Source organism: Bradyrhizobium sp. NAS96.2 (assembly GCF_001908235.1).
GTDB lineage: Bacteria > Pseudomonadota > Alphaproteobacteria > Rhizobiales > Xanthobacteraceae > Bradyrhizobium.
In genome coordinates, this window is the sequence record NZ_LGHK01000077.1 from 1 (window position 1) to 54,888 (window position 54,888).

Genomic DNA, 54,888 nt, shown 5'->3' on the forward strand with positions numbered 1-54,888 from the left:
CAGGCCGGCGGGCCCGACGGCGCCAAGGCGGACGCCGCGCTGTCTGCGATCGAGCAAGCGATGGCCGGCGCCTGACGGAGAGGCTGAACGTGGCGACGGCTCCGCTCAAGCCTACGATCAGCGATCCCGGACTGCGCAATCGTCTCTACGAGCTGCTCGAGCGCGATGATCTGCCGCATTCGGGCGGCTCGCGGTTTGCCGGGATCATCGTCGCCATCATCGCCGTCGACGTGCTGGCGGCGATCTTCGCCTCAGTACCCGAGATCGACGCGCAGTTCGGATGGCTGCTGACGGCCGTCGAGATCGCGGCGGTGGCCGCATTCGCGCTGGAATATGCCGCACGGCTCTGGAGTGTGGTCGGCCATTCCCTGCGCGACATGACGCCATTGCGGGCACGGCTCGAATACGCGCTTTCCACCCTCGGTCTCATCGACCTGCTGGCTTTCCTGCCGTCGGCCATCGCGCTCGCGATCGGCGACAAGACCGCGCTGGTGCTGTTCGGCATGCTGCCGTTCCTCAAGCTGGTGCGCTACTCGACCGCGATGCGCTCGCTGCTGGCGGCGCTGCATGCCGAGCGGCGTACGCTGTTCGGCTGCGTCGTGATCCTGACCGGCGCGGTGCTGCTGTTCGCCGCGCTGCTCTATGCCATCGAGCACAAGGTGCAGCCGGACAAGTTCGGCACCATGCCGCAGGCGATGTGGTGGGCAATCGTGACGCTCGGCACCGTCGGTTACGGTGACGTCGTCCCGGTGACGCCGCTCGGCCGCATCGTCACCGTGGTTGCGATCGTGGTCGGGTTTGCGATGATCGCGCTGCCGGTTGCGATCATCTCGACCGCATTCGCCGACGAGGTGCGGCGCCGCGATTTCATCGTGACCTGGGGCATGCTGGCGCGGGTGCCGCTGTTCTCGCACCTCAACGCCGCCGACATCGCCGACATCATGCGCCTGTTGCGGTCGCAGACCATCGAGGCCGGCGAGGTGCTGGTGCGGCGCGGCGATGCGGCGTCGTCGATGTATTTCATCACCGCCGGCGAGGTCGAGATCGACCTGCCGAGCCAGCGCGTGCGGCTTGCCGACGGCACGTTCTTCGGCGAGATCGCGCTGCTCCGGCGGACCAACCGCTCCGGCACGGTGACGGCGATGCGGAAGACCAAGCTGCTGCTGCTCGATGCGCAGGACTTCCATGCCCTGATCGAGCGCATGCCGGCACTCGCTGCCCATGTCCGGGAGACGGCGGAGGCGCGGCTCGCCGATCCGCTCATGGCCGGCGGCGACCTCGCCGCAGCAGAGATCGCCCAGCCGCCCGGCGAGGCCGATGGCGGCATCCGCGATTAGCTTTGACGCGTGTTCTTCACGCGAACAGGTATCCGCTTCGCTCGAAAACGCTTTGAATTAGTCGCGGCGCAGGAACACGTAGTCCGCCGAATACGCCGCGCTCTTCAAGGCGCCGGCCTTGTCGCAGGCGCCGCTGAGCTCGCCGCCCGAGGTGTTGATCCGCTGCACGGTGGCAACGCTCGAGAGCAGGCCATTGCCGCGGTGGGCGATCACCTCGAGCTTCAACCAGGCAATGTCTGCAGGCGTTGCGCCGGGCGCGCTGCCGGCGGTACGGGCGGTCACGGCGCTGCCGTCGACATGCTCCCAGTTCGGACCGGCATAGTGCCGGCCGACGGTGCGGCCATCGGCGATCAGGGTGGCGACCGGTTCGCGGAACGACCAGGCCAGCTTGCCGTCGGTGACCGGCTTGCACTCGTAGACCTGGACGCCCTCGGCATGGACCGACAGCACCGGCGACTCCGCCGGCGCCGCGACAGCGTCGGGCAGGGGATCGGCAGCTGATGCCGCCGACCCGGTTAGCAAAAGTGATGCGAGCACGACGGCTCTGATGAGGGCCATGGTCACGCTCGCACCTGTCTTCCCAAGACGGCAGCCGTTAGGCCGCCATCGCCTTCGCGAGATTGTCGGACACCTTGTCGAGGAATCCGGTGGTCGAGAGCCAGCGCTGGTCGGCGCCGACCAGGAGCGCGAGGTCCTTGGTCATGTAGCCTTCCTCGACGGTCGCGACGCAGACCTTCTCCAGGGTGGTGGCGAACTTCGCCAGCTCCGGATTGTTGTCGAGCTTGGCGCGGTGGGCGAGGCCACGGGTCCAGGCGAAGATCGACGCGATCGAGTTGGTCGAGGTCTCCTTGCCCTTCTGGTGCTCGCGGTAGTGACGGGTCACGGTGCCGTGGGCGGCTTCGGCTTCTACCGTCTTGCCGTCCGGGGTGAGCAGCACCGAGGTCATCAGGCCGAGCGAGCCGTAGCCCTGGGCCACGGTGTCGGACTGCACGTCGCCGTCGTAGTTCTTACAGGCCCAGACATAGCCGCCGGACCATTTCAGCGCCGAGGCCACCATGTCGTCGATCAGACGGTGCTCGTAGGTCAGGCCCTTGGCCTCGAATTCTTTCTTGAACTCGCGGTCGTAGATGTCCTGGAAGATGTCCTTGAAGCGGCCGTCATAGACCTTCAGAATCGTGTTCTTGGTCGAGAGGTAGACCGGGTAGTTGCGCAGCAGGCCGTAATTGAGCGAGGCGCGGGCGAAATCGATGATGGAGTCGTCGAGATTGTACATCTCCATCGCGACGCCGGCGCCGGGCGCCTTGAACACTTCGCGCTCGATCACCGTGCCGTCCTCGCCGACGAACTTCAGCGACAACGTGCCCTTGCCGGGGAACTTGATGTCGGTGGCGCGGTACTGGTCGCCATAGGCGTGGCGGCCGATGATGATCGGCTTGGTCCAGCCGGGAACCAGGCGCGGCACGTTCTTGCAGATGATCGGCTCGCGGAAGATCACGCCGCCGAGGATGTTGCGGATGGTGCCGTTCGGCGACTTCCACATCTGCTTCAGGCCGAACTCCTTCACCCGGGCCTCGTCGGGGGTGATGGTGGCGCATTTGACGCCGACGCCGACCTTCTTGATGGCTTCGGCGGCGTCGATCGTCACCTGGTCGTTGGTCTCATCGCGGTATTCCATGCCCAGATCGAAATAGAGCAGTTCGACATCCAGGAACGGGGTGATCAGCTTGTCCTTGATGTACTGCCAGATGATCCGGGTCATCTCGTCGCCATCGAGCTCGACGACGGGGTTGGATACCTTGATTTTTGCCATGACGGGGAGGCCCTCTTGGGAACGGCGCGCTTTTGACGGCGGGGGTGGAAAATACGCCTGCGCTATAGCACCGCCCGCGGACCGGCGGAAGCGCACCGGTTATGCACTTTCAGCCCATCTTTTCACCGAGAACCGCCATTCTGACGGCGGCTCTCGGATCCTGTCCAGCACCGGTTTTCTTCACCTGACCCCCGCTAGAATGCCACCTGCGTCGCGGTCCCGGCCACGATGTACCAGGTCACGAACATGCCGGCGATCAGGGCGCCCGGCAGGCTCGATCCGGTCCGCCGCCAGGTGAAGGTCGCGATCACGGCCACGATCGCCAGCAGCGGCACGAACTGGATCGCGACAATGGTCGAGAGCGGCACGAACCCGGGGTCCGGCACAGGATTGAACAGCTTACCGGTCAGCCACATCGTGCCGTATTGCAGCACCAGCAACACGATGAAACCCAACGTCAGCGCCAGGATGTTGGTGAGGTACAGCGCCCCTCGTGGCGCATCCATGGTCGAGAAATTCCGGTGCAGCACGTGAAGCGCCACGACGAAAAACGCCGTGAACGGAATCAGATAGATCAGGAAGATGAGGAATTGCTTCGCGCTCATCAATTTCAGCGCGACGATCCAGAATCTGAAGTCGATCTTGAAGGCGAGGTCGGCGAGCCAGAGCGCGGCATAACCCACCGCAACCGAGATCACCGCGATCACGACGGATTGACCGACGAGGCCGGCCCGGCTGGCGCGCTTGGGGGCGAACGGCATCAGGGCCAAAGTGATCAGGCCGTTGATGATGGCCCAGACCAGGATCTGGTTGGTGATGCCCTGCGGCAGGAATGCGCTCGGGGTGACGAAGGTGCCGCCGAGCGCGAAGGCCGGGTAATAGGTTAGCGCCGGGATGAAGGCGGACAGGATGAGCGCCGTGGTCCAGCGCCGGCCGCTCGCAGCCTGATGCGGCGGCATGGTGCCGTCGGCAACCGCCGGCAGCCGCAAGCGCGAGAACATCTGGGCCTCCAGCAGACCATCGAACGTCCCGATCACGAGGGCAATGAAACCGATGAGGGCGATCAGCGTGCCGATCTCCTTGCGGAACCAGATCTGGTCATCGACCGGGCGCGGCGTGCCGCCCTTCAGCGTCTTGGCGAACCAGTCGAGGCTGTAGCCGATCGCCTCATGCGAGATGTGCTCGGCCGGATGGGTCATGGCGGGGGTGTACAGCACCCGCGCGGTGCCATTGGCCGGATCGCCATAGACCTTGCCGGGCTCGACCGCGGCTTGCGTGCCGAACAGGGCCCAGAGTTTCGGGCTCGTGGTGACGTCGCGGGCAAGCTGGACGCCCCACATCAGGTCGGGGAATTCCTCATACTGCGCGAACACCAGCGCGGTGTTGCGCGGCCAGCTGGTGGTGCCCTCGGCGGCGAACGGCTTGCCGGTGGACGAGCCTTCAAGGACCATCGATTTGTAGTCGTTGGGCATCGCAGCGGCGGCCGCCAGCACGGTCCAGCCGCCCATCGAATGGCCCTCGAGCCCGATATTCTCCTTGTCGACGAAGGGCAGGCTGCGGAGATAGGTGAGGCCGTCAGGTCCGCCAAAACCGTTGGCGAAGGAGGGCGGGTCGCTGTAGCCGTGGCCGGTCTGGTCGAGCGCCAGCACGACATAGCCGCGACGGGCGAACTCGATGGCGAAGCCGTCCTGGGTCTCGCGCGAATTGATGTAGCCGTGGACGGCGAGGATGCCGGGCGCCGGGATCTGCGGCGTGGCATTGGCCGGGACGTAGAGCAGGGCGCTCATGGTGTTGCCCTTGGCGCCCTTGAACCTGACATCCTCGATCCGGATGCCATTAGCAGTCTGCGTGAAGTGGGCGAGCACGCCCCCCGCCACGATCAAGATCAGGCCCACAATCGCCAGCGTCCATCTGCCCCGCATCGTCGTCTCCCCCAAAAGTGCTTTGAAACCAAGTGCCTCGCCGTTCAACCGGCGTCTCAAGCGCGCCTTTACAGCTTCGCTTTGGTTGTGGTTGATAGCCTATCCGAAGGCGAAGCGCGCGCAAGCGGCGCCCCTCGCGTTGTGCGATCGGGATTCCAATTGAGGATTCGCAATCGCGGCTAACCCTGTTATCTGCTTGGAGAAATTGGTCCCGCGCAAAACCGGTGCAAAGCTGGTTTTGGGGACCTGTATGAGACTTTGAATCAGCCGCTTCGGAAGCTGATTCAAAATCTTCAGACGTTGAATCAGAAAGTGAAGTGAGATGTCCGGCACCGACAAGACCAAGGCAGGGCACGACCTTGCCGGTCCCGTCGTCATCCTGGTCGAGCCGCAGCTTGGCGAGAACATCGGCATGGCCGCGCGCGCGATGGGCAATTTCGCGCTGAGCCGGATGCGCATCGTCAATCCGCGCGACGGCTGGCCGAACATTGCCGCCCAGCGTGCCGCCGCTGGCGCCGACCACATCATCGGTTCCGTCGAGCTGTTCGACACCGTCGAGCAGGCGATTGCCGATCTCACGCTGGTGTTCGCGACCACCGCCCGCGCCCATGACCAGGCCAAGCCGGTGGTCGGGCCGGAAGGCGCGGCAAGCGAGATCGTCGGCCATGTCGCATCTGGCGGCGGAGCCGGCATTCTGTTCGGGCGGGAGCGTTCCGGCCTGACCAATGAGGAGGTCGCGCTTGCCAACCGCATCATCACCTTCCCGGTCAACCCGGGCTTCGCCTCGCTCAATTTGGCGCAGGCGGTGCTGTTGATGGGCTATGAGTGGTTCAAGCTCTCGACCGCGGGTGCGCTGCCGTTCGCGATGCCCGAACGGTCCGAACCGGCCTCCCAGCACCAGATGCACGCCTTCTTCGACAACCTCGTTGCCGAGCTCGACAAGGTCGAGTTCCTGCGTCCGGCCGAGAAGCGCGACACCATGCTGGTCAACCTGCGCAACATCTTCACCCGGATGGACCCGACCAAGCAGGACATGCACACGCTGCACGGCGTGGTGATGGCAATCGCCGAAGGCCGCAAGGGCCCGGCCAAGGGCGGTGTGCTCGACGGCGCCCAGGCCACGAGGCTGCGCGCGCTGCTCGCCGAGCAGGGGCAGGGCGGTGCGACGGCCGATAGCAGCAGCACGGTTCGTGGCCTCGCCCGGCTGCTCCGCCGCAACCCGACCGACGCCGAGCGGATCCTGTGGCAGGCCCTGACCCGGGATCGCCGCTTCGCCGGCCAGTTCAAGCGCCAGACCCCGGTTGGCCGCCACATCCCCGACTTCGTCTCCTTCGTGCACCGGACCGCGATCGAACTGGTCAATCCGAACGAGAGTGAGGCGATATGTGCCGACCGCGCCAAGCGCCGCGCCTGGCTCGAGGCGAGGGACTATCGGGTGGTCGACATCAAGGTGGATGATGTCGAACGCGACCTCGAAGGTGAGCTGGTGCGGCTGGAGGCGGGGCTTCAGCAAGGGCGGTGAGCGCTCGCTGTCGTTCTGTCCACGTGGCAAGAATGACGTCGAGGCACGACTCTCTCCGCACGTCGTCCTGGCGAAAGCCAGGACCCATAACCACCGCACTTGGTGATGAACGGGACCGCGGCCCCAGCGTCGCGCGAGTATTAAGATTTGGGGTAATGGGTCCTGGCTTTCGCCAGGACGACACCGCGTTTGTTCACGCTTCAATGTCAACAACTCGCAATCACGCATTCTCGCGACATGACTTGTCCGAATCTTGCCCTTCGTTCCGTCCTCTCCGTGAGCAGAGGGCGCACGGAAGGCCGGATGCCGATCGCACACATGGGTCCCGCGCAGTAAAAAACGCGGGAGGTCGCTCCACGCATACGAATCCGCATCACCAGCAATCGCTCTGCAGCGACGACAATCGCTCTGGGGCAACGGCAGGGCTGGTTCGCTAAACGTCTGTCCATTCAGCCGCAACCACGCCTCACCTCGGCGTGGTCGGTCAGCAGGAGACAGACATGAACCTACACAACCCCTCAGACGCCGTCAGATCGAAGCCCGAAGAGCTGGTTCCGTCGCGCTACGCGCTGCGGATCGGCGAGATTGACGTGCTGGTGGTCAGCGATGGCGTGCTGCCGCTCCCAACGAAGATGCTGGCGCACAATGCCGATCCGGCGGTCCGCGCGGCGTGGCTGGACGACATGTTCCTGCCGCCGGACGCATTCGACTGGGCGCTGAACGTGGTGATGGTCCGCAGCGGCGGAAAGACCATCCTGATCGACGCCGGGCTCGGGTCGGATCCTGATTTGCACCTGCCGAGGGCAGGGCAGACGATCAAGCGACTGGAGGCCGCCGGCATCGACCTTGCGTCGGTGACCGATGTGGTGCTGACCCATATGCACATGGACCATGTCGGCGGGCTTCTCGTCGACGGCGTGAAGCAGAAGCTGCGTCCGGACCTGCGGATCCACGTGGCTGCGGCCGAGGTCAAGTTCTGGGAGGCGCCGGATTTCACCCACACCGACATGCCGCAGGGATTCCCGGACGCGCTGCGGGCGACTGCCAAGCGGTTCGCGAACGAGTACCGCGACAATCTGCGGACCTTCGATGAGCAGCACGAAGTGGCGCCGGGCGTGGTTGTCCGTCGCACCGGCGGCCACACCCCGGGGCACAGCGTGGTTCGCATGGCATCCGGCGGCGAGGCGCTCACATTCGCCGGCGACGCGGTGTTCGCGGTCGGGTTCGACCAGCCCGAATGGCATAACGGCTTTGAGCACGACCCCGAGGAGGCGGCGCGCGTTCGAATCCGCCTGTTGCGGGAGCTGGCCGAAAGCGGCGAACTGTTGGTGGCGACGCATATGCCGTTCCCATCGATCGGCCATGTCGCCGTCGCCGGCGAGGCCTTTCGTTGGGTCCCGGCGTTCTGGGACTACTGATCGTATGGCGGGTTAGAGCTGAGCCGGGGCGCGTGCTCATATGTTGACGAGTTCGCGCCCTGGGCGGAGCCGGGCGCTATGCGACGCCAGTGACCACCGCGTGGATGGCCCGGCAGTGCTGCGCCAGCGCGTCGTGAGCGACAACGAACTCCTTCAACGGCGTGTCGATGTCGTAGAAGTAAATGTTGGCCACGAAGCCATAGATGCCGGCGTCGATGGACGTCGGCGTGTTGCCATGCAGATAGCCTTGCCGCGGGATCAGGCTCGCCAGTGCGGCGAGATCGGCGAGCCCGCGGGCCATTGCGGCGTCGGGCTCGAAGCGGCCGATGCCATGGTAATGGTAGCGCTGCGCGTTGAACTCCCTGGCCTTCATCAAGCCGTCGTCGGTGAGGTCGGGATGCTCACGCTTCAGCGCATCGCGGAACTTGGGCCAGTAGCGCTCGTCCTTCCAGCGCGAGTAGGACATCACCCAGTAGAGATCGTCGAGCGTGCGTGTGACGAGGAGATTGGTCGTGCGTTGCACCGGCGTCAGCGCCGCATCCAGCGTCACGCCGTATTTTTCGGTGACATAGCTGAGGATGGTCTCGCTGTCGCCGACGGTGTCATCGCCGTCGACGATATAGGGCAATTGCTGGCGCGGTGCCTTCGATGCATCAAAAATGTGCTCATGCCGGAACGGCACGCCGGCGAGCTTGAGAAAAGCGAATACCTTCAGACCATAGCCATTGTTGTCGGCGACGCCGAACAACGGCGGATAGGAATAGAGCGTGAGCATGGCGGCGGCTCGTCACGTTCAGGATGGACGAAGGTACCTCAAGAACGATCGGATGGAAACGCTAGCCAACCGCGCTGTGCTCGGGCGGATAGCGATTGGTCGGTGCGGCGTTGATCCTGATGTCTCGCGCCCCGAATTTCGGCGGCGTCATGTTGGCTTCTCAAACACGTAAAATCTGCTAGATTTTGTCTGGCCAGCCCTCGGCAGTCACGTGCCGAAAGAAAGGGCGGCGATCGTACCATTGATCCGCGCGCCCCTTTTTCTTGCGCGTCGGCTATCTCGATTTGCGCACGGCCTCGTTGGCACCCGTGCGCGCATTTCGTTGACGAACCTTTTGAAGCCAGAAATCGATCAGAGTTCTATCGGCATATTTAATTGATTGGAGGCGTCGTCATGATCCGTATCGGATCGTTAGCGCTCGTTATCGGCGCGGTATTGACCAGCCCGGCCAGCGCACAATCGGACCTAGTCGAGCGCGGTGATTATCTGGTCAATGGCATCCTGGCCTGCGGCAACTGCCACACGCCGAAGGGGCCATCGGGGGATATCCCGGATAAGGCATTTTCCGGCGGCGCGTCGTGGGATGAGCCACCTTTCAAGGTCACCGCCCCGAACGTGACGCAGGACAAGGAAACCGGCATCGGCAATTACACCGACGCCGAGCTCAAGCAACTGCTGCGGAAGGGCGTCAAGCGCAACGGCGTACGTGTCGCCATGGTCATGCCAAGCGGCTTCTACGAGATCATGACGGACCGGGATATCGATGCGGTGATCGCTTATCTGCGGACGCTCAAGCCGATCAAGAATGCGGTGCCGGAGCCAATCTACAGGATAGCGCAAGGACATCCAGTCCCACCGGGCGGTGAAAGCCCGTACACCGAGGCGATGTTGAGCGACAAGGTGCAGCAAGGCTTCTACCTCGTTACTATCGCGCACTGCATGGCGTGTCATACGCCGATGGGACCGCAAGGGCTGGAATTCGCAACCAAGCTCGGCGCCGGCGGCAGGAATTTTCCGGGAGCATGGGGCTTGTCGGTTTCCAGGAATATCACCTCGAGCAAGACGAAGGGCATCGGCGGCTGGACTGATGACGCGATCAAACGCGCCATCACTCAGGGCGTCAGCAACGATGGCGGCAAGCTCAATCCGCCCATGGGCTTCCATTACTACGCCACTCTGGCAACTGCCGACCTCGACGCCGTCGTCGCCTATTTGCGTACGGTGCCGGCAAAAGAATAGTCTGACAGCCGCTTCTTCCGGGCAATGACGATGGAGAGGCGCAGACCCGGTGAGGGTCCGCGCCTCGCATATCGCCTGCTGCGATCAGGCCTTCGAGATGCCGCCGTCGATCACCGGTCCCATCGGCTCGTAGCGTTCGCCGCTGAAGCGCGTCAGTTGCAGTTGCTCGAGCGGATAGTAGTCGGTCGGCGAGGTGTTGATCTTGATGCCCGGCAGCAACATGTCGGATTCGACGTCCTTCAGGTTTGCCGCCTGCTTGATGATGTTTTCGGACGAGACGTCATCGCCGCACTGCTTGAGCACCTGAACCAGGATCTGGCTGGTGAGATAGCCTGTGACCGCGTAGATGTCGTTCTTGGCGGCCGCCGGATCGTATTTGTCGAGGAAGGCACGCCATTTCCGGATCGCGGGATCGCTGTCCCAGGCCGCGTCGACGGGATCCTTCAGGTAGGCGCTCGAGATGATTCCCTTCGACACGTCGAAGCCCGCGGCCTTCAGCGTCGAGCCCGCGGAGGAGGCGTTGTTGCCGATGTAGTGCACCGGCTGCCAGCCGAGCTCGGCGATCTTCTTGATGCCTTGGGCGGCGAATTTCGGCGTGGTCATGCTCATGAACACATTCGCACCGGCGGATTTGCAGCGCACGACCTGGCTGTCGATCGTTGGGTCCGCGGATTCGTAGGACAGCTCGGCAACGATCGCAGACGTCTTGGTGCCAAGTCCGTCCTTGAAACCCTTCAGCACGTCGCGGCCGAAATCGTCGTTCTGGTAGACAATGCCGATCTTGGCATCCGGTTGTGTCGCGAGAACGTGCTGTGCGAAGGCGCGTCCTTCGATCTGGTAGCAGGGCTGGAAACCCATGGTGTAGGGGAAATTCTTGTAGTCGCCGAACTTGGTCGCGCCCGAGGCGATGAAGAGGTGGGGGACCTTCTTCAGGTTCATGTATTTCATGATCGCCGCATTGGTGGGCGCGCCGAGCGGCGCGAACAGCACGTCGATCTCGTCGCCTTCGACCAGCTTGCGCGCCTGCTCGACGGTCTTGGCCGGGCTGTAGGCGTCGTCATAGGTGATGTACTTGATCATGCGGCCGTTGATGCCGCCTTGCTCGTTGATCATCTTGAAATAGCCGCCGGGTGTGCGGCCGATCGACGAATAGACCGCAGCCGGTCCCGAATAGGCGTCGATGTTGCCGATCACAATCTCGGTCTTGCCCTCCATCTTGCCCTTGGCGATTGCGGGCCTGCCGAGCAGCAGCGCGGCCGACGTGGCGGCAGCGCCCTTGATGAGCTGGCGGCGGGTCGGCTGGATCGAACGGTTCCTTGGCATTGTAGTCCTCCGCTTCTTCTTGTTGGCCGTTTTGGCAGCCTCTGACGGGCATCTCGGCTTTAAGCATTCCACTGTCTCGAGCCGGATCGGACCAGTCTAGGAGAGGAGTGCGTCCGGACTTGTGTGCAGTCGCTATCGTTTGGAATATTGGCGCGGTGTCAGGATCCGGAGCGGCGCGGCGGATCGGATGATCCGAGCCGCGCCGCGGCCGATCAGGCCGGCAGTGCCCGGCCTGCCGCGCGACTCTTCGCCTTGAGCTGAGGTAGCGGGAAGGCGCGGTCGTAGGCGATGTTGAACACGAATGCGTAGACCAGATAGAACGCGACGATCGAGATATCCATCATCAGCGCGGCCCACAGCGAGATGCCGAGATACCAGGCGACGAACGGGATCAGCAGCACAATCAGGCCGGCCTCGAACAGCATCGCGTGCGCAACGCGGATCGGCATCGTCTTGACGACACGGCCGGTGAAGCGGACCAGCGCGTGGTCGAAGCCGAGATTGAACGGCAAGTTCCAGATCGTCGCCACCGTCGCCGAGACGACGCCGATGACGCCCATATGGGCGACCGGCTGATTGAACAGCCAGGCGGATGCCGGCGTGAAGATGGCGATACCGATCAGTTCGAACAGGACTGCGTGTCCATGGACCAGCTCGAATCCTTCGTGGCGGCGGCCGAGCAAGGCTCGTTCTCCGGCGCGGCGCGACTTCTGAAGAAGGCTCAATCAGCGGTCAGCACGCACGTCGCGAATTTGGAAACCGACCTCGGCATTGCGCTGTTCGATCGGACCGGCCGCAACCCGGCGCTGACCGAAGCGGGTGCGCGATTGTTGCCGGAAGCAAAATTGATCCTAGATCGCCGCGAGCACCTGATCGGCGTTGCCAGCAGCTTCGAGGCGCATGTCGAGAAGCGCCTGGTGGTGGCGATCGACGAGCTCTATCCGGAGAGCGCGGTCGGCGAGCTGTTTGCGGAATTCGCCACGCGCTTCCCGCATGTCGAGCTCGAGCTGCTGTTTCCGATCATGGAGGACGTCAGCCGCCTCGTGCTCGACGGCAAGGCCGATGTCGGCGTGATGTGGCGGCAGGAGCAGCTGCCGCCCGAGCTCGGCTTCAAGACCATCGGCTGGGTTCCGCTGCAGCTCGTGTGCGGCAAGAACCATCCACTCGCGCATGGGCGGGTGGACTGGGAGGAATTGAAGCGGCATCGCCAGATCATGGTCACGGTGCGCAACGAGGGAACCGAGCGGCATCGGCTGCGTGTCGCGGCGGAGGTGTGGTGGGTCGAGAGCCATTGGGTGATCCTGCAGATCCTCAAGCACGGTGTCGGCTGGGCGCTGATCCCGGCGCACATCATGGCGAGCTCGCAGGTCGCCGAGGACCTCGCCATTCCCGAGCTGGAATTCGACGAGGGCGCGCATCCCGTCGCGCTCGAAGTGGTCTGGCACAAGCAGCGGCCGGCGGGGCCGGCGGCAAAATGGCTGCGCCGCCGTTTCGCCACGCGGCCGCCGATGCTCCGTCTGTGAGCGCCGGACACGCGCATCGCATGGGAGCTGACATCGCGACCGCGATGTGTTGCCATGCGCGCAGCACTGACCTGACAGGGTGAAGACGATGGTGAAGCAATTGGAAGGCAAGGTCGCGGCGGTGACCGGGGCGGCGTCCGGCATCGGACTTGCGAGCAGCGAGGCGATGCTGGCGGCCGGTGCGCGCGTGGTGATGGTCGACCGCGACGCCGCCGCGCTCGCGGCGCTCGCTGGCACGCATGGCGATGCGGTGATCCCGCTGGTCATCGACCTGCTCGACCCGAAGGCCTGCGCGACGCTGCTGCCGCGCGTGCTGGAGAAAGCCGGCCAGCTCGACATCCTGCATGCCAATGCCGGCATCTATGTCGGCGGCGACCTCGTCGATGCCGACAGCGCCGCCATCGACCGGATGCTGAACCTCAACGTCAACGTCGTGATGAAGAACGTGCACGACGTGCTGCCGCACATGATCGCGCGGGCGACCGGCGACATCATCGTCACGAGCTCGCTGGCCGCGCATTTCCCGACGCCATGGGAGCCGGTCTATGCGTCGTCGAAATGGGCGATCAACTGCTTCGTGCAGACGGTGCGACGCCAGGTGTTCAAGCACGGCATCCGCGTCGGCTCGATTTCGCCCGGGCCGGTCATCACCTCGCTGCTCGCCGACTGGCCGGCCGAGAAGCTCGCGGAGGCCAGGGAATCGGGCAGCCTGCTCGAGCCCAGCGAGGTCGCCGAGGTCGTGATCTTCATGCTGACCCGCCCGCGCGGCATGACCATCCGCGACGTCGTGATGCTGCCGACGAATTTCGATCTTTAGCGCGACGGCCGCTGGACCTCGTCTCAGGCGGCGCCGCGATCGAGCGCCGGCGCGGGGGCCTTCTTCGTCAGCCGGCGCAGCGCCGCGACGTTGGTGGCGACCGAGGCCAGGCGGCATTGGGCCTTGCCGGCGGATTTGGCTTCATAGAGCGCGGCGTCGGCAACCGCCAGCAGCTCTTCGGCCTCGGTGCCGTGCTCGGGCGATACCGCGACACCGACACTGACGCCGACCTTCGCAAAGATGCCGTCGGCGAGCCGGTAGGGCATCGTAACGGCCTGGATGATGCGATGGCCGACGGCGAGCGCCTGCTCGGCGGTGACGCCGTTCGCCAGCACCACGAATTCGTCGCCGCCAAGCCGTGCGATCACGTCGGTCTCCGGCAGCGCGCGCCGCAGCCGCTCGGCGGCCAGCATCAGCACCTGGTCGCCGGCCGCGTGGCCATAGGTGTCGTTGACCGGCTTGAAATTATCGAGGTCGAAGAACAGCAGCGCGAACGGCCTGCCGTGTCCGGCTGAGGTCTCGAGCTTGGCGTTCAGCGCGGCGACGAAACCGGCGCGATTGCGCAGGCCGGTGAGGGTGTCGTGATGGGCGAGGTGGCCGTTCTCGCGCTCGGCGCGCATGGTCGCGATCAGCATCTTGTTGAGGCGGAAGGCTGCGACCGTCATCGCCGTGAGATACAGCGGCACCTGCAGGAAGACGATGAACAGCAGCGGCTCGCCGGCAAGCGCCGCACCCGGCACGATCGGGCCGAGGCTGAGCAGGATCATGGTTCCGGCGAGGCGGGGGGCGCTGAAGTTGCGGAAGCAGATGCCGCCGACCATCGCCGCAGCGGACAGCGAGGCCAGCATCGCGACCACCCAGTCGCCGCTGGCAAGGCTGATCAGGATGCCGAAGCCGACGCTGGCGCTCCAGGCGATCGCAAGCACGAGGTGCAGATCGGTCGGCGTCGGCCGCCGCTCGCGCGCCGCGCGATGCGCAGCCACCAGCACCGCCAGTCGCGACAGGCAGATGACGAGTTCGAGGACGACCCAGGTGATGAACCATGCGGTCGGCTCGCGGATCGCAATCACGGCCGCGACTGCGACCGTGTTGACGGCGCCGGCCGCGAATACCGGCAGCGAGCCGTAGAGATCGCCGATCAGCGCCGCGCGGATGTCGTCAGGCACGCCGGGTCCGGCGTCGGCGAGCCAGCGCGTCACGCCCCAGCGCGGCTGGCCATATCGTCCTTTTTCGGACTGCATTGTTCTTGCCCCGTACTTTCAGCTGGCAAGAAACCCGACCGGCCCTAACAGGTCTCTAAGGCCGTCCCAGATCACGCAACGTGATTGACGAGCCGTAAATCCGCTCCGCGTCGCTGCGTCATCCGGCCGCAGCGATTGCCGCCGCATCAACGTCCGGTCATTCGGCTGTCACCTCGTTCGACTGTGATGGCGGCGCGAAGCCGCAACAGCGAGGCGGGGCATTCATGGCTTATCTTGGGGTCATCGCGACCTGGATCGGGATTGCCGCCTGCATTTTGCAGTCGGCGCTGTTCGCCGGCCTCAATCTCGCGGTGTTCGACCTCAGCCTGCTGCGGCTGCAGATCGAGGCGGACAGCGGCAACCGCGATGCGGTGCGGGTGCTCGAGCTGCGCAAGAGCGCCAACCAGATCCTGGCCACCATCATCTGGGGCAATGTCACCACCAACGTGCTGCTGACGCTGCTGTCGGATTCGGTGCTGGCGGGTGTCGGCGCGTTCGTGTTCTCAGCCTTCGCCATCACGCTGCTCGGCGAGATCTTCCCGCAGGCATATTTCTCGCGCAACGCGCTGGCGATGACCGCGCGGTTTCTGCCGTTCCTGAATTTCTATCGCATCGTGCTGTTCCCGCTGGCGAAGCCGACCGCTGTCGTGCTCGACTGGTGGCTCGGGGCGGAAGGCATCACCTATCTGCGCGAGCAGGACATCAGGCAGATGATCGCCCGCCACGTCGTCGACGGCGGCGACATCAGCCGCCTGGAGGCGACCGGCGCGCAGAACTTCCTCGACCTCGACGACGTCTCGGTCTGCGACGAGGGCGAGGTGATCGATCCCGAGAGCATCCTGAGCCTGCCGCTCGCCAATCAGCGCTGCGTGCTGCCGAAATTCGACCGCGTGCCCGACGATCCGTTCCTGCGCCGGATCGATGCATCGGGGATGAAATGGGTGATCGTGACCGACCTCGCCGGCGAGCCGGTGTTCGTGCTCGACGCCCATCACTTCCTGCGCGACGCGCTGTTCAACCAGCTCGAGAGCGATCCGACCGCCTATTGGCACCGGCCGATCATCGTGGGCGACGCCAAGGCGCGGCTTGGCGATGTGATCGGGCTGATGAAGGTGGTGCCTGAGACGCCGGGCGACGACGTGATCGAGCACGATTTGATCCTGGTGTGGAGCGGGCAGAAGCGCATCATCACCGGCTCGGACCTGCTCGGGCGGCTGCTGCGCGGCATTGCGACCGTGGAGAAGCGGTCGGCGGCCTAGACCGCGAGCAACTGTTCCGTCGCGCTGCCCGCGCGCTTGGCCTTCTTCAACTTGGCCGGGGCGAACAGGTTGCTTGCGGCGAGACCCGCGGTATCTGCGACCGCTGGATCACCCGACACCATGGCGGCGACGATGGCGCCGTCGATCAACAGCGCGAGCTGGTGCGCCAGCACGGCAGGCTCGGTCGCGCCCATCTCGGCGGCGAGCTTCTCGATATGCGCCAGCACCACCTTCTTGTGCTTCAGCGCGATGTTGCGGAACTGCTTGGCGTCCTTGTCGTGCTCGGCGACCGCGTTGATGAAGGGGCAGCCGTAGAAGCGTTCCTCGGCGAACCAGCTCTTCAGGGCAGGGAAGATCCGCGACAGCTTGGTCTGCGGATCGCCGCCACCGCCCTCGATCGCGCCGATGAACCATTCGCGCCACTGCCGGCCTTCGCTCTCCAGCACCGCATGCACGAGGTTGGTCTTCGAGCCGAACAATTTGTAGAGCGTGGTCTTCGCGGTGCCGGCCTCGTCGATGATCGCATCGATGCCGGTGGCGTTGATGCCGTTCTTGCAGAACAGATGCGTCGCCGCATTGAGCAGGCGTCCGCGCGCCGATTCATCGTCGCCGGCGGCGAACGCCGCGGCAGGTTTTTTCTTCGCAAGCGATTTGGCCATGTGCGGCAGTAAATCGGAGCGCGGCGAAATCATCAAGCCGCATCTTCATGCGCGCCTTCCTGCGCTGAAAATAATCGCAAGCCCGCGGCATCTGCTTGGCGATTGAGCAAGACGGCGCTGATCAATTCGCAGGCAGGCGCGCGTAAGCGCCTGCGGAATTTCGCCTTTTGATTTGCGGCGGGACTGGCACGCTTCGTGCAGGAAACAGACCGTTCGGTATCCTGACCATTTCCATCGCTCCCAGGGAGAAAACTGATGACCGCTGTCGCCCAGAAAACCGCACTGACCGGCTGCCTCGCGCCGATCGACAGAGGCGGGCTCGAGCAGCTCATTGCCAACGGCAAGGCCAACCCGAAGGTCATCAAGACCTTGAAGTGCAAGACGGTAGCCGAGGGCAAGTTCCGTCACGCCAACTACATCCGCAACCTCGCGCCCTATATCGTCGACGAGCCGCCGGGCCTGCTCGGCGACGACACCGCGCCCAATCCCTCTGAAGCCTCACTTGCCGCGCTCGGCTCCTGCCTTGCGGTCGGCCTGCACGCCAACGCCGTGCATCGCGGCTGGATCGTCAACAAGCTCGAGCTCGAGCTCGAGGGCGATCTCAACATCACCGCGGTGTGGGGCACCGGCGACGTCAGCGAGAAGCCGGTCGGTTTCACCGATGTCCGCGTCAAGGTCGACATGGAATGCGAGGGCGTCTCCAGGAGCGAGATCGACGCGCTGGTGGCGCATGTGAAGAAGTGGTCGCCGGTCGCCAACACCTTCACCCGTCCCGTCAATCTCGAGGTCGGCGCTTAAGCGTCCGACCGGCAATTCAAGGTGCGGAGATCATCCATGACTTCACTGGCTTTATCGCGGGTCGCAGCGCGAGATCCCGCACCGACCATCGCGGGCGAGGTCGCACGCCTCGCCCGTCAGGAACTGGCGCCGCTCGCATCCGCGATCGATGCCGGTTCGGTCTATCCCGGCGAATTCCTGCGCCGGCTCGGCGAGGTCGGCGCGTGGAGCAGCCATGTGCCGCAGGAGGGCCCCGCCGACCTGCGCTGGGCCATCCAGTCGATGGCCGCGATCGGCGAGGTCTGCGGCGCCACCGCCTTCATGGCCTGGTGCCAGAACACGTTGGTCTGGTACGTCGCCAATTCCACCAATTTGAAGCTCGCCGCGCGCTTCGGCGACTGCTTCTCTCGCGGGCGCGTGCTGGGCGGCACCGGGCTCTCCAACCCGATGAAGAGCTTCTTCGGCATCGAGCGGCTGAAGCTCAGGGGTCGCAAGGTCGACGGCGGCTACATCGTTCGCGGCGCGCTGCCCTGGGTGTCGAACCTCGGGCCCGGCCATTACTTCGGCACGATCTTCGAGCGCGAGGACGAGGAGGGCGGGACAGTGATGTTCCTGGCCGATTGCTCCGACCCCGCGATCACGCTGACGCCGTGCAAGCCGTTCCTGGCGATGGACGGCACCGGCACCTACGGCGTCCAGTTCCGCGACGTGTTCGTGCCGGATGAATTGATCCTCGCCGAGCCGGCCGCTCCCTTCGTCAAGAAGATCCGCGCCGGATTCATCCTGCTGCAGGCCGGCATCGGCCTCGGCTTGATGCGGGACTGCATCAACATCATGGACGAGGTCCATGCGCCGCTCGGTCACGTCAACCGCTATCTGCCGCAGCAGCCGCTGCAATTCCGCGAGCTCTATGCCGAGTTCGAGAAGGAGGCGATGACGCTGGCGAGCGATCCCTACAACGCCGACGACAGCTACTGGCGCCGCGTCGTCGCGCTCCGCCTGCGGATCGGCGATGCCAGCGTCGCGGTCGCGCATGCGGCGATGCTCCATTGCGGCGCGCGCGGCTACCTGATGAGCCACCGCGCCCAGCGCAGGCTGCGCGAAGCCTATTTCGTCGCCATCGTTACGCCCGCCACCAAGCAGCTGCGCAAGATGCTGGCGGACGGCTGAAGCATGATCCGGAAAAGTGGAAACCGGTTTTCCCTCACGACAAAACGCGGAACGCGTTTGCGCGGAGATCATGCTCAAACAAGGGTTTGGATCATGATGCGCGCATCATGATCCAACGGAGTTCGGGACCACCACAACTGCAACCGCAAACAGGAGAGAGCCATGACGGACGTTCTGATCACCGCCGGCGAACTTGCCGAGCTCGTCACAAGAGAGCCGTGTGTCGTCATCGACACGCGCAATCCGGATGCCTATGCGGCGGGACATCTGCCCGGCGCGGTCAATGTGCATGACATCTTCACCTATCTTGCGACCTCGACGCCGGAGGGCATGCACGCGCTGAAGACCAAGTTCGCCGACGCCTTCGGCGCCGCCGGCCTCTCCGGCAAGGAGACCGCCGTGATCTACGAGCAGTCGATGAATTCCGGCTTCGGCCAGTCCTGCCGCGGTTATTACCTGCTGGCGATGCTGGGCTATCCCAAGATCAAGGTGCTGCACGGCGGCTTCGATGCCTGGAAGGCGGCGGACCTGCCTGTCACCACCGACGTCGCGGTGCCGGTGAAGGCGGCGTTCGCGATCGTGCCGGAAGCCGGGGACATCATGATCGACGCCAAGGCGATGCTGGCGGCGGTCGGCAAGCCGGGTGTCGCGATCCTCGACGTGCGCGACGTCGATGAATGGATCGGCGAAAGCTCGTCTCCTTATGGGAAGGATTTCTGCCCGCGCAAGGGCCGCATCCCCGGCGCGGTCTGGCTCGAATGGTACCGGATGATGAAGCCGACCGGCGAAGGCCCACGCTTCAAGTCGAAGGACGAGATCCTTGCGGAATGCGCTACCGTCGGCATCTCGCAGACCACGCCGGTCTATCTCTACTGCTTCAAGGGGGCCCGCGCCTCGAACACGTTCCTGGCGCTGAAGAACGCCGGCGTGAAGGACGTGCGGATGTACTTCGGCTCCTGGAACGAATGGTCGCGCGATCCGGCGCTGCCGATCGACGAAGGCTTGCCGACCGCTGCCGTCGTAACCGGCAAAGCGGCATAGAAACTGCATGTTTGTCGGCGTCCGGCGGCGCTAAAATGCGGCCGGACGCTGATCGATGCCGGCGTCGGCGCTGCACGCTGGTCCCACGGAGGAAGCCTCATGAAACGCGAAGACCTCACCGAAAAGCTGCTCGACATCAAGCGCGAGAACGGCTGGAGCTGGAAGTACATCTGCGAAAAGATCGGCGGCTATTCCGAGGTCTTGATCACAGGCGCGATCCTCGGCCAGATGAAATTGACGAAGCCGCAGGCGGCCAATGCCGGCGAATTGTTCGGGCTGACGAAGGCCGAGATCGCGATGCTCAACGAGGTGCCGATGCGCGGCACCGGCACGCCGATGCCGCCGACCGATCCCCTGATCTACCGCTTCTACGAGATGGTGATGGTCAACGGCCCGGCGTGGAAGGCGCTGATCGAGGAGGAGTTCGGCGACGGCATCATGTCGGCGATCGACTTCGACATGGCGCTGGAGCGCGTTGCCAATCCGAAGGGCGACCGCGTCAAGATCACGATGAGCGGCAAATTCCTGCCGTACAAATATTACGGCGCCAGCGGCAACGTGCCGGAGTATGGCTTCAAGGAAGGTTGAGGACGGATGGCGAGTAGCGAACCGGGTTCTCCATTCGCTACTCGCTACGCTCTATTTGCTCTTGGCGGCCGCGAACGCCTCGCGAAGGTCCTTCACCGGCGCCATGTCGCGGACGAAGGTGAACGCGCCGTTATCCTTCATCTCGCGGGCGCACCGCAGGAACGCAGCCAGCGCGTGGCGTTCCATCGCGCCACCGACGCTGATGCGCTTGACGCCGGCGGCCGACAGCTGCTCGACCGTCAAGGTCGGATCGGCAAAACCCATCACGAGATTGAACGGCCGCCTCACGGCCGAGACCACGGTCTTGATGGTGCCGATGTCGTACAGACCCGGTGAATAGAGCACGTCGGCGCCGACCGCCTCGAACGCCTGCAGTCGCTTGATGGTGTCGTCGAGGTCCTTGCGCCCCCAGAGGAAGTTCTCCGCGCGCGCTGTCAGCGTGAATGGGAAGGGCAGGGCGCGGGCGGCCTCGACCGCGGCCTGCACCCGCTCGACTGCGAGCGAGAAGTCGTAGATCGGACGCTCGCGGTCGCCGGTCGAATCCTCGATCGAGCCGCCGACGACGCCGGCTTCTGCCGCGCGCGCGATCGCCTTTGCCGCGGTCTTCGGATCATCGGCGCCGCAATTCTCCAGGTCGGCGTTGACGGGCAGGTCGGTGGCCTCTGATATCACCCGGCAGTTCTCGATGATGGCATCGAGGGAGATTGTGGCCTGACCGAGCGTGTTGGCGACCCCGAGGCTGGTGGTCGCGAGCGCCTCGAAGCCCATCGCCGCGAGCAGCTTCGCCGTACCGGCGTCCCACGGATTTGGAATGATGAAGGCGCCGGGCTGCTGATGCAACTCGCGAAACCGTGCTGCCTTGTCTGCCTGGGTGCGCATGTGAACTCCTGACGGTTGGAAAAGCGACCGGCAGCAGCGATAGGGCGGTTTCGGTCATCAGACAAATTTGTTATTTCTCTCGATATCATCAGCTTTTTGCATGAGGCAGAGATGGACAGCGACGCGCTCAACACGTTCCTGGTGGTGCATCGGCGCGGCGGGATCTCCAATGCCGCCAAGGCGCTGCATCGCTCGCAGCCAGCGATCTCGAGGCGCATCGCGCTGCTCGAGCAGGAGCTCGGCGTGCCCCTGTTCGAGCGCATCGGAGGCAAGACGCGGCTCAGCGATGCCGGACGGGTGATGGTGCCCCATGCCGAACGGGCGGTAGCGGCAGCGCAGGATGCCGAGAACGCGGTGCGCGCTCTGCTGCGCGACAATTCCGGTCCGGTGGCGCTGGCGGTGACGGGCACGCTTGCCGGCGAGCGGCTCTCGAAGGTGCTGAAGCGCTTCGCCCGCCAGCATCCCGACGTCACGCTGACGCTGCGCACTGCGACCAGCGCAGAGGTCAGCGATTTGATCCGGCGCGGCGAGGCGACGATCGGGTTGCGCTACGATCGCGACCGTTCGGGCGAGCTCGATTGCGAGGTGCTGTGCGCCGAGCCGCTCGGGGTGGTCTGCGCGCCGGATCATCCGTTGGCCGGACGCCGGGTCGGCCGTCTTGCCGATCTCAGGGACGAGCGGTGGATCGCGTTTCCCGAAGTGCCGGGACGGCGCGAGATCACCGCCTCGCATGTGTTCGCCCTGTTCCTGACCCACGGGCTCGGCGAGGTCGCGTGGACACCGGTCGACAGCCTGACGGCGCAGAAGCGGCTGGTCGAGGCGGGGCTCGGGATCGCGCTGCTGTCGCAAAGCAACGCGGCGGAGGAACTGCGCGCCTCGACGATCGCGACGATTCGCGTCGGCAATCTCACGGCAAGTCACGAGGTCGTCGCCGTGACGCGGCACGGCGGCTTCCTCAGCGCCGCGTCGCGCCGTCTGCTCGACATCATCCGTGCTGAGTTCACCAAAGCGAGGGGTGCAAACACGTCGCGCCGGAGCAATGTCCGGCGCGCGTAGAAGGTCGAAACGGGAGCGTCGCGGGCGTGAGCCCAGGTGCGCGCCTGCCAATCCCTGCTTTCAGGTTCCTGCTTTCACCTGGGTCACGGCAACGGCCAGCAGCTCATCCATCTTGGCGCGGATGTCGCGCTCGGTGGCGGGCTGGCCCTTGGCGGTGAGGTCCTTCAGCACCTTGTGCAGGACGTCATTGTCGCCGGCTTCCTCGAAGTCGGCGGCCACCACTTCCTTGGCATAGGCGTTGGCGGCGTCGCCCGAGATGCCGAGCTTCTCGGCGGCCCACAAGCCCAGCAGTTTGTTCCGGCGCGCTTCCGCCTTGAACTTCAGCTCCTCGTCGAGGGCGAACTTCTTCTCGAAACCTTCCTCGCGCTTGTCGAATTCGTTCATAGCCGAAGTTCCAATCCCCTGCTGAATGCGGGCCGCAGCTCGTTGCGGCGGCCCCGATGCCTGCCTAGATAGGTGGGAGGAATCGGCAAGACAACGAGCCGTTAAGCCGCAGGCAAAACAGGCGGAATCGGCCCTTTTCGATAGGGCGGTATAAGTGCCCGCAAGGGGGCACTATCGATTGTGCTGGATGGGCCAATCAGATAGGTTGCCAACAGGTGTGGTTCTTGTTCTGTTTCCAGTTGGATAGCTCAGGTTCCAGGCCTCCGCGGCAGCTCCGTCGTGGGTCGTAACCCCAAGTCATCCGGAGCACCCAAATTCATGGATTTCAACAAAACACGGTACATCCCAATGAGCCGTCGACGCCGCATTTATGAAGGCAAGGCCAAGGTGCTTTACGAAGGCCCCGAGCCGGGAACCCTGATCCAGCACTTCAAGGACGACGCGACCGCGTTCAATGCCAAGAAACACCAGGTGATCGAGGGCAAGGGCGTCCTCAACAACCGGATTTCGGAGTACCTGTTTCAGCACCTCAACGACATCGGGGTGCCGACCCACTTCATCCGCCGCCTCAACATGCGCGAGCAGCTGATTCGCGAGGTCGAGATCGTGCCGCTCGAGGTGGTGGTGCGGAACGTCGCCGCCGGCTCGCTGTCGCAGCGGCTCGGGATCGAGGAGGGCACCCAGCTGCCGCGCTCGATCATCGAGTTCTATTACAAGAACGACCAGCTCAACGACCCGATGGTGTCGGAAGAGCACATCACCGCCTTCGGCTGGGCGACGCCCCAGGAAATCGACGACATCATGGCGCTGGCCATCCGGGTCAACGACTTCCTGACCGGTCTTTTCCTCGGCATCGGCATCCGCCTCGTCGACTTCAAGATGGAGTGCGGACGGCTGTTCGAGAACGAGATGATGCGGATCATCGTCGCCGACGAGATTTCGCCGGACTCCTGCCGGCTGTGGGACATCAAGTCGAACGAGAAGCTCGACAAGGATCGTTTCCGCCGGGATCTGGGTGGTTTGCTCGAGGCGTACACCGAGGTCGCGAAGCGGCTCGGCATCCTGATCGAAAACGAGCGGCCGGCCGGCAGCGGCCCGGTGCTGGTGAAGAGCTAAGCTTAAGGGGCAATCGTGAAGGCACGTGTGACTGTTACGTTGAAGTCGGGCATCCTCGATCCGCAGGGCAAGGCGATCGAGGGCGCGCTGAAGTCGCTCGGCGTCGACGGCATCGCCAGCGTTCGGCAGGGCAAGGTGTTCGACATCGAGCTCGCCGCGACCGACAAGGCCAAGGCGGAGGCGGCGCTGAAGGCCGCCGCCGACAAGCTGCTGGCGAACACCGTGATCGAGAACTACCGGGTCGAGGTCCTGAGCTAGCCGGGCGCGCCAGATGACAACAGCCGCTCTCGTCTGTTCCCGCAACGACCGGACGATCGCCCAATCATTGCTGGCCGGCTTGCTCACGGTCGTCGGGATCGGCGGCGCTGCGGCTCAGTCGCCGGCGCCGGCACCGGCTCCGGCCGCGACCACGCAGCGGCCGCCGTTTGCGATCAGCGGCTGGCGTTACGAGCGCCGCGCCGACACGCACCTGTTCCGTTGCGAGCAGCCGCAATGCGGTGCGGGTTCAAAGGTGAGCTACCGGTTCTACACCGGCGGAAATCAGATGACGCTGGACCAGTTCCGTGACAGCCAGAACCAGGTCATCAACGCGCTGGAGCAGCGGACACCCGGACAACGCATCACGCTGCTCGGCGTCGATGGCGACAAGGGCACCGCGGTGCCGCGCATGTACAAGGCACGGCGCCTGACGGTGACGCCGGGCGGCGCGAGCGAGTATCAGGTCAATGGCTTGATGTTGGGCGCGCAAGGCTCTGCCAGCCTGATCAGCTCGGCGCGTGACGAAAAGGCCAGCAACGACAATTACGCAAAGTTTGCCGCCGCAGTTAAGCTTGTGCTGGCGCCCAAAACCAGGTGATCCGATGAAATCAGCCGTCCTCGTCTTCCCCGGCATCAATCGCGAGCGCGACATGGCGCGCGCACTCAAGCTCGCATCCGGCAACGAGACCGCGATGGTCTGGCACGCGGAGACCGCGCTGCCCAAAGGCACCGACCTCGTGGTGGTGCCGGGCGGCTTCTCCTATGGCGACTATCTGCGCTGCGGCGCGATCGCGGCGCGCGCGCCGGTGATGGACGCGGTGCGCGACTTCGCAGCCAAAGGCGGGCTCGTGCTCGGCGTCTGCAATGGTTTCCAGATCCTCTGCGAGTCCGGCCTGTTGCCGGGCGTGCTGATGCGCAATGCCGCGCTGAAATTCGTCTGCCGTGACGTGCATATGAAGGTCGAGCGCTCCGACACCCCGTTCACCCGCGGCTACAATGCCGGCCAGGTGATCCGCGTGCCGGTGGCGCATGGCGAGGGCAATTACGAGGCGGACGAAGAGACGCTGAAGCGGCTCGAGGGCGACGGGCGGGTGCTCTACCGCTACTGCTCGCCTGAGGGCGTGGTCGACGAGGCCTCCAATTTCAACGGCGCGGCGCACTCGATCGCCGGCATCGTCAACGAGCACGGCAACGTGCTCGGCATGATGCCGCATCCGGAAAACCACGTCGAAGAGATCATGGGCTGCACCGACGGCCGCGGCCTGTTCGCAGGGCTGGTCCAGCAGTTCGAGAAGGCGGCGTAACGGAAATGCTGGGGCGGTGGTGCCTCGCCGCGGCCGCGGCACTCTTTTTCGCAACAACAGCCAACGCCCAGGATTTCCCGAAGCGCCCGATCACGATGATCGTGCCGTTCACGGCCGGCGGTACCTCCGACGTCATTGCCCGCGCCGTCGCCGACCAGATGAGTGCGGCGCTCGGCCAGACCATCATCATCGAGAATGTCGGCGGCGCCGGCGGTTCGACCGCGCTGACCCGTGCGGCGCGCGCCGAACCGGACGGCTACACGATTGCGATCGGCAACGCCGGCACCAATGCGGCGACCTACACGATCTATCCAAAACTGTCGTTCACGCCCGACTCCTTTGCGCCGATCGCCGTCGTGGCGAAGACCTTCGGCATCGTGGCGCTGCGCAAGGATTTTCCGGCCAAGGATCTCAAGGACTTCATCGACTACGCGAAGAAGAATCCGGGCAAGGTCAATCTCGGCCATGCCGGCGTCGGCTCGTCGAATTACCTGATCTGCAAGAGCTTCGTGCATGCCGCCGGGATCGACGTGCAGCTGGTCGGCTATCGCGGCGCGGCGCTCGCGCTGACGGACGCGATCGGCAGCCAGATCGACGGCGTCTGTGACGCCGCGGCCTCGGTGTCGCAGGCGATCGACGACAAACTGGTGAAAGCGGTCGTGGTCGGCTCGACCGTGCGGCTCGCCTCGCTGCCGGCGCTGCCGACCTCGGCAGAGGCCGGACTGCCGGAGTTCGAGGCGCAGGGCTGGAACGGCCTGTTCGCGCCGAAGGGCACGCCGCCGGAGATCATCGCCAAGCTCAACGCCGCGGCGCGCACCGCTGTCGCAAGCGACGCAGTGAAGAAGCGCTTCGTCGACCTGTCGACGGTCGCCCCCGACGCCAATGAGCTCACACCCGAGGCGCTGCAACAACTCGTGACCCGCGACGTCGCGAAATACCGCACGTTGCTCGTGGACGACAAGAAGTAGGCGGAACGGCTATCCTCGCAACCGGCCTAGCCAGCGCTTCACGGCTTCGCCGGGGATTGTCATCGCAGCGACGCCGAACATGACCAGCACGAGTCCCAGCGCCAGATTCGACGGCACGGATTCGCCGAGCAGGATGACCGACAACGCGACGCCGATCGGAATCCGCAAATAACCCTGCGCATTTGTCGTGAGCGTGCCGAGCCGCGTCAGGCACATGTAGAACAGCATCAACCCGAACGCGCTGGAGAAGATGCCCATCACGACGGTGGCGACCAGCGCCTGCGGCGTCGGGTGCAGCGTCCAGGGATGGTCGACGATCAGGGCGACCGGCAGCAGCACGGTGCCGCCGAACAGCAGCGAGCCGCCGGCGACCACCATCGGATCGTAGTCCGACAGCCGCAGCCCGAAGATCGTGGCGCAGGCGAACGAGACGGTGGCGAGCAGGATCGCGATCTCGGCGAAGATCTCCTTGCCGAAACCCGAGAGCGCGTCGAGGCCGATGATCGCGACCGTGCCGGCGAGACCGAGGATCGCGCCGACCAGCTTGGGCAGCGAGGCCGGCTCGTGCCGCGTGATCGCCCAGGTGATGAGGAAGGCGAAGATCGGCGTCGTCGAGGCCAGCACCACGGTGTTGGACGCGGGCACGTAGAGTTGCGCCCAGGTGATCACCAAAAACGGGATCGTCGAGTTGATGGTCTGCTGGAAGGCGAACAGCTTCCAGGCCTTGATGTCGGTCGAGATGCGGATGCCGCGGATCCGCAGCACCACGAGCAGGAAAGCGGCCGCCACCAGCGAGCGCGCCGAGATGAAGGTGACCGGGGGGATCGAGCCGAGCCCGATCTTGGTCAGCGGGTAGGTCGAGCTCCAGCAGCAGGCCAGCGCCAGCAGCAGCGCGTAGTCGCGCCAGCTACGCGCACCGGGCGCGGTGGACAGGCTGGGCGTGATCGCGGGAGCCGTCACGCCACCCGTGTTTGCTGTGCTCTTCGGCACCTTGATTGGCTCCCTTCGCGCATTGTCGCGCGATGAGCCGAATTTAGCTTGGCCGCAGGGCGAAAGGCTAGGGCGGAAAAAGCGACGAACGCCGGCTCGGCGTCCGTCGCGCGGAATTTGCGTGAAAGGCTAAAGCGCGATCAGCATCGCGCTTTAGTTTCTGTTTGAACATGGTCCTGCCGGAAAAGCCGCTTCGCGCTTTTCCGGAGCGTGCTCTAGCGCAGCACCTCGTTCAGTACCTCGCCGTCGACGTGATGCGGCGTCGTGCCGAGGATCCGCATGATGGTCGGCGCCACGTCGATGTTGCGCATGTGCCGCACCACGGTATCCCTGCGGATCTGCGGTCCCGCGGCGATGAACGTCGCGCTCATCACCGGAAGCTCGGGGTCATGACCGTGGGCGCCGTAGAAGTTCGGCATCGACAGCGCGGTCGTTGCCGAATTGAACGGCGCGTCGCCCTGGCGCGCGACGCCGGGGTTCTGGATGCCGTCGAAATTGTAGCCCGGCGCCATCAGCGCGAACACGTCGCCGTAGTCCTGGCCGACGGTCTTGCTGGTGCACTGTCCGGTACCAGCGTCGCATTGCAGCGGCCGGGTCTCGACGACGGTGAAGATGCGCTGATCCCTGAGCGAGTAGTTGAAGCGCGCGTTGGGATCGACCGCGTTCTTCACCGCGTCGGTGATCTGCGCCACCAGGGCCCGGTAGGTCGCCAGATCGACGGTGCCGCCGAGCTCGCGGTTCTGCAGGTTGACGTAGATGTCTGCGGCAGGACCCGAGGTGCGGACGCCGACCTTGCTGGTGTCGATGCCCGCGTTGCGCAGGATGTTGGTGAGGTTGACCGAGGTGTGGAACGGCGCGAAGCCGTGATCCGACACCACGACGACGTTGCTGTCATGGCCGGCCGCATCGGCGATCTGCTTCACCGCCTTGTCGGCGGTCTGGTAGGCGAAGCGGATGTAGGAGGCGTAGCGCTTGACCTTGGCGGGATCCTGTTTGGCGCCGATCGAATTCGGGTCGGCGGGGTTGGTGCCCTGGCGCGGATCGGTGAGCAGGAACTGGTGCTCGGAGCCGTCGGGCTGCTCGATATAGACCATCACGAGGTCGGCATCCGGATGGGTCTTGATCGCGCGCTCGCCGATGTTGGCCTGGTAGCGCACGAAGGTCTTCACCATGTCCTCGTACATCGTCTCGATCTCGACGTCGGGGAAGTTGGTGAAGCCTGGACTCAGGCGCTCCGGAATGCGGAAGTCGGCCTGCGGACGCCAGAAGCCGATGTTGTTGTTGATGTCGTCGACATCGGCGAGCACAGGCGTGTTGCGCGGGATGTAGTTGGCGCCGTAGCGGGCGAAGCGCACTACCGAGAGGTCCGGTGACAGCGCCGAGACGAAGTAGGCGGCGCCGACCTTCGCGCCGCTGCCCTCGAAGAAGAACGGCGCGTTCTCGCCGCCGAACTTGACATAGGCCGGCCCGGTCGACGGCGCGTGGAACGGTCCTGCGGTGATGCCGCGGTTCTCGTCGAAGAACACCAGCGTGTCGTAGTTCACCTTACGATCATTTGTCGTGTCGATCGCGGCAACGCGGATCGAATATTTGACGTCGAGTGTCGATGCGCCGGTGCAGGTAGCGGTCGCCGCCGCGGAGCACGAGAACGTCTCGATCGGTGCAGAAGTCACCAGCACCGGGCTGAACGAGAAATGGCCCGCAGCCTGCAGCGCCGCGACGATGCCGGGATCAGCCGCGAAGTCGCTGCGCGACAGCGTAAAGCCCTGGGCGCCGATGCCGCCGAACGCGCCGAACGGCACCGTGAAGTCGGTGACGCGGGTCGGCTGCGCCGGCTGCACCACGGTCTTGTTGATCGAGATGTCGGCGCCGTCGCCGCCGGGCCAGGTCGCGGTGACGACCTTCTTGCCCTGCTGGCGCAGCTGCACCCACAGCGGCTGTGCCGTCGGGTTTGCCGACGGCCCGAGCGGGCTTTCGGTATAGCCGCCGATCGGCGCCGCAAAGCCGCTGATACTGCTGGAGATCGGCCCGACGATCGGCTGGAACGTGTTCGAGGGGATGTCGTTATGAACCGCCGTGGAGCCTGTCGCGATCGCGATGTGTGACACCGCGGTGAGCGACGGTGACGCCGTCACGTTCTGCAACGCGACTGCGCCACGACGGCTGAGCCGGGCGAGGCCGCCGTCGCGCGGCAGCACGCCTTCCTCGATGAATTTCTGGATGAAATCGGGTTTTGCGCCGTCGAGCGAGATCATCACCACGCGCGGCTTGCGGCCATGATGACCGCCGTCATGGTCTTGGTCCTGATCCTGATCGTGACCGCGGGAATCGCTGCCGCGATCGCCATTATCGCCGTCCTGTCCGGCGCGCGCCGGAGTTGCGATCCATGCGAGCGATGCGACAAGCAACATCGCCGTCGTAACGGAAACGAACGTCTTCAATTTCATGAGAATGCCCCAACCTCGCTGCGCGAATGCACAAACGGAAATCGTTCGGCAATCTACGGAAGCTTGGCTGACAGGCATGTGACGCGTGCGCGACGACGCAACGACAGCACGTCGTCGCGTCACGACTGGAGTGTGCGTTGCTTCACACGAAGAACGCGCGTGGACTCAATGAACTAGAACTTCTGTGTTCGATTCAATCCGTGCCGATGTAACGGCTGGATGACGGCGTGTGTCCACGGCCGTGGTTCAGCCATTGCCTGTGGCAAGCTCAAAGCCTTCATCCAGCCAGCCGGTGATGCCGCCGGCCATGATCTTCACAGGTCGACCAAGTTCTGCGAGACGCAGCGCACCACGGGCGGCGCCGTTGCAATGCGGCCCCGCGCAATAGGTGACGAACAATGTACCCTCGGGCCAGGCGTCAGTTTTCGAGCGGATGATCTTGCCATGCGGCAGGTTGATGGCGCCCGGAACATGACCCTGGGCGAACAACGCTGGGCTGCGCACGTCCAGGACGACGAAGTCGGCGCCCCTGGACAGCGCGTCATGCACATCCCAGCAATCAGTCTCAAAGGTGAATTCGGCAGCAAAATGCTCACGGGCGATGGCGCTCGGAGCGGCCGGAATCTCGGTGACTGCGGATTTCATCATGGGCTCCAGTTTCTGGTGTCGCCGCCGATATGGATGCCGCGCGACCCCTGTTGCAATTGGCGCAGATGACAAGATACGTAAACATCATGCCAATCTCGTCGAAGCGCCCGATCCGCTTTCAAACCACCGGCCCGCTGGTCGTAGCGCTGCTCTATGACGGGCTCTGCACCTTCGAGTTCGGCATCGTGGCCGAGGTGTTCGGGCTTTACCGTCCTGAGATGGGGCCAGGTTGGTACCGTTTCGCGAGCTGCGCGATCGAGAAGGGGCCGCTACGCGCCCATGGCGGTTTCGCGCTTCAGCCCGACCGTGGGCCGGAACTGCTCGCCAAGGCGGATATCATTGTCGTGCCGGGCTGGAAGGGGGCGGACGTTCCCGTGCCGGAGAGGCTTTGCAAACAGCTTCGCGCCGCTCATGTCCGTGGAGCACGGCTTGTGTCGATCTGCTCGGGGGCGTTCGTGCTGGGCGCGACGAGGTTACTCGATGGTGGCATCGCGACCACACATTGGCGCTACGCCGCGGCGCTGCAGGCCCGCTTCCCGAACGTACGGATCGATGCGAGCTCGCTTTATCGCAGTCATAATCGGGTCTTCACGTCGGCGGGCAGCGCGGCCGGGATCGACCTGCTGATCGACATCGTGCGGCAGGACTTCGGCCCCCGGGCGGCGAATTCTGTTGCACGGCGCCTGGTTGTGTCCGCCCATCGCACGGGCGGGCAAGCGCAATTCCTGGAACGCCCCGTTCCCGTTCAGCCGGGCCGGGAGATCGCGCCACTACTGGATCGGATGCGCAACAATCTGAAGCGGACCTGGACCACAGGCGCCATGGCGCGCGAGTGCAAGATGAGCTTGCGTACCTTCCTGCGCCGCTTCCACGAGGCAACAGGCCGCAGTCCTGGCGACTGGCTGGTCGAAGAGCGGATCGAAGCTGCCAAAGTCCTCTTGTGCGAGCAGCCCCTTAGCATCGAGACGATTTCCGCCGCGGTCGGCTTTGGTTCGGCCCACGCGCTTCGCCATCATTTCCGCAGCAAAGCCGGCCTCACGCCGACGGAATACAGATCACGCTTCATACCTGTTAGCGTCTTGGCGAAATGACGCCCCCAAACAGCCCGAACGCTATGCGTCCGCAGCCGGAGCCTTGCGCTTCACGCGCTTGATGGTGCCGGAGAAGGTGAACAACGGCCGCTCGGCCGAGGTCAGCATGCCGCGCACGAAGATCAGCGAGCCGCCGGCGCGGGTGACCTCGCCGGTGCATTCGATCAAATCGCCCTCGCGGGCCGCGTCGAGGAATTCCGAGGCGAACGAGACCGTGACGCCGGGGCCCTGGAGCACCGAGGCGGCGAGCGCGAACAGGCAGTAATCCGCAAAGGTCATGAAGCAGCCGCCATGGACGTTGCCGGAGCCATTGAGGTGCTTCTTAGCGACCCGGAACGCGCAGGAGATGCGGCCGTTCTCGTCCATGCGGTGGTAAAACGGGCCGGTATGGGTCTCGAAATTGTCTCGCGTCCAGGTTCGCCAGCCGGCGAATTCGCCCTCGGTTTCGACATGCAGGTCGGGGCGGCGGTTGAATGCGGTGTTGAGTGCGGTCGGGGCGAGTTCGTTCACGAAATCTGGGCCTTCAATTATCGGGTTCGGGTCCTTAAATCCGATCCATCCCCATTGTGCAAATCCCGGGAGCATATCCCGGGCCGCGTCCAACCGCCGCAAAGCTCTGGACAGGCCGGAAATGGGCCGTAAAAGGCCTTTTCGCCCCCGTTCGATCTACCTATTAAGGGTCCCATGACCGCGCCCAAGAATGATCCGAAGAACGAGCCCCAGATCACCCCCGAACTCGTCGCCGCCCACGGGCTGAAGCCGGACGAGTACGAGCGCATCCTCACGCTGATCGGGCGGGTTCCGACCTTCACCGAACTCGGCATCTTCTCGGCGATGTGGAACGAGCATTGCTCGTACAAGTCGTCCCGCATCCATCTGCGCGGGCTGCCCACCAAGGCGCCCTGGGTGATCCAGGGCCCTGGCGAGAATGCCGGCGTGATCGACATCGGCGACGGCCAGGCCGTGGTCTTCAAGATGGAGAGCCACAACCACCCGAGCTATATCGAGCCCTACCAGGGCGCGACCACCGGCGTCGGCGGCATCCTGCGCGACGTCTTTACCATGGGCGCGCGCCCGATCGCCTGCCTGAACGCGCTGAGCTTCGGCGCGCCGGAGCACCCGAAGACCCGGCACCTGGTGTCCGGCGTGGTCGCGGGCGTCGGCGGCTACGGCAATTCGTTCGGCGTGCCGACGGTCGGCGGCCAGGTGCGCTTCCACACCCGCTATGACGGCAACATCCTGGTCAACGCGATGGCGGTGGGCCTCGCGGATGCCGACAAGATCTTCTACGCGGCGGCCTCCGGCGTGAACATGCCGATCGTCTATCTCGGCTCCAAGACCGGCCGCGACGGCATCCACGGCGCCTCGATGGCCTCGGCCGAATTCGACGACGCCTCCGAGGAGAAGCGCCCGACCGTGCAGGTCGGCGATCCCTTCGCCGAGAAGCTGCTGCTGGAAGCCTGCCTCGAGATCATGGAAGCCGACTGCGTGATCGCGATCCAGGACATGGGCGCGGCCGGCCTGACCTGCTCGGCAGTCGAGATGGGCGCCAAGGGCGACCTCGGTGTCGAGCTCGACCTCAGCGCTGTGCCGACCCGCGAGACCGGCATGAGCGCCTACGAGATGATGCTCTCGGAAAGCCAGGAGCGCATGCTCATGGTGCTCAAGCCCGAGAAGGAGCAAGAGGCCGAGGCGATCTTCCGCAAATGGGGGCTCGATTTCGCCATCGTCGGCTACACCACGCCGACCAAGCGCTTCGTCGTCAAGCATGGCGGCGACGTGATGGCCGATCTGCCGATCAAGGAGCTCGGCGACGAGGCGCCGGTCTATGACCGTCCGCACGTCGCATCGAACGCGCTGCCGGTGATCCGCGGCCAGGACGTCAAGCCGCCGCTCGGCATCGCCGACGCGCTGGAAAAGCTGATCGGCACGCCCGAGCTGTGCTCGAAGCGCTGGGTGTGGGAGCAGTACGACCATGTCATCCTCGGCAACACCGTGCAGCGTCCCGGCGGCGATGCCGCCGTGGTCCGGGTCGAGGACGGGCCGAAGGGGCTTGCGCTCACCGTCGACGTCACGCCGCGCTATTGCGAGGCCGATCCGTTCGAGGGCAGCAAGCAGGCAGTGGCGGAAGCCTGGCGCAACATCACCGCAGTCGGCGGCCGGCCGCTCGCGATCACCGACAATCTCAATTTCGGCAATCCGGAGCGGCCCGAGATCATGGGCCAGTTCGTCGGCTGCCTGAAGGGCATTGCGGAAGCTTGCATCGCGCTCGACTTCCCGGTCGTGTCCGGCAACGTCTCGCTCTACAACGAGACCAACGGCCGCGGCATCCTGCCGACGCCCTCGATCGGCGGCGTCGGCGTGCTCGACGACTTCACCAAATCCGCGACCCTGGCATTCAAGGCGGCGGGCGAGGCGATCCTTTTGGTGGGCGATACCCACGGCTGGCTCGGCCAGTCGGTCTATCTGCGCGACGTTTGCGGCCGCGAGGAGGGCGCTCCGCCGCCGGTCGATCTCGCCACCGAGAAGCGCAACGGCGACGTGGTGCGCGGCATGATCCACGCCGGAACCGCGACCGCGGTGCATGACGTCTCCGACGGCGGGCTCTTGATCGCGCTCGCCGAGATGGCGATCGCGAGCGGCATCGGCGCGCAGCTGCTGGCGGCGCCGTCCTCGATCGTGCCGCATGCCTATTGGTACGGCGAGGATCAGGCCCGCTACATTGTCACGGTGCCAGCGGCGGATGCCGGTCTCGTGCTGGCCAAGATGAAGGGCGCAGGCGTGCCCTGCGCGCGTATCGGCACCACTGGCGGCGATGCCATTGCGGTTGCCGGCGAGGCGCCGGTGACCGTCGACAGCCTGTCCCACGCTTTCGAGCACTGGCTGCCGAACTACATGCGGGGTGCCGCCGCCTGATCCGATCGGATCAGGCTCTACCGCGTGTAGCAAAAATCTCAATGGCGCGATGATCCCATCATCGCGCTATTTTCTTATGTTCGACCGCGATCCCTGAGGATCGTGCGCTAGGTTGCGCCGCGGACCGCGCGCCAGGCAAAGATGATGATGCAGGCGCCGATGAAGCCGGCGACGAGATAGCCGATCCAGCCTCCGCCGAGCGACACGCCGATCAGACCCAACAGCCAGTTCGCCAGCGCGGCGCCGACGATGCCGAGGATGATGTTCATGAAGATGCCGGTTCCGGACTTCATGATCATCTCGGCGAGCCAGCCGGCCAATCCGCCGACGATGATTGCCGCGATCCATCCAACTTGAGGGTCGTTCATTCTGGGACTCCCTAGGTCAAGCAGTCCGGCCAGCATACCTGAGAATCACCCGGCGGCATGTGACCAATGGCAGGGTGTGCGCAACTTGCCGGTCGCGATTTGCCGTCAAGCCTGCCGCTTCGCGCCGTTTCTCCATGCCGACGCTGCGGCGAGCCGTTTCGTCATCGGCGGCAACGTGGTGATCGGTACGCTGTTCGTGCTGCCGACCTCTACATCATTATCGCCCGCGACCCCCGCGCTGCAAAGCGCGGCGGCGAGGAGCGTGATCAAAGCACGTATTTCGAGCCGGGGATCTTGCGCAGCACGGCGGTGGCGGCCCAGCTCAGCGCCACGGTGCCGAAGAACGCGATCGCGGCCTTGGCGATCGCCGGCAATTCCATGTCGAACAGCCAGTATTGCAGCCACAGCACGATCGGATAGTGCACCAGGAACATGCCGTAGGCGTCGCCCTGCATGCGGTCGAGCAGCGTCGGTCCGGCCGCCTTCGATTGCAGGAAGTAGGCCAGGATCGCGAACAGGATCGAGGCGCTGAACAGCACGTAGAAGCTGCCGTAGATCGCGAGGTACCAGCCCGGCAGCGGGTCGGGGTTACCGATGATCTGCCGCTTGATGTAGATCATCACCCACATCAAGCAGTAGGGGATCAATGTGATGCCGGTCCAGAACCAGCGCCGCTCGGTCAGCCGTCCGTTCGCGCTGAGCAGGCCGTTCTCGAAGTTCGCCGAGCCGATCCCCGCACCGATGAAGAAGTAGCACGCATACAGCAGCACCCGGCTCGCCTGCACCGAGAACGGTCCGAGCTCGAACCAGTAGTTCTGGCCGTAATGGACCAGCATCGGCACATAGAAGACGGCACTGACGACGACGAGGAACAGCCAGAACTTCGAGGGGCGTTCAAATCCCTTGACCGACAGGCGGTTGATCGGTTCGAGCAGGCGCGACGACACCCGGTACAGCACGCTTGCCGTCAGGTCTAAGGCCATCAGGACCCAGACGAACCAGATCGGGCCGCTCGGCCAGGGCCCGTAGATCATGGTCCTCCACCAGAATTCGGAGAAGGTCAGGTCGGGCGTCGCACGCAGCGCGATCGCGTAATAGGCGATCGGAATCACGGTGAACGCGCAGATCACGAAGGGCAGGCCGAGCCGCAACAGCCGGTCGCGCAGGAAAATCAGCCACGGCTTGTTGCCGAGCCCGGGCCACACGAACAGCCCCGACAGGAAGAAGAACATCGCCATGAAGAAGCTGTCGGTGGCGAGCACCATGCAGTCGAAGCCGATCCAGGACGTCGGGTCGGTGTGCCCGAAATAGGTGTAGGGGATCACCGCGTGGTGCAGCAGCACGACCAGCGTCAGGAAGGTGCGCGCACGATCGAGGGCGACGTTGCGCTTGTGGAGCTTCGGTGCTGCCTGGACGTCGACGGCCGGAGCCGCGTGAGCAATCGATTTCATGGTGCCCCCAGCCGGGTCTGCACCCGGATGTTGCAATTGGGAACCCGATTCAGCAAGTACGAATTGTCTCGATTCCGTGGTGTCGAGGTCGGTCATCTCAGCGCGTCTGTTTCGATTTGGAACTGGAATATTGAGAGGGCGTTGTCGGGAAGGCTGGCGGGCGCGCCGGGCGCACGCGGCTTTGAGGAGCAAGCAATGACACTGCTGAAATGGGCGTTGATCTTCCTTGTTGTCTCGATCATCGCGGGCTTGCTCGGCTTCACCGGCATCTCAGCCGCCTCCGCCGATATCGCACGCTTCCTGTTCTACGTGTTCGTCGTGATCTTCCTGGTGCTCCTGATCCTCGGGCTCACGATATTCAGGGTCTAGCGGCGATCCGGCCGCACACTCCCGTCGTTATGCCCGGGCCTCGCCCGGGCATTTGCGTTCTCAGGCTGGGGGCGCACCCCGGAGCGCCGAGCACGGCGTTGCGGCGGGCAAGACGGCCTAGGCGACTTCCTCGATCTTCACCTTGTCGGGATAGAACGCGAGGTGGCCGGCGATCTCGGTCATGGCCGGGAAAGGCTCCTCATAGGTCCAGATCGCATTGTCCAGCGTCTTGCCGTTGGCCTTGATGCTGAAATAGCTCGCATCTCCCTTGTAGGGGCAATGCGTGGTCCGCTCGGTGCGGGTCAGAAGCTCCATGTTGGCGTCCTGCCGGGGGACGTATTGCACCGCCGGATAGCTCGCTTCCTTCAGGGTCAGCGCATGGGTCGTCTCGGCGATGACGACGCCGTCGGCGGTGACGCGGACGCGCTTGGCGTTGGGCGTGATCGTGATCGGATGGTCGGGGCCGGGGAGCTTCATGATTCTGCGCCTCTTCTGGTCATTTCGGCGTGATGGCTTGTGACCGATTGATGCAGGTTTAAATCGCTGGGAATGGGAATATAGTGTGCGGCGGGATGACCTAGAAGACCTCAAGGACTAGGTTTTATCCCGGCCGAATCGGCCCTGATTCGAACGACCTGACGGAGGTGGACTGGGATGCCGATGGACGCCCGTGATATCGAATCGATGATCAAGGCAGCTATCCCGGACGCCGAGGTGACGATCCGCGACCTGGCAGGCGACGGCGACCACTACGCGGCCACTGTCGTTTCCGAGTCATTCCGCGGCAAGTCCCGCGTCCAGCAGCACCAGATCGTCTACCAGTCGCTGAAAGGCCAGATGGGCGGGGTGCTGCATGCACTCGCCCTGCAGACCGGGGTGCCGGAAGGCTAGGCCCCGGCCAGCGGCGGAGCCCTCGAGCGATGGCAGACAATCCGCGCGGAGCGATGTTTCGCGTCATCGTGCCGAACCAGCATAGCCGCGTCACCAATGCCGAGTTGTTCTTCGACCTCGTCTTCGTCTTCGCCGTCACGCAGCTGTCGCACACGCTGCTGCACCACTTCACCCCGCTGGGCGCGGTGCAGGTCACGCTGCTGTTTCTCGCGGTGTGGTGGGTGTGGGTCTACACCACCTGGGTCACCAACTGGCTCAATCCCGACCTGACGCCGGTCCGCCTGCTGCTGTTCGTCCTGATGCTGGGCGGGCTGCTGTTGTCGACCTCGATCCCGACCGCCTTCGAGGGCCGCGGGCTGTGGTTTGCCGGGACCTACGCCGCGATGCAGGTCGGCCGCACGGCGTTCTGGCTGCTGGCAACGCCGCGGCGACGGACCGCGGTGCGTCACAACGCGATTCGCATCCTGACTTGGTTGAGCTGCTCGGCCGTGCTCTGGATCCTCGGTGGCTTCGCCGAGCACGAGACGCGGATGTGGCTCTGGATCGCGGCGCTGACAATCGAATATGTCGCACCGGCCGCGCGGTTCTGGACCCCCGGGCTCGGGTTCTCCTCGATAGAGGCGTGGTCGGTCGAGGGCGGCCACATGGCCGAGCGCTGTGCCGGCTTCATCATCATTGCGCTCGGCGAGGCGATCGTGGTCGACGGCGCGACCTTCGCCGAACTGACCTGGACGCCGGAGAATGTCTTAGCCTTCATCTCGGCCCTGGTCGGCAGCATCGCGATGTGGTGGATCTATTTCCACAAGGGTGCCGAGGCCGGCTCAGACATGATCTCGAAATCCGAGGAATCCGGCCGCGTGGCGCGGATCGCCTACACCTACCTGCACATGCCGATCGTCGGCGGCATCATCCTCACCGCTGTCGCCGACGAACTGGTGCTGAAGCACCCGTCCGGCCATTCCGACCTCAAGACGATCGTGAGCTCGGTCGGCGGCCCCATGCTGTTCCTGGTCGGGACCATCCTGTTCAAGCACGTGATCCGCAACTTCCTGCAGCTCTCGCACGGCGTCGGCATCGTCGCGCTGGCGATCACCGCGTATTTTGCTCATGACATGTCGCCGCTGACGCTCTCGATCGTCACCACCGCGATCATGATCGTGGTCGCGGCCTGGGAGTCGATCTCGCTCCGATCGACGGAGGAGGAAGAGTAGCAGGGCTCGCTACCTGCTGCGACCGGCCGTCGCCACCCGGTGCTGCCAATAGACGAACAGCGGCGCGCCGATCACTTCGAGCAGGGTGAACCCTACGAAGGGCAGCGGCGGTGCGCCGACCATCACGATCGACAGCAGCCTGCCGATGCCGCCGAGGAAGATGCCGCCCCAGACCACGCGAAACAGCACGCTCTCGCTCTCGATGCGCGGCACCAGCCAGAGCAGCGCGAGGCCGAGGCCGAGCCAGACCCCGCCGAAGAAGCGCAGATTGCTGTCGAGCACCGGTAGTGCCGGCACGCCCGACGAGGCGTAGAGCGGATCGCTCACGCCGAGCATGGTGATGATGCCGGTCAGGATCGGGACGAGGGCGAGCACCACTGTGGCGATCTGCAGCGCACGCCGGCCCATGATCCTGCCCCCGTCCCGTTCATAGCGTTTTCAAGCGAAGTGGATACCGGTTCGCGTGAAGAAAACGCGTCAAACTAATAATATCGCTAGTCCGCGACCAGCGCGTGCACCGAGAACATCGTGTTGGCGTCGGTCCAGCTGTTGCGCACCGTCCAGCCCGCGCTGCGGGCGAGCGCGGTGAAACGCTCGAGCGAGTATTTATAGCTGTTCTCGGTGTGAATGCTCTCGCCGGGACGGAACGCGAAAGTGTTGCCGAGGATGCGCACGGTCTGCGCCTTGCGGCTGATCAGGTGCATCTCGATGCGATGGCGGTCGCGGTTGTAGATCGAGCGGTGGGTGAAGCCCGACAGGTCGAAATTGCCGCCGAGCTCGCGGTTGATCCGCGCCAGCACGTTCATGTTGAAGCGCGCGGTGACGCCGGCTGCATCGTTATAGGCGTCGTACAGCACGCGCTCGTCCTTCTCGAGGTCGACGCCGATGATCATCTGCGCGCCGTGGCCGAGGATCTTGCGCGCGCTGCGCAGGAAGGCCAGGGCTTCGCTCGGCTCGAAATTGCCGAGCGTCGAGCCCGGGAAGAAGCCGACCTTCGGCATGGCGGCGACAGCGTCGGGCAGCGCGAACGGCGTGGTGAAGTCGGCTGCGACCGGATAGATGCCGAGACCGGGGAAATCCTTCCGCAATCCATCGGCCTGCGCCTTGAGGAAATCGCCGGATATATCGACCGGCACATAGGCTGCGAATTCGCAATGCTCGAGCAGCAGCCGCACCTTGGTGGTCGCGCCGGCGCCGAATTCGACCAGCGCCGCGCCTTCCGGGATGATCGCGGCGATCTCGTCGCCGCGGTCGCGCAGGATGCCAAGCTCGGTGCGCGTCGGATAATATTCCGGCAGCACCGTGATCTGCTCGAACAGCTCCGAGCCCGCGGCGTCGTAGAAATATTTCGGCGACAGCCGTTTCGGGTGACGGGCGAGATCGCCGATCACGTCGCCGGCAAACGCCGAAGTCGCCTCGTCGAACGGATACGCTTTTGCCAAAGCGGCGGCATGCACATTCATGATACTCTCCTGAACGCGCTTACCGGCGCGCACTTGATGTCAACTGGAATCAATCAGGCGTAGTCGGCGAGGCGTAACCCCGTGAATTGCCAGCGATGGTGCGGATAGAAGAAGTTGCGGTAGGTGACGCGGCTGTGACCTTGCGGCGTCGCCAGCGACGAGCCACGCAGCACGAGCTGGTTGACCATGAACTTGCCGTTGTATTCACCGAGCGCGCCCTCGATCGCGCGGTAGCCCGGGTAGGGTGAGTAGGCGCTGCGGGTCCATTGCCAGACGATGCCATAGGCGTCGTTGAGCAGGCCGGCGCGCGCCGCGACCTCCCATTCCATCTCGGTCGGCAGATGCTTGCCGGCCCAGCGGGCGAAGGCGTCGGCCTCGTAATAGCTGACATGGCAGACCGGGGCCTGCGGATCGATCGGCTGCAGACCGCCGAGCGTCATGATCTTCCATTCGCCGTCGATCTCGCGCCAATGGCCGGGCGCCTGCCAGCCCTCGTTGCTGACCGTGCCGAAGCCATCCATCAGCCACAGCGTGGCGGTGGAATAGCCGCCGTCCTCGATGAAGGCGAGCCAGTCGGCGTTGCTGACGAGATTCTTCGCGAGCTTGACCGGGCCAACCAAAGCGCGATGCGCGGGCTTCTCATTGTCGAAATGGAAGCTGTCGTCGCCATGGCCGACGGTGTGGATGCCTTCGTTGAGCGTCACCCATTCCTGCGGCCCGTGCTGCGACGGCGGGAAGCGCCACGCCGGATCGTAGGCCGGCGGGATCGGGTTCTGTGCGAAGGCATGCAGGATGTCGGTGTACATCAGCTCCTGATGCTGCTGCTCGTGATTGAGGCCGACCTCGACCAGCGGCACCAGGGCGTCGAGCTTTTCAGGCGTCGCGGTGTGGAAGAATTTCACCACCTCGGCGTCGACATGGCGGCGATAGGCGGTGACTTCGTCGGCGGTCGGGCGGGTCAGGTGGCCGCGCTGGTGGCGGGCATGGCGGGGGCCGGCGCTGACGTAATAGGAATTGAACAGATAGGCGTAGTCCGGATGGAAGGGCGTGTAGCCCCTGAGGTGCTCGCCGAGCAGAAACTGCTCGAAGAACCAGGTGGTATGGGCGCGGTGCCATTTGGCAGGGCTCGCATCCGGCATCGACTGGATCAGCTGGTCTTCCGCCGACAGCGGGGCGGCCCGGCGCTCGGTCTCGTCGCGGACCGCGCGATAGGCGTCCGCCAGCCGTTGCGCGAGCGGGGCGGATTCGGAGGAAAGTGACGGGGTGTTGGCGGTCGTGGTGGCCGCGGCAGAGGCTGGTTTCGTCACATGGGTCTCCGATTCCAGGGGAGAACGTTGCTTCGGCAATCTGGTTCCTGACGGACAGTTCGTCCTAGATAGGGGCTCCGTTACGGGAAAAAAGCCTCCCCCGATGATGATATTGGGGCCGTCAGATAATCCCGGCGCTTTTGGGGGTGCCGTCAGGCCCCCGCCGCATGCCAGAATTCCGCCATTTTGCTTTGGATGCACAATGGTTTGAGCTACATATATAGCCAGTCACGGGTTAGAAGGGCGGGCCGGCCCGCAAGGGCTTGAGAGCGCCGCCTACGCAAGGAAGCGAAAATGAGCATCGAGCAATTCATCGACAACGAAGTGAAGTCGAACGACGTCGTGCTGTTCATGAAGGGCACGCCGCAATTCCCGCAGTGCGGGTTTTCCGGTCAGGTCGTGCAGATCCTCGACCACATCGGTGTCGGCTACAAAGGCCTCAACGTTCTGGAATCGGCCGAGCTGCGTAACGGTATCAAGGTCTATTCGAACTGGCCGACGATTCCGCAGCTCTATGTGAAGGGCGAGTTCGTCGGCGGTTGCGACATCATCCGCGAGATGTTCCAGGCCGGCGAATTGCAGCAGCTGTTTACCGACAAGGGCATCCCGGTCGACGTGGCTGCCTGACCTTGACGGCGCGCCAGATCGGCAAGGCGCGGCTCGAAGTCATCGTTACTGACATCACGACCCTGCGCGTTGACGCCATCGTCAACGCGGCCAATTCATCGCTGCTCGGTGGTGGCGGTGTCGACGGCGCGATCCATCGCGTCGCTGGACCCGAATTGCTCGAGGAGTGCCGGACACTCAATGGCTGCGAGACGGGTGATGCCAAGATCACAAGAGGCTACAAGCTCCCTGCCAAGCACGTCATCCATGCCGTCGGCCCGATCTGGCACGGCGGTACCCAGAACGAGGATGCGCTGCTCTCGTCCTGCTATCGCCGCGGCATCGAGCTGTGCCACGCCAACCGGCTCGCTTCCATCGCATTTTCCGCCATCTCGACCGGCGTCTATCACTTCCCGGCTGACCGGGCCGCGAAGATCGCGGTCAAAACCGTCGTCGATGCCCTGCCATCCGCACCCGGTGTCATGCAGGTGATCTTCTGCTGCTTCTCGGCCCCAAGCGGCGAGCTTCATCAGGCGGTGCTGGACGCCCTCGGTAGCCCTTGTGCCAGATGATACCGCCGCTACACTTCCCCGTGATATCCGGGGAGGGATAGTTCAAATGCATTCATTCCGTTTGACGTGCGCCGCAGCCGCGGTCGCGGTGGTGCTTGCGGCGCCGGCGTTCTCGCACACCGAGGGCACCTATGAGATTCCGGCGGGTGCGCATTTCAACCCCGACAAGCTCGCCAAGATCAGCGAGTTCTTCAAGAACGAGGTCGCGACCGGGAAGATTCCCGGCGCCGTCGTCCTGATTCAGCAGCACGGCAAGCCGGTCTATCACGAGGCCTTCGGCGTGCAGGACGTGGTCAGCAAGGTGCCGATCACGGACAAGACCATCTTCCGGCTGGCTTCGATGTCCAAGTCGATCACCGCCGTGGCGTCGATGCAGCTGCTGGAGGAGGGGAAATACAAGCTCGACGATCCCGTCTCGAAATACATTCCGTCCTTTGCCAATGTGAAGGTCGGCGTCGAGAAGAAGGCCGAGGACGGCACCAAGACGCTCGAGCTGGTGCCGCCCAAGCGGCCGATCACGATCCTCGACCTGATGACGCATACATCGGGCATCACCTACGGCTTCTATGGCGACAGCCTCGTCCGCAAGGCCTACAAGGCAGCCGACATCTATGGCGGAGATTTCGATCTCGCCGAATTCGCCGAGCGGATCGCCAAGCTGCCGCTGCACAACCAGCCCGGCGCGCTCTGGCAATACGGCCATTCCACCGACATCCTGGCGCGCGTAATGGAGGTGACCACCGGCGAGAAGCTCTCGACCATCGAGCAGGAGAAGCTGCTCGGCCCGCTCGGGATGAAGGACACCGGCTTTTTCGTCACTGATCCCGAGAAGCAGAAGCTGATGGCCCAGCCGATGCCGAACGACAGCGACTTCCGGGTCGGCCGGGTCAACGATCCGACCAAGGTCAAGAAATGGGAGTCCGCCTCAGGCGGCATGGTCTCGACCATGGCGGATTATTCGCGCTTCGCGCAAATGCTGCTCAATGGCGGCACCCTCGACGGCAAGACCATCATGAAGCCCGAGACGTTCAAGGAGCTGACGACCGACCGCGTCGGGCCGGGCTCCGGCGTCGAGCGCGATTTTTTCTACTTCCCCGGAGATGGCTTCGGTTTCGGGCTGGGGATTGCGGTGCGCACCGATCCGGGCACGGCGAAGCCGCCGCCGCCCGGCGATCTCGGCGAGCTGAAATGGGATGGCGCCAGCGGCTGCTATTATGTCATCGACCGCAAGCAGGATTTCTTCTTCGTCTTGCTGGAGCAGACGCCGACCGAGCGTCAGCGCATCCAGCGGACGTTGAAGCAGCTCGTCTATGAAGCCATGGAGAATTAGAGCGTTCTCGAGCGAAGTGGGCACCGGTTCGCGTGAAGAGAACGCGTCAAAAAGAAGGAATGAGAGCATGATCCGATTCAATCCGATCGGATCCTGCTCTTACATGCGTGGGTGCCGCGCAATCGCGGCACTCGTGCTCGCGTTCGTCGCAACCGATGCGAAGGCCGGCTCCCCGGGGTCGGCCGCGCACAGATTCTCTCCGGAGGGCCTCGCCAAGGTCTCCGACTATGTCAGGAACGAGATCGCGACCGGCAAGATTCCTGGTGCGATCCTGCTGCTGCAGCAGCACGGCAAACCGGTTTACTTCCAGAAGTTCGGGGTTCGCGACGTCGCCACCGAATTCTCGATGAGTGCGGATACCATCTTCCGCCTCTATTCGATGTCGAAGCCGATCACCACGGTCGTCGCCATGATGCTGGTGGAGGAAGGCAAGCTCGCGCTTAGCGATCCGGTGTCGAAATACATCCCGGCCTTTGCCGGCATGAAGGTCGGCGTGGAGAAGCGCGGCGACGAGGGCAAGCCGACGATGATGCTGGAGCCGCTGAGGCGTCCCATTACCATCGAAGACTTGATGCGCCACACCGCCGGGTTGCCTTACGGTTATTATGGCGGGGGGATCGTGAAAAAGGATTACGCCAATGCGGGCCTGTTCAATAACGATCCCGACAATGCCGAATTCGTGGCGCGGCTCACGGCGCTGCCACTCGCCGAGCAACCCGGCACGCAATGGGACTACGGCCATTCCACCGACGTGCTCGGCCGCATCATCGAGGTGATCTCGGGGAAATCCCTGTTTCAGGTCGAGAAGGAGCGGCTGCTCGGCCCGCTCGGGATGAACGAGACGGCGTTCTATGTCACCGATCCTGCGAAATGGCCGCTGATCGCCGAGCCGATGCCGAAGGATCGCATCATCAGTCCGGTTGCCGACATCCGCGACCCGCGCCAGCTGCTGCGATGGGAATCCGGCGGCGGCGGCATGGTCGGCACCATCGGCGACTATGCGCGCTTCTCGCAGATGCTGCTGAACGGCGGCCTCTATGAGGGGAAGCGCTATCTGAAGCCGGAAACCATCGCGCTGATGGCGAAGGACCATATCGGCCCTGAAACCGGGGTCGTGCGCGACAAGAACTATTACCCCGGTCCGAACTCCGGCTTCGGCCTCGGCTTTGCCGTGCGCACCTCGGTGCCGGAGAACACGGATTGGCCATTGGGCGAGTATCGTTGGGACGGTGTCGGGGGCACGTTCTTCTTCATCGATCCCGCCGACGATCTGTTCGGGATCTTCATGGTGCAGACGCCGTCGCAGCGCGGCCGGATCCAGCAGGAACTGAAAACGCTGATCTACCAGGCGATGGGGCGGTAGCGGTGGCGCGGGGAGGTGGTCATGCAGGCGATGACGTTCACTCTCCGCAAGCTCATCCTGGCGGCCGTCACATCTGCCGCCATGATTGCTGCCGCCATGACTGCGTGCCGGCCTGTTCTGGCCGAAGAACCTCGCAGCCTCGGTGATGCCGACGTCATGCAGCGGATCGACCGCGTCCTGAACGGCCTGAGGACGGCGATTGTCGTCGACGGCGATGCGCCAATGACGCTTGCCGATCGCATGAACGAACTGCACGTTCCCGGTGTCAGCATCGCGGTGATTCATGGCGGCGCCATCGAATGGGCGCGCGGCTTTGGCTCGGTCGCCATCGGCGGTCCGCCCGTGGTGCCGGAAACGCTGTTCCAGGCGGCCTCGATCAGCAAGCCGGTAACCGCCATTGCCGCTCTGGCGCTGGCCCAGGCCGGCAAGCTCGATCTCGATGCGGACGTCAACGCTTCGCTCAAGAGCTGGAAGATTCCGAACTATCCGTATTCCCTGTCCCGGGTGACAGTTCGACGGTTGCTGAGCCATACGGCCGGGACCAACGTGTCCTTCTACCCGGGCTATCAGGCCGGCCAGCCGGTCCCCTCTCTTCTCCAGATTCTCGACGGCACGCCGCCTGCGAACAGCGCGCCTGTCCGGGTCGAGCACGAACCCGGCAAGCAGGACCGCTATTCCGGCGGCGGCTATACGATCGTTCAGCAACTGCTCGTCGACGTGACGGGGCGGCCGTTTCCTGCGCTGCTCGACGACGTCGTCCTCAAGCCTTTCGGGATGACGCATTCCAGCTTCGCACAGCCATTGCCTGCGGATCGTTTGACGATGGCCGCCACACCGTACCGGTCGGACGGCGCACCGGTGCCTGGCGGCCCGCATGTCTATCCCGAGCTGGCCGCCGCGGGATTATGGACGACGCCGACCGATCTCGCCCGTCTCTTGCTCGGTGTGCTGGATTCGTTGGCAGGTCGGAGCAATCCCGTTCTGTCGCAATCGATGACGGCCGAGATGTTCTCGCCGGTTCTCGGCAGCGCCGACGGGCTACCCCCCGGGATCGGACGACGCGGGCTGGGCTGGCTGGTTCGCGGCTCGGCGCCCAACCGGCAATTCTGGCACAACGGGGTGAACGAGGGCTTCATCGACACCATGGTCATTTTCGAGAACGGCGATGGTGCCGTTGTCATGACCAACAGCTGGGGCGGTCGGATCCTCGTCGACGAGATCCTGCGCAGCATCGCGGCCGAGTACGGCTGGCCAGATCGCCAGGCCAAGGTCGGGAAGTTCATTGCGGTGAGCCCGCAGACGCTGGACCGTCTGGTCGGAACCTATCGGTTCTCGCCGGAATTTTCGATCCGCGTCACAAGGGAGGGCAATCGCCTGTTCAGCGAGGCGACAGGGCAGGAGCGGCGCGAAATCTTCGCCACCAGCGATCACGAGTTCTTTTTCAAAATCGTCGTTGCCGTGCTGTCATTCGACACGGACGACCAGAACGCGGCAATGCAAGTGAGGCTTCACCAGGAAGGAACTGACTACGTCGGAAAGCGGCTGCCGTAGTTTGGCAGCCCGGATTTCGTGGAGCTCCATCCGGGCTGCGGGAGTTACGCCGCGCGCACGATGTCCCTGACGTGTCCGATCGTTTCCTCGATCATTGCTGCTGACACATCGAGATGCGTGCAGGCCCTGATCCGGCCGTCCATCATCGCGAGCGTCACGCCGCGCTTGCGCAGCTCGGCGACCATCTTGTCGCCCGAGACGCCGGCGCCGTCGGGCTTGAAGAAGACGAGGTTGGTCTCGGGCGTCTGCACCGCGATGCCGTTGATCTGCGACAGCCCGCGCGCCAGCGCCCGCGCATTGGCGTGGTCATCGGCGAGGCGGTCGACATGGTGATCGAGCGCGTGGATGCAGGCGGCGGCGCAGACGCCGGATTGCCGCATCGAGCCGCCGAGCCGCTGCTTCCAGCGCCAGACGTCGTCGATGAAGGCGCGGGTGCCGGCGATGGCGCCGCCGATCGGCGCGCCGAGGCCCTTGGAGAAATCGATCCAGGCCGAATCCCAGCCCGCCGTCATGTCGCGCGGCGAGATGCCGGATGCGACGGTCGCGTTCAGGAGCCGCGCGCCGTCCATATGGGTCGCCAGCCCGTGGGCCTTGGCGATGCTGACAACCTCATCCAGCGCGGCCTTCTTCCAGATCGTGCCGCCGCCGATATTGGCGGTCTGCTCGACGCTGACCAGCACCTGCGGCGGCTGATAGCGGGTGCGCGGATGCAGCGCGGCGCGGAAGGTGTCCGGCGTGAACTGGCCGTCATCGCCCGGAAGCTGGGTGATCTGGAAGCCGCCGAGCGCGGCATGCGCGCCGCCCTCGCGCGCGATGATATGCGCGGTGGCATGCGCCAGGATCTCGTCGCCGGGCCGGCAATAGGCGAGCGTCGCCGCGACGTTGCACATCGTGCCCGACGGCATGAACACGGCGGCTTCCTTGCCGAGCAGATCGGCGACGCGCCCGCAAAGCTCGTTGGTGGTCGGATCGTCGCCGACCTGCTCGTCGCCGACCTCCGCCTTCGCCATCGCCTCGCGCATCGCCGGCGTCGGTTTCGTCTGGGTGTCCGACAGCAAGTTGATGCGGACGGCGGGCGCCTTCGGATCGGGGCGGGCAGGGGTGTAGTGCATGGCTTTCCTCATCGCTGGGCGCTGGGGTGCGATTTCGCCGCTAGCGTATGGGCCTCCGGGCCGCGTGACGAAACCGCATTATGATAATTTCGGTCGGCGTTACGCGGTAGTCGATCAGGTAGGGGTATGGCGTGACTGAAAGCCGCCGGACACCTGGACGGCTCGTCGTACGCCCTGCGCGGGGCTGCTCTTGCAGTAGCGTGACAAGGGTCAGGATGCGGTCTCGAACGTGGACCGCGCCTTGAGGCGATCGTGCTTCAACATAGGAGAGCGCTTGATCGATCTGAACAAGGGCGCGTCGCGTATAGCGGACGTTCACAGCCCGTGCTTGCTCCACATCGCGCGAACTTCCTCGTCCGTTGCCAACTCGCCACGCGCGATCTCGGCGTCGGCTTCAGCCAGGTCGGCGTCTTCTTCCGGCGTGAGCTGGAGCGGCGGCTGGTCGACTCCAGCAAGCTGCAGCACGATGCGCGCGAGCTCGTCCTGCTCCGTGTCGGGCAAATTTGAAACCGTATCGAACGCTTGTTCGAGTAACCGGGTCATCGGCAAGAACCTCTTCGCTGCCAAGTCCTGCACATAATAGTCGTCTCGTAGCCAAACAAAAAGGCCCCGGCAAAACCGGGGCCTTTCCGAACTCGCAATGCTGAACTGATCAGCGCGAATAGAATTCGACGATCAGGTGCGGCTCCATCTGCACCGGGAACGGCACGTCCGAGAGGCCGGGGGTGCGCGCGTACTTCGCGGTCATCTTGGAGTGATCGACTTCGATGAAGTCGGGCACGTCACGCTCGGGCAGCTGGCTCGCTTCCAGCACCGGGGTGAGCTGCTTGGAGGATTCCTTGACCTCGACGACGTCGCCGACCTTCAGCTTGTAGCTGCCGATGTTGACCTTGCGGCCGTTCACCTTGACGTGGCCGTGGTTGATGAACTGGCGCGCGGCGAACATCGTGGAGACGAACTTGGCGCGATACACCACGGTGTCGAGACGGCGCTCGAGCAGGCCGATCAGGTTCTCGCCGGTGTCGCCCTTGAGGCGGCTGGCTTCGACATAGATGCCGTGGAACTGGCGCTCGGAAATGTTGGCGTAGTAGCCCTTGAGCTTCTGCTTGGCGCGGAGCTGCACGCCGAAGTCGGAGAGCTTGCCCTTGCGGCGCTGGCCGTGCTGGCCGGGGCCGTATTCGCGGCGGTTCACGGGGCTCTTCGGGCGGCCCCAGATATTCTGGCCCATGCGGCGATCGATCTTGTACTTCGCCTCACTGCGCTTTGTCATCGCGTCCTCTTTGCATAGCCGTCGCATCAAGCGGCCGGCGTTTTGTCAATCTAGGGTTTGAGGAGACGCGCCCTCCTGTGTACCGGCCAGAAGGCCCGTACCGACAGGTTCGCCTCGAAAGCTCGGGGAGAACCACGGGTCGCGAAACGCTTCGCGGGCCGAAACCGGCCCGCGAGCAAGGGTGGTCTTAAGGAGAAAGTCCGGTCCTGTCAAACGAAACGGAGGGCGTTTTGGGCCGAATCGGCGTCAAAATTGGCCGGTTTCAGCCCTCAAGGCCGGTTTCCGGCCGCGCGGACCGGCCGGGCGTCGGCGTGCGGCCGGATCGTGCCCAATTCCGCGGCGATTTCGCCGCCCAGCACGTGCTCAAGCCGGGTCAGGGTCTCCGCGATCAGGGCGGCGTCGCAGACCAGATGGTCCCAGCGCAGCACCACATCGACGGTTTGGTCCGGCTTGATCACGCCATAGCTCAGCAGGAAGGGCCCCGGGCTCAGCGCGTGCAACTCGCCGGGGCCATAGGCCGCGACCGAGGTCACGCCGAAGCTGCCGCAGAAATTGGCGCGCTGCCGGCCGAAATTCAGCCCGATCGCCCAGGCGAGGCGGCGCAGCGGAAGCGGCAGGCGCGTCACACAGAGGGTTTTGCGGAACGAGGGGATCTCGTGCAGCGGCGCGGTCTTGGCGCGCCGGATCAGCGCATCGACATCGCTCAGCGCCATCTCGTCGGCGGCGCAGACGCGCTCGAACAGCACGCAGTCCTCACCCTTCTCAACGCGCGCAATGGCCACCATGCCGACGCTGCGCGGCAACACGTAGAGGCAGGGCCACGGCAATTTGACGTGCAGCGTGCGCAAGGTCGGCTCGGTCTTGGCGACCAGCGCGAATGCCTTGACGAAGATGGCGGCCCAGCCCGGTGCCTGTGCCGCGCGTGCGCGGGCCTCGACCACCGCACGAACGTTCAGCGAGCGCGTCAGGGAGACGAACGGCACGCCGGCCGATGCGTACATCAGATCGGCAACGAGACGGCGCGGCAATGAAATCCGACGAAACTTACCGCGCATCTGTCCGGTTCAAATCCTTGCAAACAGGCAAAACATCAAAGGCCCGGCGAACTCAAATTGTCGCTCGCCGCACCTGAAGCTGACATGAACCGATTGGTCGGAGACCAATCGGTTCGGGTTCACGGCGCTGGTTTCGCCAAGGGCTCGCCGGCCTTGACCACGTAGACGCCGAGCACCTTGAGCGGCTTGTCGCCGGAAGTCTTGGCGTCGTGCACCGCGCCTTCCGGAATCTGGTAGGAATCGCCCGCCTTCAGCTTCAGCGGCGGCTTGCCGTCGATCACAAGCTCCAACTCGCCTTCGAGCACATAGCCGGTTTCAGCACCGGGATGGCTGTGACGCCCCGACGCACCCCCCGCCGGAACCTCGGCAATCGCGGTGACTGTGTTGTAGCCCGCCGGAAAATCGACCTTTTGCAGTGGCGTTCGCTTGATGCCGCTCTGCTGCGCCAAGGCAGCGCCAGCACCGACAAAGGCAGCGCCGGCGCCGGCAAACGCAATCACGGTGAGACCAAGCAGCAATTTCCTGAACATGCAATATCCTCCCAACCCGCGAAACTCTAGCAGCGTGGAATCGCGGCGAAAAGCGGGCGCTGTGTGATGTATGCTTTCGACATTGGGATTAGTCCGTTCATCCAATAACGCTTGGCCGTCGTGGAATTATCCGCGGCCGAGCTTACAGAGGGCTGACAAGCTGTTCAGGAAATTGCAGCGCTCGGCGTTCAGCTGATCGCAGCACGCCGAGTTGTGCTGCGGTTCCTCCGTGACATCACTGGAACTTGTTCGCCGGCGCGAGCACGCGACACGCCTACCGCTTGATCCCCGCAAACGCAGCTGCGATGCCGCGCTGGAACAGCGACCAGTCGAAGCCGAGCGCGAGCGCGAGGTAGCCGCGGTCGATCATCGCATTGGCCTGCTCGGCGGTGCGCGCGACGCCGCCGATCGGCACGCCGCTCTTCAGGATGCCTTCCTCGGCGCGCTGCATCAGTGCGACCACTTCGGGATCGTCGGGCAGGCCGCGCTTGTTGATCGAGGTGGCGAGATCGCCGGGGCCGATCACCGCGAGGTCGATGCCGGGCGTTGCCATGATCTCGTCGATGCGGTTGACGGCTTCGACATGCTCGATCGTGATCATGCAGATCATGTCGTCGTCGGCGGTCGCCATGTAGTCGTTCATCGAGACGCCCCAGCGGAACGGCGCATGGAACGGGCCCCAGAGCCGATCGCCTTTTGGCGGATAGCGTACGCTGCGCACGGCTTTTGCGGCGTCGTCGCGGTTGCAGATCATCGGGAAGTTGATGCCGAGCGCGCCGATATCCATCGGCGCCTTGGCGAGGTGCGGCTCATTGGCGGCGATCCGCACCATCGGCACGCATGGCGTCCCTGAGGTCGCCACGATCATCGCATGCGCGGTGCCGAGATCGATCGGGCCGTGCTCGAGATCGACGATGATCCAGTCCAGCGACTGCGCCATGATCTGCACGGTCTGGATGCTCGGGATGGTCGCGATCGCGCCGAAGGTCGGGTGCTTGTCGCGCCACGCCTTGCGCAGGCGGTTGAGCGGCGTCAGCGGTGCTGAGGTCAAATGCGGTGCTCCCTCGGTGAGGCGAGGGCAAACTAGCAGCGCGCTGTGACGGCGGAAAGGATCAGGCCGGGACGCGGCCGCCGAAGAATGGCGTCAGCGCCGCGCTCAGGGTGTGCGGGCGCTTCGAGGTGAAGATCATCTCGGCGCCGGCCGTATCGCTCGCGGTGCCTACCGGGCCGAGCAGGTAGGCGACGCGGCGGGCGATCGCCGGCGCCGGATCGATCCAGTCGACCGCCCAGGGCGCGAGCCGCCTCAGCCGTTCCAGCAGCAGCGGATAATGCGTGCAGGCCAGCACGACCGTATCGGTGCGGGCCGGGTCGCCAGCGCCAGTGCCGACGAAGCAGGGCGCGAGCTCGGCCGCGATGTCCTCGTCGCGCACCGTCTGGCCGCTGAGGGCGGCTTCGGCCAGCGAGGCGAGTTCGCCGGAGCCGACCAGCGTCACCTCGCAGCCTTGCGCGAAATCCGAAATCAGCTTGCGGGTATATTCGCGCTTCACGGTGCCCCTGGTGCCCAGCACCGAGACGCGCCGGGTCTTCGACGAGGCGCAGGCCGGCTTGATCGCCGGCACCGTGCCGACGAAGGGCAAAGGATATGCGTCGCGCAGATGCGACATGACCAGGGTGGATGCCGTGTTGCAGGCAATCACGACCAGATCGGGCGCGTGCGCCTCGATCAGCTCGCCGACCAACGGCACCACGCGGGCGATGATCTCGTCCTCGGTGTGGTGGCCATAGGGGAAGTACGCATCGTCGGCGACATAGACAAAGTGCGCGTCGGACCGGGCGCGGACGATCTCGCGCAGCACGGTGAGGCCGCCGAGGCCGGAATCGAACACAAGGATGGTCGGGGGAGTGGACACGGTGAAAAGTCTATCCGAAGCAGGGTTACCATTCAGTTGTCTTTGCCTGCCCGGCCTTTGGGGCCGACAAAAGGCAGTGAAGGCGGGAATTTCATATGGCCTTGACCGATCCCTGCAAGTATCACGGCAAACTATTGCCGCGACGTGCGAAATCCTGACGGGGCCATTCGACCATGATCCGCAATACCACCGTGAGCTGGGGTTCGCTCGCCCGGGCGTTCCACTGGGTGCTCGGCATCGCCATCATCGGCATGCTGGCCTATGGCTGGTGGATGAACCACATCCCGGCGCGGGCGGACAAGTTCTTCTATCGGTCGATCCACGCCGACATCGGCTATCTGGTGCTGCTGCTCACGGTGCTCAGGCTGGTCTGGCGCGGGGTCAATCCGACGCCGGCACTGCCGGCCGATATGCCCAGCTGGCAAAGGATCGCCGCCCGGATCAACCACGGCGCGCTCTATGCGGTCACCATCCTGGTCGCAATGCTGGGCTGGGCGCATTCCGGCTCCCGCGCGCAGGACTATTCGAGCTTCTTCGGCCTGTTCCGCGTGCCCCAGATCACCTCGCCGGACAAGGCGGCGGCGGATGCCTATGAAGGCCGTCACATCTTCTTCGCCTATGTGCTACTGGCGCTGATCGTGCTGCATCTCGCCGCGGTCGCCTTCCATCATTTTGTCAAGCGCGACCGCGTCGCCGCGCGGATGATCGGCGCTCATACCGCCGACCAGGTCAGGTAGCCCGCGTAAACGCTTCCGCACGGGATGCTGACGGCCGTTGGCGGATGCCGGACGAGAGCGCACCGCATGCGGCCACCTGGATGGCGTTCGCCCACGACACGAAACTTTGGCGCAAGCCGCACCTGCTTCCGGTGGTCAGGCAAAACCTTGCGCTGATTGCGCAGGCGACCGCGGCTCATGATGAGCCCGTGAACATGCTGGTGCATAAGGAGGACTACGAGGTCGCCGCGCGGCTGTGCGGGCCCCGGGTCACCCTCGTCGTCCAGCCGTTCGATGATGTGTGGACCCGCGACAGCGCGGCATTCACTGCGTCACGCAACAGCAGCCGCGTGCATGACATGCATAAAGGCCGCGACATGGTCGCGGCCTGACGCTTTGCGATTGAACGGACGACGCCTCAGCCCGCCGGCATCTGCTTCTCGACCAGGCGCACCCAGTAGGACGCGCCGTGGCCGAGGATGTTGTCGTTGAACTTGTAGGCGGGGTGGTGGCACATTGGCCCGTCGCCCATGCCGAGGAAGACGAAGGCGCCGGGGCGCGCCTCCAGCATGAACGCAAAATCCTCGGCGCCCATCACAGGCACCAGATTGTCGTTGACGCGGTCGGCGCCGACCACGTCGCGGGCGATCTCGGCGGCGATGCCGGCCTGATGCGCATGGTTCAGCGTCACCGGATACATGCGTCCATAATCCGTCTCGGCCGAGCCGCCATAGGCTTTGGCGATGTTGGAAGCGACCTCGCCGATCCGGCGCTCGACCATGTCGCGCACGCCAGGGTCCAGCGTGCGCACAGTGCCGCCCAGCGTGACGGTCTCCGGGATCACGTTGAACGCGCTGCCGGCCTCGAACATCGTGATCGAAATGACAGCCGATTTGAGCGGGTCGAGATTGCGCGACACGATCGATTGCAGCGCATTGATGATCTGGGCGCCGATCAGCACGCTGTCGACCGCCTCGTGCGGCGCGGCGCCGGCGTGGCCGCCCTTGCCGCGCACGACGATCTTCAAGGTGTCCGACGAGGCCAGCATCGGGCCCGGCGTGGTCGCGAAATAGCCTTCGGGCAGGCCCGGCATGTTGTGCAGGCCATAGACCTCCTGGATGCCCCAGCGGGTCATCAGCCCGTCGTCGACCATCGCCTTGCCGCCGGCGCCGCCTTCCTCGGCGGGCTGGAAGATCACGACCGCGGTGCCGTCGAAATTGCGCGTCTCGGTGAGGTATTTCGCGGCGCCCAGCAGCATCGCGGTGTGGCCGTCATGGCCGCAGGCGTGCATCTTGCCGGGAATCTTCGAGGCGTAGGGCACGTCGGCCGCCTCCA

58 protein-coding genes (1 of these 58 only partly in view) are annotated in these 54,888 nt (G+C 64.6%); 29 read left to right on the forward strand and 29 right to left on the reverse strand.

Going from position 1 to position 54,888, the window contains the following annotated elements; all coding sequences use genetic code 11:
- Window positions 1–89: 89 nt before the first annotated feature.
- A complete protein-coding gene (locus AC628_RS17705; RefSeq protein ID WP_074128133.1) occupies window positions 90–1,337 on the forward strand; it encodes a cyclic nucleotide-gated ion channel in 1,248 nt (415 codons plus the stop codon).
- Window positions 1,338–1,394: 57 nt separating this feature from the next.
- Here AC628_RS17705 and AC628_RS17710 read toward each other — a convergent pair whose 3' ends face one another.
- The 3 genes from AC628_RS17710 to AC628_RS17720 all read right to left on the reverse strand — a co-directional run bounded on the left by AC628_RS17710 (window position 1,395) and on the right by AC628_RS17720 (window position 5,069).
- Entirely contained in the window at window positions 1,395–1,895 is a 501-nt protein-coding gene (locus AC628_RS17710; protein WP_074128062.1) for a DUF3455 domain-containing protein, read from the reverse strand.
- Between the two features lie 37 nt (window positions 1,896–1,932).
- Window positions 1,933–3,147 (reverse strand): NADP-dependent isocitrate dehydrogenase, encoded by a 1,215-nt coding sequence (locus AC628_RS17715; RefSeq protein ID WP_074128063.1) that lies wholly within the window; start codon window positions 3,145–3,147, stop codon window positions 1,933–1,935.
- 194 nt (window positions 3,148–3,341) lie between these two features.
- On the reverse strand, window positions 3,342–5,069 hold the full coding sequence (locus AC628_RS17720) for an alpha/beta hydrolase family protein (protein WP_074128064.1): 1,728 nt from the start codon (window positions 5,067–5,069) through the stop codon (window positions 3,342–3,344).
- A 322-nt stretch (window positions 5,070–5,391) separates the two neighbouring features.
- Here AC628_RS17720 and AC628_RS17725 point away from each other — a divergent pair, with 322 nt between their 5' ends.
- Both AC628_RS17725 and AC628_RS17730 read left to right on the forward strand, forming a co-directional pair.
- Window positions 5,392–6,591: a TrmJ/YjtD family RNA methyltransferase gene (locus AC628_RS17725; protein ID WP_074128065.1), complete on the forward strand. Its 1,200-nt coding sequence runs from the start codon at window positions 5,392–5,394 to the stop codon at window positions 6,589–6,591.
- Between the two features lie 500 nt (window positions 6,592–7,091).
- Window positions 7,092–8,009 carry an MBL fold metallo-hydrolase gene (locus AC628_RS17730; RefSeq protein ID WP_074128134.1) on the forward strand — a complete coding sequence of 306 codons (918 nt, stop codon included), beginning with the start codon at window positions 7,092–7,094 and terminating at the stop codon, window positions 8,007–8,009.
- A 76-nt stretch (window positions 8,010–8,085) separates the two neighbouring features.
- Here the strand turns inward: AC628_RS17730 and AC628_RS17735 are convergent, their stop codons facing one another.
- Window positions 8,086–8,784 (reverse strand): glutathione S-transferase family protein, encoded by a 699-nt coding sequence (locus AC628_RS17735; RefSeq protein WP_074128066.1) that lies wholly within the window; start codon window positions 8,782–8,784, stop codon window positions 8,086–8,088.
- Between the two features lie 393 nt (window positions 8,785–9,177).
- Here AC628_RS17735 and AC628_RS17740 point away from each other — a divergent pair, with 393 nt between their 5' ends.
- Window positions 9,178–10,023 (forward strand): c-type cytochrome, encoded by an 846-nt coding sequence (locus AC628_RS17740; RefSeq protein ID WP_074128067.1) that lies wholly within the window; start codon window positions 9,178–9,180, stop codon window positions 10,021–10,023.
- Window positions 10,024–10,107: 84 nt separating this feature from the next.
- Here the strand turns inward: AC628_RS17740 and AC628_RS17745 are convergent, their stop codons facing one another.
- Both AC628_RS17745 and AC628_RS17750 read right to left on the reverse strand, forming a co-directional pair.
- The gene (locus AC628_RS17745) at window positions 10,108–11,346 is read right to left on the reverse strand and encodes an ABC transporter substrate-binding protein (RefSeq protein WP_074128068.1); all 1,239 of its coding nucleotides are present in this window, start codon (window positions 11,344–11,346) and stop codon (window positions 10,108–10,110) included.
- 212 nt (window positions 11,347–11,558) lie between these two features.
- Window positions 11,559–12,029, reverse strand: coding sequence for a PACE efflux transporter (locus tag AC628_RS17750; RefSeq protein ID WP_083632975.1), 471 nt, complete (start codon window positions 12,027–12,029; stop codon window positions 11,559–11,561).
- Between AC628_RS17750 and AC628_RS17755 the strand changes: the two genes are divergently transcribed.
- Together AC628_RS17755 and AC628_RS17760 are read left to right on the forward strand one after the other, a co-directional pair.
- The gene (locus AC628_RS17755; protein WP_074128069.1) at window positions 11,991–12,869 is read left to right on the forward strand and encodes a LysR family transcriptional regulator; all 879 of its coding nucleotides are present in this window, start codon (window positions 11,991–11,993) and stop codon (window positions 12,867–12,869) included. The two genes, AC628_RS17750 and AC628_RS17755, sit on opposite strands and share 39 nt — an antisense overlap.
- Window positions 12,870–12,957: 88 nt before the next feature.
- The gene (locus AC628_RS17760; RefSeq protein WP_074128136.1) at window positions 12,958–13,686 is read left to right on the forward strand and encodes an SDR family oxidoreductase; all 729 of its coding nucleotides are present in this window, start codon (window positions 12,958–12,960) and stop codon (window positions 13,684–13,686) included.
- Window positions 13,687–13,709: 23 nt separating this feature from the next.
- Here AC628_RS17760 and AC628_RS17765 read toward each other — a convergent pair whose 3' ends face one another.
- Window positions 13,710–14,927 (reverse strand): GGDEF domain-containing protein, encoded by a 1,218-nt coding sequence (locus tag AC628_RS17765; RefSeq protein WP_074128070.1) that lies wholly within the window; start codon window positions 14,925–14,927, stop codon window positions 13,710–13,712.
- 224 nt (window positions 14,928–15,151) lie between these two features.
- Between AC628_RS17765 and AC628_RS17770 the strand changes: the two genes are divergently transcribed.
- Window positions 15,152–16,186, forward strand: coding sequence for a DUF21 domain-containing protein (locus AC628_RS17770; RefSeq protein ID WP_074128071.1), 1,035 nt, complete (start codon window positions 15,152–15,154; stop codon window positions 16,184–16,186).
- Here AC628_RS17770 and AC628_RS17775 read toward each other — a convergent pair.
- Window positions 16,183–16,845, reverse strand: a complete 663-nt coding sequence (locus AC628_RS17775) for a TetR/AcrR family transcriptional regulator (protein WP_074128072.1) — start codon at window positions 16,843–16,845, stop codon at window positions 16,183–16,185. The two genes, AC628_RS17770 and AC628_RS17775, sit on opposite strands and share 4 nt — an antisense overlap.
- 255 nt (window positions 16,846–17,100) lie before the next feature.
- Here AC628_RS17775 and AC628_RS17780 point away from each other — a divergent pair, with 255 nt between their 5' ends.
- From AC628_RS17780 to cynS, 4 genes are all read left to right on the forward strand, one after another.
- The gene (locus AC628_RS17780; RefSeq protein WP_074128073.1) at window positions 17,101–17,643 is read left to right on the forward strand and encodes an OsmC family protein; all 543 of its coding nucleotides are present in this window, start codon (window positions 17,101–17,103) and stop codon (window positions 17,641–17,643) included.
- Window positions 17,644–17,679: 36 nt separating this feature from the next.
- Window positions 17,680–18,792 (forward strand): acyl-CoA dehydrogenase family protein, encoded by a 1,113-nt coding sequence (locus AC628_RS17785; RefSeq protein ID WP_074128074.1) that lies wholly within the window; start codon window positions 17,680–17,682, stop codon window positions 18,790–18,792.
- A gap of 162 nt (window positions 18,793–18,954) precedes the next feature.
- On the forward strand, window positions 18,955–19,833 hold the full coding sequence (locus AC628_RS17790; protein ID WP_074128075.1) for a sulfurtransferase: 879 nt from the start codon (window positions 18,955–18,957) through the stop codon (window positions 19,831–19,833).
- 99 nt (window positions 19,834–19,932) lie between these two features.
- Window positions 19,933–20,421: a cyanase gene (cynS, locus tag AC628_RS17795; protein ID WP_074128076.1), complete on the forward strand. Its 489-nt coding sequence runs from the start codon at window positions 19,933–19,935 to the stop codon at window positions 20,419–20,421.
- A 51-nt stretch (window positions 20,422–20,472) separates the two neighbouring features.
- Here cynS and AC628_RS17800 read toward each other — a convergent pair whose 3' ends face one another.
- The gene (locus AC628_RS17800; protein ID WP_074128077.1) at window positions 20,473–21,300 is read right to left on the reverse strand and encodes an isocitrate lyase/PEP mutase family protein; all 828 of its coding nucleotides are present in this window, start codon (window positions 21,298–21,300) and stop codon (window positions 20,473–20,475) included.
- Window positions 21,301–21,411: 111 nt separating this feature from the next.
- Here AC628_RS17800 and AC628_RS17805 point away from each other — a divergent pair, with 111 nt between their 5' ends.
- A complete protein-coding gene (locus AC628_RS17805; protein ID WP_074128078.1) occupies window positions 21,412–22,356 on the forward strand; it encodes a LysR family transcriptional regulator in 945 nt (314 codons plus the stop codon).
- A gap of 60 nt (window positions 22,357–22,416) precedes the next feature.
- Here the strand turns inward: AC628_RS17805 and AC628_RS17810 are convergent, their stop codons facing one another.
- The gene (locus AC628_RS17810) at window positions 22,417–22,740 is read right to left on the reverse strand and encodes a DUF1476 domain-containing protein (protein WP_074128079.1); all 324 of its coding nucleotides are present in this window, start codon (window positions 22,738–22,740) and stop codon (window positions 22,417–22,419) included.
- A gap of 348 nt (window positions 22,741–23,088) precedes the next feature.
- On the opposite strand from AC628_RS17810, the gene purC reads away from it, so the two are divergent.
- Genes purC through AC628_RS17835 form a run of 5 tightly spaced genes read left to right on the forward strand, consistent with a single transcriptional unit; the run spans window position 23,089 to window position 26,386 of the window.
- Window positions 23,089–23,856: a phosphoribosylaminoimidazolesuccinocarboxamide synthase gene (gene purC / locus AC628_RS17815; protein ID WP_016843454.1), complete on the forward strand. Its 768-nt coding sequence runs from the start codon at window positions 23,089–23,091 to the stop codon at window positions 23,854–23,856.
- 15 nt (window positions 23,857–23,871) lie between these two features.
- Window positions 23,872–24,114, forward strand: coding sequence for a phosphoribosylformylglycinamidine synthase subunit PurS (gene purS, locus AC628_RS17820; RefSeq protein ID WP_021077860.1), 243 nt, complete (start codon window positions 23,872–23,874; stop codon window positions 24,112–24,114).
- A gap of 13 nt (window positions 24,115–24,127) precedes the next feature.
- A complete protein-coding gene (locus tag AC628_RS17825) occupies window positions 24,128–24,712 on the forward strand; it encodes a hypothetical protein (protein ID WP_245321215.1) in 585 nt (194 codons plus the stop codon).
- A 4-nt stretch (window positions 24,713–24,716) separates the two neighbouring features.
- Window positions 24,717–25,418, forward strand: coding sequence for a phosphoribosylformylglycinamidine synthase subunit PurQ (gene purQ, locus AC628_RS17830; RefSeq protein WP_074128080.1), 702 nt, complete (start codon window positions 24,717–24,719; stop codon window positions 25,416–25,418).
- 5 nt (window positions 25,419–25,423) lie between these two features.
- Window positions 25,424–26,386: a tripartite tricarboxylate transporter substrate-binding protein gene (locus AC628_RS17835; RefSeq protein ID WP_074128081.1), complete on the forward strand. Its 963-nt coding sequence runs from the start codon at window positions 25,424–25,426 to the stop codon at window positions 26,384–26,386.
- 9 nt (window positions 26,387–26,395) lie between these two features.
- On the opposite strand, the gene AC628_RS17840 is transcribed toward AC628_RS17835, so the two are convergent.
- The 3 genes from AC628_RS17840 to AC628_RS17850 all read right to left on the reverse strand — a co-directional run bounded on the left by AC628_RS17840 (window position 26,396) and on the right by AC628_RS17850 (window position 30,468).
- Window positions 26,396–27,376, reverse strand: coding sequence for a DMT family transporter (locus AC628_RS17840; protein ID WP_074128082.1), 981 nt, complete (start codon window positions 27,374–27,376; stop codon window positions 26,396–26,398).
- 215 nt (window positions 27,377–27,591) lie between these two features.
- A complete protein-coding gene (locus AC628_RS17845; protein ID WP_074128083.1) occupies window positions 27,592–29,823 on the reverse strand; it encodes an alkaline phosphatase family protein in 2,232 nt (743 codons plus the stop codon).
- 246 nt (window positions 29,824–30,069) lie between these two features.
- The gene (locus AC628_RS17850; protein ID WP_074128139.1) at window positions 30,070–30,468 is read right to left on the reverse strand and encodes a rhodanese-like domain-containing protein; all 399 of its coding nucleotides are present in this window, start codon (window positions 30,466–30,468) and stop codon (window positions 30,070–30,072) included.
- A gap of 68 nt (window positions 30,469–30,536) precedes the next feature.
- Here AC628_RS17850 and ftrA point away from each other — a divergent pair, with 68 nt between their 5' ends.
- Window positions 30,537–31,562: a transcriptional regulator FtrA gene (gene ftrA / locus AC628_RS17855; RefSeq protein WP_074128138.1), complete on the forward strand. Its 1,026-nt coding sequence runs from the start codon at window positions 30,537–30,539 to the stop codon at window positions 31,560–31,562.
- Between the two features lie 21 nt (window positions 31,563–31,583).
- On the opposite strand, the gene AC628_RS17860 is transcribed toward ftrA, so the two are convergent.
- A complete protein-coding gene (locus AC628_RS17860; RefSeq protein ID WP_074128084.1) occupies window positions 31,584–32,072 on the reverse strand; it encodes a PaaI family thioesterase in 489 nt (162 codons plus the stop codon).
- A 174-nt stretch (window positions 32,073–32,246) separates the two neighbouring features.
- On the opposite strand from AC628_RS17860, the gene purL reads away from it, so the two are divergent.
- Window positions 32,247–34,478 carry a phosphoribosylformylglycinamidine synthase subunit PurL gene (gene purL / locus AC628_RS17865; RefSeq protein WP_074128085.1) on the forward strand — a complete coding sequence of 744 codons (2,232 nt, stop codon included), beginning with the start codon at window positions 32,247–32,249 and terminating at the stop codon, window positions 34,476–34,478.
- Window positions 34,479–34,585: 107 nt separating this feature from the next.
- Here the strand turns inward: purL and AC628_RS17870 are convergent, their stop codons facing one another.
- Both AC628_RS17870 and AC628_RS17875 read right to left on the reverse strand, forming a co-directional pair.
- On the reverse strand, window positions 34,586–34,846 hold the full coding sequence (locus tag AC628_RS17870) for a GlsB/YeaQ/YmgE family stress response membrane protein (protein ID WP_050423597.1): 261 nt from the start codon (window positions 34,844–34,846) through the stop codon (window positions 34,586–34,588).
- Window positions 34,847–35,112: 266 nt separating this feature from the next.
- Window positions 35,113–36,297, reverse strand: coding sequence for an acyltransferase family protein (locus AC628_RS17875; protein ID WP_074128086.1), 1,185 nt, complete (start codon window positions 36,295–36,297; stop codon window positions 35,113–35,115).
- 195 nt (window positions 36,298–36,492) lie between these two features.
- Here AC628_RS17875 and AC628_RS17880 point away from each other — a divergent pair, with 195 nt between their 5' ends.
- On the forward strand, window positions 36,493–36,666 hold the full coding sequence (locus AC628_RS17880) for a DUF1328 domain-containing protein (RefSeq protein WP_074128140.1): 174 nt from the start codon (window positions 36,493–36,495) through the stop codon (window positions 36,664–36,666).
- 117 nt (window positions 36,667–36,783) lie between these two features.
- On the opposite strand, the gene AC628_RS17885 is transcribed toward AC628_RS17880, so the two are convergent.
- Complete coding sequence (locus AC628_RS17885; RefSeq protein ID WP_016843469.1) at window positions 36,784–37,143, reverse strand: DUF427 domain-containing protein; 360 nt, start codon at window positions 37,141–37,143, stop codon at window positions 36,784–36,786.
- Window positions 37,144–37,320: 177 nt separating this feature from the next.
- Here AC628_RS17885 and AC628_RS17890 point away from each other — a divergent pair, with 177 nt between their 5' ends.
- On the forward strand, window positions 37,321–37,557 hold the full coding sequence (locus AC628_RS17890; RefSeq protein ID WP_021077843.1) for a BolA family protein: 237 nt from the start codon (window positions 37,321–37,323) through the stop codon (window positions 37,555–37,557).
- Between the two features lie 29 nt (window positions 37,558–37,586).
- Window positions 37,587–38,768, forward strand: a complete 1,182-nt coding sequence (locus AC628_RS17895; RefSeq protein WP_074128087.1) for a low temperature requirement protein A — start codon at window positions 37,587–37,589, stop codon at window positions 38,766–38,768.
- Window positions 38,769–38,777: 9 nt separating this feature from the next.
- Here the strand turns inward: AC628_RS17895 and AC628_RS17900 are convergent, their stop codons facing one another.
- From AC628_RS17900 to egtB, 3 genes are all read right to left on the reverse strand, one after another.
- Entirely contained in the window at window positions 38,778–39,176 is a 399-nt protein-coding gene (locus AC628_RS17900; protein WP_074128088.1) for a DUF4345 domain-containing protein, read from the reverse strand.
- 86 nt (window positions 39,177–39,262) lie between these two features.
- Entirely contained in the window at window positions 39,263–40,231 is a 969-nt protein-coding gene (gene egtD / locus AC628_RS17905; RefSeq protein ID WP_074128141.1) for an L-histidine N(alpha)-methyltransferase, read from the reverse strand.
- 53 nt (window positions 40,232–40,284) lie between these two features.
- The gene (gene egtB, locus AC628_RS17910) at window positions 40,285–41,538 is read right to left on the reverse strand and encodes an ergothioneine biosynthesis protein EgtB (protein WP_143201663.1); all 1,254 of its coding nucleotides are present in this window, start codon (window positions 41,536–41,538) and stop codon (window positions 40,285–40,287) included.
- 294 nt (window positions 41,539–41,832) lie between these two features.
- On the opposite strand from egtB, the gene grxD reads away from it, so the two are divergent.
- The 5 genes from grxD (at window position 41,833) to AC628_RS17935 (ending at window position 46,960) form a co-directional block, all read left to right on the forward strand.
- Entirely contained in the window at window positions 41,833–42,165 is a 333-nt protein-coding gene (gene grxD, locus AC628_RS17915) for a Grx4 family monothiol glutaredoxin (RefSeq protein ID WP_074128090.1), read from the forward strand.
- Complete coding sequence (locus AC628_RS17920; protein WP_074128142.1) at window positions 42,162–42,716, forward strand: O-acetyl-ADP-ribose deacetylase; 555 nt, start codon at window positions 42,162–42,164, stop codon at window positions 42,714–42,716. Before grxD ends, AC628_RS17920 begins: the two co-directional genes overlap by 4 nt.
- A 46-nt stretch (window positions 42,717–42,762) precedes the next feature.
- A complete protein-coding gene (locus AC628_RS17925; protein WP_074128091.1) occupies window positions 42,763–44,046 on the forward strand; it encodes a serine hydrolase domain-containing protein in 1,284 nt (427 codons plus the stop codon).
- Between the two features lie 103 nt (window positions 44,047–44,149).
- Window positions 44,150–45,409 (forward strand): serine hydrolase domain-containing protein, encoded by a 1,260-nt coding sequence (locus AC628_RS17930; protein ID WP_074128143.1) that lies wholly within the window; start codon window positions 44,150–44,152, stop codon window positions 45,407–45,409.
- Window positions 45,410–45,430: 21 nt separating this feature from the next.
- Entirely contained in the window at window positions 45,431–46,960 is a 1,530-nt protein-coding gene (locus tag AC628_RS17935; RefSeq protein ID WP_143201667.1) for a serine hydrolase, read from the forward strand.
- 44 nt (window positions 46,961–47,004) lie between these two features.
- Here the strand turns inward: AC628_RS17935 and AC628_RS17940 are convergent, their stop codons facing one another.
- From AC628_RS17940 to murI, 8 genes are all read right to left on the reverse strand, one after another.
- A complete protein-coding gene (locus AC628_RS17940) occupies window positions 47,005–48,072 on the reverse strand; it encodes a threonine aldolase family protein (protein ID WP_074128093.1) in 1,068 nt (355 codons plus the stop codon).
- A gap of 40 nt (window positions 48,073–48,112) precedes the next feature.
- The gene (locus AC628_RS17945; RefSeq protein WP_074128094.1) at window positions 48,113–48,409 is read right to left on the reverse strand and encodes a type II toxin-antitoxin system RelE/ParE family toxin; all 297 of its coding nucleotides are present in this window, start codon (window positions 48,407–48,409) and stop codon (window positions 48,113–48,115) included.
- Window positions 48,388–48,615, reverse strand: coding sequence for a hypothetical protein (locus AC628_RS17950; RefSeq protein ID WP_074128144.1), 228 nt, complete (start codon window positions 48,613–48,615; stop codon window positions 48,388–48,390). The genes AC628_RS17945 and AC628_RS17950 overlap by 22 nt, the downstream gene beginning before the upstream one ends.
- Window positions 48,616–48,724: 109 nt before the next feature.
- Window positions 48,725–49,342, reverse strand: coding sequence for a 30S ribosomal protein S4 (rpsD, locus tag AC628_RS17955; RefSeq protein ID WP_024582597.1), 618 nt, complete (start codon window positions 49,340–49,342; stop codon window positions 48,725–48,727).
- A gap of 269 nt (window positions 49,343–49,611) precedes the next feature.
- Window positions 49,612–50,397 carry an acyltransferase gene (locus tag AC628_RS17960; protein ID WP_074128095.1) on the reverse strand — a complete coding sequence of 262 codons (786 nt, stop codon included), beginning with the start codon at window positions 50,395–50,397 and terminating at the stop codon, window positions 49,612–49,614.
- Window positions 50,398–50,516: 119 nt separating this feature from the next.
- Entirely contained in the window at window positions 50,517–50,927 is a 411-nt protein-coding gene (locus tag AC628_RS17965; protein ID WP_074128096.1) for a cupin domain-containing protein, read from the reverse strand.
- 274 nt (window positions 50,928–51,201) lie between these two features.
- Window positions 51,202–51,978 carry an HpcH/HpaI aldolase family protein gene (locus AC628_RS17970; protein ID WP_074128097.1) on the reverse strand — a complete coding sequence of 259 codons (777 nt, stop codon included), beginning with the start codon at window positions 51,976–51,978 and terminating at the stop codon, window positions 51,202–51,204.
- A gap of 61 nt (window positions 51,979–52,039) precedes the next feature.
- Window positions 52,040–52,837: a glutamate racemase gene (murI, locus tag AC628_RS17975; RefSeq protein WP_074128098.1), complete on the reverse strand. Its 798-nt coding sequence runs from the start codon at window positions 52,835–52,837 to the stop codon at window positions 52,040–52,042.
- Between the two features lie 173 nt (window positions 52,838–53,010).
- On the opposite strand from murI, the gene AC628_RS17980 reads away from it, so the two are divergent.
- On the forward strand, window positions 53,011–53,574 hold the full coding sequence (locus AC628_RS17980; RefSeq protein WP_074128099.1) for a cytochrome b: 564 nt from the start codon (window positions 53,011–53,013) through the stop codon (window positions 53,572–53,574).
- A gap of 44 nt (window positions 53,575–53,618) precedes the next feature.
- Complete coding sequence (locus tag AC628_RS17985; protein ID WP_074128100.1) at window positions 53,619–53,945, forward strand: agmatine deiminase family protein; 327 nt, start codon at window positions 53,619–53,621, stop codon at window positions 53,943–53,945.
- Between the two features lie 26 nt (window positions 53,946–53,971).
- On the opposite strand, the gene AC628_RS17990 is transcribed toward AC628_RS17985, so the two are convergent.
- Window positions 53,972–54,888, reverse strand: the 3' portion of a protein-coding gene (locus tag AC628_RS17990) for a M20 aminoacylase family protein (protein WP_074128101.1). The gene runs 256 nt beyond the window's last position; only the last 917 of its 1,173 coding nucleotides appear in the window; the start codon falls outside the window, past its right edge; the stop codon is at window positions 53,972–53,974.

What these genes read in the sequence shown, in the direction of transcription:
- AC628_RS17710 (WP_074128062.1), bottom strand. Translation starts at nt 1,895, where the DNA reads ATGGCCCTCATCAGAGCCGTCGTGCTCGCATCACTTTTGCTAACCGGG.
- AC628_RS17715 (WP_074128063.1), bottom strand. Translation starts at nt 3,147, where the DNA reads ATGGCAAAAATCAAGGTATCCAACCCCGTCGTCGAGCTCGATGGCGAC.
- AC628_RS17720 (WP_074128064.1), bottom strand. Translation starts at nt 5,069, where the DNA reads ATGCGGGGCAGATGGACGCTGGCGATTGTGGGCCTGATCTTGATCGTG.
- AC628_RS17725 (WP_074128065.1), top strand. Translation starts at nt 5,392, where the DNA reads ATGTCCGGCACCGACAAGACCAAGGCAGGGCACGACCTTGCCGGTCCC.
- AC628_RS17730 (WP_074128134.1), top strand. Translation starts at nt 7,092, where the DNA reads ATGAACCTACACAACCCCTCAGACGCCGTCAGATCGAAGCCCGAAGAG.
- AC628_RS17735 (WP_074128066.1), bottom strand. Translation starts at nt 8,784, where the DNA reads ATGCTCACGCTCTATTCCTATCCGCCGTTGTTCGGCGTCGCCGACAAC.
- AC628_RS17740 (WP_074128067.1), top strand. Translation starts at nt 9,178, where the DNA reads ATGATCCGTATCGGATCGTTAGCGCTCGTTATCGGCGCGGTATTGACC.
- AC628_RS17745 (WP_074128068.1), bottom strand. Translation starts at nt 11,346, where the DNA reads ATGCCAAGGAACCGTTCGATCCAGCCGACCCGCCGCCAGCTCATCAAG.
- AC628_RS17755 (WP_074128069.1), top strand. Translation starts at nt 11,991, where the DNA reads ATGGACCAGCTCGAATCCTTCGTGGCGGCGGCCGAGCAAGGCTCGTTC.
- AC628_RS17760 (WP_074128136.1), top strand. Translation starts at nt 12,958, where the DNA reads ATGGTGAAGCAATTGGAAGGCAAGGTCGCGGCGGTGACCGGGGCGGCG.
- AC628_RS17765 (WP_074128070.1), bottom strand. Translation starts at nt 14,927, where the DNA reads ATGCAGTCCGAAAAAGGACGATATGGCCAGCCGCGCTGGGGCGTGACG.
- AC628_RS17770 (WP_074128071.1), top strand. Translation starts at nt 15,152, where the DNA reads ATGGCTTATCTTGGGGTCATCGCGACCTGGATCGGGATTGCCGCCTGC.
- AC628_RS17775 (WP_074128072.1), bottom strand. Translation starts at nt 16,845, where the DNA reads ATGGCCAAATCGCTTGCGAAGAAAAAACCTGCCGCGGCGTTCGCCGCC.
- AC628_RS17780 (WP_074128073.1), top strand. Translation starts at nt 17,101, where the DNA reads ATGACCGCTGTCGCCCAGAAAACCGCACTGACCGGCTGCCTCGCGCCG.
- AC628_RS17785 (WP_074128074.1), top strand. Translation starts at nt 17,680, where the DNA reads ATGACTTCACTGGCTTTATCGCGGGTCGCAGCGCGAGATCCCGCACCG.
- AC628_RS17790 (WP_074128075.1), top strand. Translation starts at nt 18,955, where the DNA reads ATGACGGACGTTCTGATCACCGCCGGCGAACTTGCCGAGCTCGTCACA.
- cynS (WP_074128076.1), top strand. Translation starts at nt 19,933, where the DNA reads ATGAAACGCGAAGACCTCACCGAAAAGCTGCTCGACATCAAGCGCGAG.
- AC628_RS17800 (WP_074128077.1), bottom strand. Translation starts at nt 21,300, where the DNA reads ATGCGCACCCAGGCAGACAAGGCAGCACGGTTTCGCGAGTTGCATCAG.
- AC628_RS17805 (WP_074128078.1), top strand. Translation starts at nt 21,412, where the DNA reads ATGGACAGCGACGCGCTCAACACGTTCCTGGTGGTGCATCGGCGCGGC.
- AC628_RS17810 (WP_074128079.1), bottom strand. Translation starts at nt 22,740, where the DNA reads ATGAACGAATTCGACAAGCGCGAGGAAGGTTTCGAGAAGAAGTTCGCC.
- purC (WP_016843454.1), top strand. Translation starts at nt 23,089, where the DNA reads ATGAGCCGTCGACGCCGCATTTATGAAGGCAAGGCCAAGGTGCTTTAC.
- AC628_RS17825 (WP_245321215.1), top strand. Translation starts at nt 24,128, where the DNA reads ATGACAACAGCCGCTCTCGTCTGTTCCCGCAACGACCGGACGATCGCC.
- purQ (WP_074128080.1), top strand. Translation starts at nt 24,717, where the DNA reads ATGAAATCAGCCGTCCTCGTCTTCCCCGGCATCAATCGCGAGCGCGAC.
- AC628_RS17835 (WP_074128081.1), top strand. Translation starts at nt 25,424, where the DNA reads ATGCTGGGGCGGTGGTGCCTCGCCGCGGCCGCGGCACTCTTTTTCGCA.
- AC628_RS17845 (WP_074128083.1), bottom strand. Translation starts at nt 29,823, where the DNA reads ATGAAATTGAAGACGTTCGTTTCCGTTACGACGGCGATGTTGCTTGTC.
- AC628_RS17850 (WP_074128139.1), bottom strand. Translation starts at nt 30,468, where the DNA reads ATGAAATCCGCAGTCACCGAGATTCCGGCCGCTCCGAGCGCCATCGCC.
- ftrA (WP_074128138.1), top strand. Translation starts at nt 30,537, where the DNA reads ATGACAAGATACGTAAACATCATGCCAATCTCGTCGAAGCGCCCGATC.
- purL (WP_074128085.1), top strand. Translation starts at nt 32,247, where the DNA reads ATGACCGCGCCCAAGAATGATCCGAAGAACGAGCCCCAGATCACCCCC.
- AC628_RS17870 (WP_050423597.1), bottom strand. Translation starts at nt 34,846, where the DNA reads ATGAACGACCCTCAAGTTGGATGGATCGCGGCAATCATCGTCGGCGGA.
- AC628_RS17875 (WP_074128086.1), bottom strand. Translation starts at nt 36,297, where the DNA reads ATGAAATCGATTGCTCACGCGGCTCCGGCCGTCGACGTCCAGGCAGCA.
- AC628_RS17880 (WP_074128140.1), top strand. Translation starts at nt 36,493, where the DNA reads ATGACACTGCTGAAATGGGCGTTGATCTTCCTTGTTGTCTCGATCATC.
- AC628_RS17885 (WP_016843469.1), bottom strand. Translation starts at nt 37,143, where the DNA reads ATGAAGCTCCCCGGCCCCGACCATCCGATCACGATCACGCCCAACGCC.
- AC628_RS17890 (WP_021077843.1), top strand. Translation starts at nt 37,321, where the DNA reads ATGCCGATGGACGCCCGTGATATCGAATCGATGATCAAGGCAGCTATC.
- AC628_RS17895 (WP_074128087.1), top strand. Translation starts at nt 37,587, where the DNA reads ATGGCAGACAATCCGCGCGGAGCGATGTTTCGCGTCATCGTGCCGAAC.
- AC628_RS17900 (WP_074128088.1), bottom strand. Translation starts at nt 39,176, where the DNA reads ATGGGCCGGCGTGCGCTGCAGATCGCCACAGTGGTGCTCGCCCTCGTC.
- egtD (WP_074128141.1), bottom strand. Translation starts at nt 40,231, where the DNA reads ATGAATGTGCATGCCGCCGCTTTGGCAAAAGCGTATCCGTTCGACGAG.
- grxD (WP_074128090.1), top strand. Translation starts at nt 41,833, where the DNA reads ATGAGCATCGAGCAATTCATCGACAACGAAGTGAAGTCGAACGACGTC.
- AC628_RS17925 (WP_074128091.1), top strand. Translation starts at nt 42,763, where the DNA reads ATGCATTCATTCCGTTTGACGTGCGCCGCAGCCGCGGTCGCGGTGGTG.
- AC628_RS17930 (WP_074128143.1), top strand. Translation starts at nt 44,150, where the DNA reads ATGCGTGGGTGCCGCGCAATCGCGGCACTCGTGCTCGCGTTCGTCGCA.
- AC628_RS17935 (WP_143201667.1), top strand. Translation starts at nt 45,431, where the DNA reads ATGCAGGCGATGACGTTCACTCTCCGCAAGCTCATCCTGGCGGCCGTC.
- AC628_RS17940 (WP_074128093.1), bottom strand. Translation starts at nt 48,072, where the DNA reads ATGCACTACACCCCTGCCCGCCCCGATCCGAAGGCGCCCGCCGTCCGC.
- AC628_RS17950 (WP_074128144.1), bottom strand. Translation starts at nt 48,615, where the DNA reads ATGACCCGGTTACTCGAACAAGCGTTCGATACGGTTTCAAATTTGCCC.
- rpsD (WP_024582597.1), bottom strand. Translation starts at nt 49,342, where the DNA reads ATGACAAAGCGCAGTGAGGCGAAGTACAAGATCGATCGCCGCATGGGC.
- AC628_RS17960 (WP_074128095.1), bottom strand. Translation starts at nt 50,397, where the DNA reads ATGCGCGGTAAGTTTCGTCGGATTTCATTGCCGCGCCGTCTCGTTGCC.
- AC628_RS17965 (WP_074128096.1), bottom strand. Translation starts at nt 50,927, where the DNA reads ATGTTCAGGAAATTGCTGCTTGGTCTCACCGTGATTGCGTTTGCCGGC.
- AC628_RS17980 (WP_074128099.1), top strand. Translation starts at nt 53,011, where the DNA reads ATGATCCGCAATACCACCGTGAGCTGGGGTTCGCTCGCCCGGGCGTTC.
- AC628_RS17985 (WP_074128100.1), top strand. Translation starts at nt 53,619, where the DNA reads ATGCCGGACGAGAGCGCACCGCATGCGGCCACCTGGATGGCGTTCGCC.